Origin of the sequence: Methylobacterium indicum, from assembly GCF_017347565.1 — a bacterium.
In the GTDB taxonomy this organism is placed as follows: Bacteria; Pseudomonadota; Alphaproteobacteria; order Rhizobiales; family Beijerinckiaceae; genus Methylobacterium; species Methylobacterium indicum.
In genome coordinates this window covers 279,308-336,239 of sequence record NZ_AP024145.1, presented here as the reverse complement: position 1 = coordinate 336,239, position 56,932 = coordinate 279,308, and the positions used below count along the sequence as shown (strand labels likewise).

The 56,932-nt window shown below is 70.0% G+C and carries 51 protein-coding genes (2 of these 51 cut by a window edge); 32 read left to right on the top strand and 19 right to left on the bottom strand.

What is annotated here, in order from left to right; genetic code table 11:
• Positions 1-1,190 carry the 5' portion of a monovalent cation:proton antiporter-2 (CPA2) family protein gene (locus miv_RS01630; protein ID WP_058620641.1) on the bottom strand. The gene continues 670 nt to the left of window position 1, outside the view, so the window shows 1,190 of its 1,860 coding nt (coding positions 1-1,190); its start codon is at positions 1,188-1,190; its stop codon lies off the left edge, out of view.
• Between the two features lie 219 nt (positions 1,191-1,409).
• On the opposite strand from miv_RS01630, the gene ispH reads away from it, so the two are divergent.
• Together ispH and miv_RS01620 are read left to right on the top strand one after the other, a co-directional pair.
• Positions 1,410-2,411 (top strand): 4-hydroxy-3-methylbut-2-enyl diphosphate reductase, encoded by a 1,002-nt coding sequence (gene ispH / locus miv_RS01625; RefSeq protein WP_048431378.1) that lies wholly within the window; start codon positions 1,410-1,412, stop codon positions 2,409-2,411.
• Positions 2,412-2,651: 240 nt separating this feature from the next.
• On the top strand, positions 2,652-3,629 hold the full coding sequence (locus tag miv_RS01620) for a homoserine kinase (RefSeq protein WP_207181086.1): 978 nt from the start codon (positions 2,652-2,654) through the stop codon (positions 3,627-3,629).
• A gap of 30 nt (positions 3,630-3,659) precedes the next feature.
• On the opposite strand, the gene miv_RS01615 is transcribed toward miv_RS01620, so the two are convergent.
• The 7 genes from miv_RS01615 to miv_RS01585 all read right to left on the bottom strand — a co-directional run bounded on the left by miv_RS01615 (position 3,660) and on the right by miv_RS01585 (position 9,063).
• Entirely contained in the window at positions 3,660-3,989 is a 330-nt protein-coding gene (locus miv_RS01615) for a helix-turn-helix domain-containing protein (RefSeq protein ID WP_048431376.1), read from the bottom strand.
• Positions 3,976-4,335 carry a type II toxin-antitoxin system RelE/ParE family toxin gene (locus miv_RS01610; RefSeq protein ID WP_207181085.1) on the bottom strand — a complete coding sequence of 120 codons (360 nt, stop codon included), beginning with the start codon at positions 4,333-4,335 and terminating at the stop codon, positions 3,976-3,978. The genes miv_RS01615 and miv_RS01610 overlap by 14 nt, the downstream gene beginning before the upstream one ends.
• A 52-nt stretch (positions 4,336-4,387) precedes the next feature.
• Entirely contained in the window at positions 4,388-5,191 is an 804-nt protein-coding gene (locus tag miv_RS01605) for an SHOCT domain-containing protein (RefSeq protein ID WP_207181083.1), read from the bottom strand.
• Positions 5,192-5,261: 70 nt separating this feature from the next.
• On the bottom strand, positions 5,262-6,425 hold the full coding sequence (locus miv_RS01600; protein WP_058619833.1) for a glycosyltransferase family 61 protein: 1,164 nt from the start codon (positions 6,423-6,425) through the stop codon (positions 5,262-5,264).
• A 33-nt stretch (positions 6,426-6,458) separates the two neighbouring features.
• Positions 6,459-7,976 carry a sensor histidine kinase gene (locus tag miv_RS01595; RefSeq protein ID WP_207181082.1) on the bottom strand — a complete coding sequence of 506 codons (1,518 nt, stop codon included), beginning with the start codon at positions 7,974-7,976 and terminating at the stop codon, positions 6,459-6,461.
• On the bottom strand, positions 7,973-8,650 hold the full coding sequence (locus miv_RS01590; protein WP_048431373.1) for a response regulator transcription factor: 678 nt from the start codon (positions 8,648-8,650) through the stop codon (positions 7,973-7,975). The genes miv_RS01595 and miv_RS01590 overlap by 4 nt, the downstream gene beginning before the upstream one ends.
• A 35-nt stretch (positions 8,651-8,685) precedes the next feature.
• The gene (locus miv_RS01585; RefSeq protein WP_048431372.1) at positions 8,686-9,063 is read right to left on the bottom strand and encodes a PepSY domain-containing protein; all 378 of its coding nucleotides are present in this window, start codon (positions 9,061-9,063) and stop codon (positions 8,686-8,688) included.
• 262 nt (positions 9,064-9,325) lie between these two features.
• Here miv_RS01585 and miv_RS01580 point away from each other — a divergent pair, with 262 nt between their 5' ends.
• On the top strand, positions 9,326-9,748 hold the full coding sequence (locus miv_RS01580) for a hypothetical protein (protein WP_207181081.1): 423 nt from the start codon (positions 9,326-9,328) through the stop codon (positions 9,746-9,748).
• 172 nt (positions 9,749-9,920) lie between these two features.
• Positions 9,921-10,538, top strand: a complete 618-nt coding sequence (locus miv_RS01575; RefSeq protein WP_207181080.1) for an HAD family hydrolase — start codon at positions 9,921-9,923, stop codon at positions 10,536-10,538.
• 40 nt (positions 10,539-10,578) lie between these two features.
• Here the strand turns inward: miv_RS01575 and miv_RS01570 are convergent, their stop codons facing one another.
• On the bottom strand, positions 10,579-10,905 hold the full coding sequence (locus miv_RS01570) for a BrnA antitoxin family protein (protein ID WP_207181079.1): 327 nt from the start codon (positions 10,903-10,905) through the stop codon (positions 10,579-10,581).
• Entirely contained in the window at positions 10,902-11,126 is a 225-nt protein-coding gene (locus miv_RS01565; RefSeq protein WP_425312958.1) for a BrnT family toxin, read from the bottom strand. The genes miv_RS01570 and miv_RS01565 overlap by 4 nt, the downstream gene beginning before the upstream one ends.
• A gap of 222 nt (positions 11,127-11,348) precedes the next feature.
• Between miv_RS01565 and miv_RS01560 the strand changes: the two genes are divergently transcribed.
• From miv_RS01560 to miv_RS01535, 6 genes are all read left to right on the top strand, one after another.
• Positions 11,349-12,104, top strand: a complete 756-nt coding sequence (locus tag miv_RS01560) for a trypsin-like serine protease (RefSeq protein WP_425312957.1) — start codon at positions 11,349-11,351, stop codon at positions 12,102-12,104.
• 132 nt (positions 12,105-12,236) lie between these two features.
• Positions 12,237-13,106, top strand: coding sequence for a S1 family peptidase (locus miv_RS01555; protein ID WP_048461451.1), 870 nt, complete (start codon positions 12,237-12,239; stop codon positions 13,104-13,106).
• A 64-nt stretch (positions 13,107-13,170) separates the two neighbouring features.
• On the top strand, positions 13,171-13,560 hold the full coding sequence (locus miv_RS01550; protein WP_207181077.1) for a DoxX family protein: 390 nt from the start codon (positions 13,171-13,173) through the stop codon (positions 13,558-13,560).
• Positions 13,561-13,682: 122 nt separating this feature from the next.
• A complete protein-coding gene (locus miv_RS01545) occupies positions 13,683-14,675 on the top strand; it encodes a sensor histidine kinase (RefSeq protein WP_207181076.1) in 993 nt (330 codons plus the stop codon).
• 89 nt (positions 14,676-14,764) lie between these two features.
• On the top strand, positions 14,765-15,193 hold the full coding sequence (locus miv_RS01540; protein WP_207181075.1) for a SufE family protein: 429 nt from the start codon (positions 14,765-14,767) through the stop codon (positions 15,191-15,193).
• A 72-nt stretch (positions 15,194-15,265) separates the two neighbouring features.
• Positions 15,266-17,404: a S9 family peptidase gene (locus tag miv_RS01535; RefSeq protein WP_207181073.1), complete on the top strand. Its 2,139-nt coding sequence runs from the start codon at positions 15,266-15,268 to the stop codon at positions 17,402-17,404.
• A 61-nt stretch (positions 17,405-17,465) separates the two neighbouring features.
• Here miv_RS01535 and miv_RS01530 read toward each other — a convergent pair whose 3' ends face one another.
• Positions 17,466-18,125, bottom strand: a complete 660-nt coding sequence (locus tag miv_RS01530; RefSeq protein WP_048430329.1) for an HdeD family acid-resistance protein — start codon at positions 18,123-18,125, stop codon at positions 17,466-17,468.
• 258 nt (positions 18,126-18,383) lie between these two features.
• Here miv_RS01530 and miv_RS01525 point away from each other — a divergent pair, with 258 nt between their 5' ends.
• The 3 genes from miv_RS01525 to miv_RS01515 all read left to right on the top strand — a co-directional run bounded on the left by miv_RS01525 (position 18,384) and on the right by miv_RS01515 (position 22,279).
• Entirely contained in the window at positions 18,384-19,685 is a 1,302-nt protein-coding gene (locus miv_RS01525) for an HlyD family secretion protein (RefSeq protein WP_207181071.1), read from the top strand.
• 121 nt (positions 19,686-19,806) lie between these two features.
• On the top strand, positions 19,807-21,342 hold the full coding sequence (locus tag miv_RS01520) for a DHA2 family efflux MFS transporter permease subunit (RefSeq protein ID WP_207183353.1): 1,536 nt from the start codon (positions 19,807-19,809) through the stop codon (positions 21,340-21,342).
• A gap of 4 nt (positions 21,343-21,346) precedes the next feature.
• The gene (locus miv_RS01515; protein ID WP_207181069.1) at positions 21,347-22,279 is read left to right on the top strand and encodes a cation diffusion facilitator family transporter; all 933 of its coding nucleotides are present in this window, start codon (positions 21,347-21,349) and stop codon (positions 22,277-22,279) included.
• Between the two features lie 132 nt (positions 22,280-22,411).
• Here the strand turns inward: miv_RS01515 and miv_RS01510 are convergent, their stop codons facing one another.
• Positions 22,412-23,776 (bottom strand): transglycosylase SLT domain-containing protein, encoded by a 1,365-nt coding sequence (locus miv_RS01510; RefSeq protein ID WP_244748821.1) that lies wholly within the window; start codon positions 23,774-23,776, stop codon positions 22,412-22,414.
• Positions 23,777-24,113: 337 nt separating this feature from the next.
• Here miv_RS01510 and miv_RS01505 point away from each other — a divergent pair, with 337 nt between their 5' ends.
• The 11 genes from miv_RS01505 (at position 24,114) to miv_RS01455 (ending at position 36,971) form a co-directional block, all read left to right on the top strand.
• Positions 24,114-25,304 carry an inositol-3-phosphate synthase gene (locus miv_RS01505; protein WP_048461449.1) on the top strand — a complete coding sequence of 397 codons (1,191 nt, stop codon included), beginning with the start codon at positions 24,114-24,116 and terminating at the stop codon, positions 25,302-25,304.
• Positions 25,305-25,306: 2 nt separating this feature from the next.
• Positions 25,307-26,233, top strand: a complete 927-nt coding sequence (locus tag miv_RS01500; RefSeq protein ID WP_207181067.1) for an HD domain-containing protein — start codon at positions 25,307-25,309, stop codon at positions 26,231-26,233.
• Positions 26,234-26,336: 103 nt separating this feature from the next.
• Positions 26,337-27,509, top strand: a complete 1,173-nt coding sequence (locus miv_RS01495; RefSeq protein WP_207181065.1) for a class I SAM-dependent methyltransferase — start codon at positions 26,337-26,339, stop codon at positions 27,507-27,509.
• 342 nt (positions 27,510-27,851) lie between these two features.
• Entirely contained in the window at positions 27,852-28,892 is a 1,041-nt protein-coding gene (locus miv_RS01490) for a Gfo/Idh/MocA family protein (protein ID WP_207183351.1), read from the top strand.
• Positions 28,893-28,917: 25 nt separating this feature from the next.
• Entirely contained in the window at positions 28,918-30,474 is a 1,557-nt protein-coding gene (locus miv_RS01485) for a YcaO-like family protein (RefSeq protein WP_207181064.1), read from the top strand.
• On the top strand, positions 30,471-31,295 hold the full coding sequence (locus miv_RS01480; protein WP_207181062.1) for a sugar phosphate isomerase/epimerase family protein: 825 nt from the start codon (positions 30,471-30,473) through the stop codon (positions 31,293-31,295). The genes miv_RS01485 and miv_RS01480 overlap by 4 nt, the downstream gene beginning before the upstream one ends.
• Positions 31,292-32,527, top strand: a complete 1,236-nt coding sequence (locus tag miv_RS01475; protein ID WP_207181060.1) for a glycosyltransferase family 4 protein — start codon at positions 31,292-31,294, stop codon at positions 32,525-32,527. The genes miv_RS01480 and miv_RS01475 overlap by 4 nt, the downstream gene beginning before the upstream one ends.
• Before the next feature lie 276 nt (positions 32,528-32,803).
• Positions 32,804-33,553, top strand: a complete 750-nt coding sequence (locus miv_RS01470) for a PIG-L deacetylase family protein (protein ID WP_207181058.1) — start codon at positions 32,804-32,806, stop codon at positions 33,551-33,553.
• Positions 33,550-34,194 (top strand): uracil-DNA glycosylase, encoded by a 645-nt coding sequence (locus tag miv_RS01465; RefSeq protein ID WP_207181056.1) that lies wholly within the window; start codon positions 33,550-33,552, stop codon positions 34,192-34,194. The genes miv_RS01470 and miv_RS01465 overlap by 4 nt, the downstream gene beginning before the upstream one ends.
• A gap of 184 nt (positions 34,195-34,378) precedes the next feature.
• Entirely contained in the window at positions 34,379-35,575 is a 1,197-nt protein-coding gene (locus tag miv_RS01460; protein WP_425312956.1) for a lysylphosphatidylglycerol synthase domain-containing protein, read from the top strand.
• Entirely contained in the window at positions 35,544-36,971 is a 1,428-nt protein-coding gene (locus tag miv_RS01455) for an ATP-binding protein (protein WP_244278496.1), read from the top strand. Before miv_RS01460 ends, miv_RS01455 begins: the two co-directional genes overlap by 32 nt.
• Here the strand turns inward: miv_RS01455 and miv_RS01450 are convergent.
• The gene (locus tag miv_RS01450; protein WP_058619350.1) at positions 36,938-37,576 is read right to left on the bottom strand and encodes a DUF1007 family protein; all 639 of its coding nucleotides are present in this window, start codon (positions 37,574-37,576) and stop codon (positions 36,938-36,940) included. The two genes, miv_RS01455 and miv_RS01450, sit on opposite strands and share 34 nt — an antisense overlap.
• Positions 37,577-37,761: 185 nt before the next feature.
• On the opposite strand from miv_RS01450, the gene miv_RS01445 reads away from it, so the two are divergent.
• A complete protein-coding gene (locus miv_RS01445; RefSeq protein ID WP_207181054.1) occupies positions 37,762-40,185 on the top strand; it encodes a heavy metal translocating P-type ATPase in 2,424 nt (807 codons plus the stop codon).
• Between the two features lie 112 nt (positions 40,186-40,297).
• On the opposite strand, the gene miv_RS01440 is transcribed toward miv_RS01445, so the two are convergent.
• A complete protein-coding gene (locus miv_RS01440) occupies positions 40,298-41,080 on the bottom strand; it encodes an FCD domain-containing protein (protein ID WP_048429227.1) in 783 nt (260 codons plus the stop codon).
• A gap of 314 nt (positions 41,081-41,394) precedes the next feature.
• Between miv_RS01440 and miv_RS01435 the strand changes: the two genes are divergently transcribed.
• From miv_RS01435 to miv_RS01425, 3 genes are all read left to right on the top strand, one after another.
• Positions 41,395-43,041: an L-lactate permease gene (locus miv_RS01435; protein ID WP_207181053.1), complete on the top strand. Its 1,647-nt coding sequence runs from the start codon at positions 41,395-41,397 to the stop codon at positions 43,039-43,041.
• A 118-nt stretch (positions 43,042-43,159) separates the two neighbouring features.
• A complete protein-coding gene (locus miv_RS01430) occupies positions 43,160-44,311 on the top strand; it encodes an alpha-hydroxy acid oxidase (RefSeq protein ID WP_048429225.1) in 1,152 nt (383 codons plus the stop codon).
• A 241-nt stretch (positions 44,312-44,552) separates the two neighbouring features.
• The gene (locus miv_RS01425) at positions 44,553-45,854 is read left to right on the top strand and encodes a GGDEF domain-containing protein (protein ID WP_244748820.1); all 1,302 of its coding nucleotides are present in this window, start codon (positions 44,553-44,555) and stop codon (positions 45,852-45,854) included.
• 112 nt (positions 45,855-45,966) lie between these two features.
• On the opposite strand, the gene miv_RS01420 is transcribed toward miv_RS01425, so the two are convergent.
• Entirely contained in the window at positions 45,967-47,055 is a 1,089-nt protein-coding gene (locus tag miv_RS01420; RefSeq protein ID WP_048429224.1) for a mandelate racemase/muconate lactonizing enzyme family protein, read from the bottom strand.
• A 315-nt stretch (positions 47,056-47,370) separates the two neighbouring features.
• Between miv_RS01420 and miv_RS01415 the strand changes: the two genes are divergently transcribed.
• The 4 genes from miv_RS01415 to miv_RS01400 all read left to right on the top strand — a co-directional run bounded on the left by miv_RS01415 (position 47,371) and on the right by miv_RS01400 (position 53,701).
• Entirely contained in the window at positions 47,371-48,750 is a 1,380-nt protein-coding gene (locus miv_RS01415; protein WP_207181051.1) for an ABC transporter substrate-binding protein, read from the top strand.
• 394 nt (positions 48,751-49,144) lie between these two features.
• A complete protein-coding gene (locus miv_RS01410; protein ID WP_207181050.1) occupies positions 49,145-50,014 on the top strand; it encodes a carbohydrate ABC transporter permease in 870 nt (289 codons plus the stop codon).
• Positions 50,011-50,916, top strand: coding sequence for a carbohydrate ABC transporter permease (locus miv_RS01405; RefSeq protein WP_244748819.1), 906 nt, complete (start codon positions 50,011-50,013; stop codon positions 50,914-50,916). Before miv_RS01410 ends, miv_RS01405 begins: the two co-directional genes overlap by 4 nt.
• A 331-nt stretch (positions 50,917-51,247) precedes the next feature.
• Positions 51,248-53,701: an SIR2 family protein gene (locus tag miv_RS01400; RefSeq protein WP_207181048.1), complete on the top strand. Its 2,454-nt coding sequence runs from the start codon at positions 51,248-51,250 to the stop codon at positions 53,699-53,701.
• A 146-nt stretch (positions 53,702-53,847) separates the two neighbouring features.
• On the opposite strand, the gene miv_RS01395 is transcribed toward miv_RS01400, so the two are convergent.
• The 4 genes in view from miv_RS01395 to miv_RS01380 are tightly spaced (at most 15 nt apart) and all read right to left on the bottom strand, a layout consistent with a single transcriptional unit that may run on beyond the window.
• Positions 53,848-54,894: an ABC transporter ATP-binding protein gene (locus miv_RS01395; protein ID WP_207181046.1), complete on the bottom strand. Its 1,047-nt coding sequence runs from the start codon at positions 54,892-54,894 to the stop codon at positions 53,848-53,850.
• The gene (locus miv_RS01390; RefSeq protein ID WP_207181039.1) at positions 54,891-55,874 is read right to left on the bottom strand and encodes an ABC transporter ATP-binding protein; all 984 of its coding nucleotides are present in this window, start codon (positions 55,872-55,874) and stop codon (positions 54,891-54,893) included. Before miv_RS01390 ends, miv_RS01395 begins: the two co-directional genes overlap by 4 nt.
• Before the next feature lie 5 nt (positions 55,875-55,879).
• Positions 55,880-56,824: an ABC transporter permease gene (locus tag miv_RS01385; protein WP_207181037.1), complete on the bottom strand. Its 945-nt coding sequence runs from the start codon at positions 56,822-56,824 to the stop codon at positions 55,880-55,882.
• A 15-nt stretch (positions 56,825-56,839) separates the two neighbouring features.
• Positions 56,840-56,932 carry the end of an ABC transporter permease gene (locus miv_RS01380; RefSeq protein WP_207181035.1) on the bottom strand. 888 nt of this gene lie beyond the right edge of the window, so the window shows 93 of its 981 coding nt (coding positions 889-981); the start codon falls outside the window, past its right edge; its stop codon occupies positions 56,840-56,842.

Here is a 56,932-nt window from a genome sequence, read left to right as displayed (position 1 = left end):
GCGGTGGCGCGCCGCGACAGCACCCCGTCGAGGACCTTGGCGCCGATCGGCCCGATCAGCATGGTGATGGCCGCGAGCGCGATGGCGAGCCGCCCGGCGGGCCCGTCGACGAGGCCGAGCTCCTGGCCCACCGGCAGCAGCACGAAGGCGAACTCGCCCGCCGGCGCCAGCACGGCGGCGCCGCGCAGGCCGTCGAGCCAGGACGAGCCGAACAGCCGAAAAAGCCCGGCGATCAGCGCGACCTTGATCAGGATCGCCCCCAGCGTGGCGAGGAACAGGCCGAGCCAGTTCTGCGCCACCAGGGTGAGGTCGATCGACATGCCGACGCTCATGAAGAACAGGCCGAGCAGCATGCCGCGGAACGGCTCGATGTCGGCCTCGAGCTGGTGGCGGAAGTTCGATTCGGCGAGCAGCAGGCCGGCGAGGAACGCCCCCATCGCCATCGACAGCCCGACCTCCTCCATGAGGAGCGCGGTACCCAGCACCACGAGGAGGGCGGCGGCCGTCATCACCTCGCGGGCGCCGCTGGCGGCGAGGAGGCGAAAGAACGGGTTGAGGCCGTAGCGCCCGACCAGCACCACGCCGATCACCGCCGCCACCGCCGTCCCGGCCGATTGCAGGGCGGTGCCGATCCAGGCCTCGCCGCCGCCCGACGGGCCGGTCTGGGCGATCAGCGGCAGGAAGGCCAGGATGCCGACGATCGAGAGGTCCTGGAACAGCAGCACCGCGAAGGCGCGCTGGCCGTAGGGCGAGGCGAGGTCGCGCCGTTCCTCGAGGAGCTGCAGCGCGACCGCCGTCGCCGAGAGGGCGAGCGCGATGCCGATCACGGTCGCGGCGCCCGCCGACAGGCCGGTGAGGAAGCCCAGCCCCCCGAGCGCCAGGGCGCAGAGCCCGAGCTGGAGCGTGCCGAGGCCCAGGATGTCGCGTCGCAGCGAGATCAGCCGCGAGATCTCGAGTTCCAGCCCGACGATGAACAGCAGCAGCACCACCCCGAGTTCCGAGACGCTGCGGGCGGTCTCCGGCTCGGTGATCAGCGACAGGCCCGAGGGGCCGATGACGACGCCGGCCACGAGGTAGCCCAGCACCGCGCTCTGCCCGAGCAGGCGGAAGATCGGCACGCCGATCACCGCGGCGGACAGGAAGGTGAGGACCGGCGGCAGGAAGCTGGCGTGGTCGGCGGCGGTCGCCATCGCGCGGGATTCTCCGGGGTTCGAGGTCGGCCGATGCTCTCCCTTAACCCGAACGGGGCCCGCGGGCGAACCCGGTTCGGCGCAGGCGCGGCGATGCGGCCAGGACCCTGCCGCAGGTGACGCTGCGGCCCGGATGTCGCGGGCGCGTGCTAGGGATCTGCGCGAATGCGTGGCACAAGAGGTTGACAGGGACCGTCCCCCCTCGCCACATCCCGGATCATGAGCGCCTCCGTGAACCAGACCGACGCCGGTGCCGCCGCGCCCGCGAAGCCGCCCCTCGAGATCCTCCTCTGCGCCCCGCGCGGGTTCTGCGCCGGCGTGGTGCGGGCCATCGACGTCGTCGAGCGGGCGCTGGCCCTCTACGGCCCGCCCGTCTACGTGCGGCACGAGATCGTGCACAACAAGTACGTGGTCGAGAGCCTGAAGCGCAAAGGCGCGGTCTTCGTCGCCGAGCTCGACGAGGTGCCGGACGGCAAGGCGCCGGTGATCTTCTCCGCCCACGGCGTGGCCAAGACCGTACCGCAGAACGCGAATTCCCGCGGGTTGACCACCATCGACGCGACCTGCCCGCTGGTGACCAAGGTCCACCGCGAGGCCGAGATCCACCACAAGCGCGGCCGCCACGTGCTGCTGGTCGGCCATTCCGGCCACCCGGAGGTCGTCGGTACCATGGGCCAGCTGCCCAAGGGTTCGATCACCCTGGTGGAGGATATCGAGCAGATCGAGGCCCTGGAGCCCGAGAGCCGCGACAACCTCGCCTGGGTGACCCAGACCACCCTCTCGGTCGACGACACCCACCACATCGTCGAGGCGTTGAAGCAGAAGTTCCCCAAGATCGTCGGCCCGCACAAGGACGACATCTGCTATGCCACCACCAACCGCCAGGAGGCGGTGAAGCAGGTCGCCCCCCTCGTCGACGCGCTGATCGTCGTCGGGTCCTCGAACTCCTCGAACTCGCAGCGCCTGCGCGAGGTCGCCGAGCGGGTCGGCTGCCCGATCACCCGGCTCGTCAACCGCGCCGAGGACCTGGACTGGGACGCCTTCTCCGACATCCGCCGCCTCGGCCTGACCGCCGGCGCCTCGGCCCCGGAGGTGCTGGTCGAGGAGATCATCGACGCCTTCGCGACCCGCTACGAGGTCACGGTCGACACCGTCTCGACCACGACCGAGGACATGGTCTTCCCGCTGCCGCGCGAATTGCGCAGCGAGGCGGCGGAGTAATACCGGCTCCATCATCTCAAGGTGAAACACCTCCCCTCCCCCCCTGTGGGGAGGGGCCGGGGGTGGGGGTGGTGCCGAATAAAGCTCTGCGGTGCCTCCTGCACCACCCCCACGCGGGATCTTCGATCCCCATAACCCCTCCCCACAGGGGGGAGGGGAAGGAGCGAGCCTTTTCAGGTTCAGGCAGCGGCACGCGACGCTGCGTCTTCATCCCATTTCTTCGAGCAAAGCAGAACGGCCGTGGCGGTCTACACCGAGGTTCCGGACGAGGCGCTGGCCGCCTTCCTTGCCGCCTACGAGATCGGCGATCTCCTGTCCTACAAGGGCATCGCCGAGGGGGTGGAGAACACCAACTTCATCCTGCACACCACCACGGGTTCCTACATCCTCACCCTCTACGAGAAGCGGGTGAAGCTGGACGACCTGCCGTTCTTCCTCGGGCTGATGCAGCATCTGGCCGCCAACGGCCTCGCCTGCCCGCAGCCGATCCGCACCCGCGACGGCGCGACCCTCGGGCAACTCTGCGGCCGGCCGGCCGTGATCGTATCGTTCCTGGAGGGAGTCTCGGTGCGCCGGCCGGGGGTCAAGCATTGTCGGGCGCTCGGCGCGGCACTCGCCGGCCTGCACGCGGCCGGGGCCGATTTCCCGATGCAGCGGCCGAACGCTCTCTCGGTCGCGGGCTGGCGCCCGCTCTTCGAGGCGGCGGAGGCGGAGGCCGACCGCGTCGCCCCGGGGCTCGCCGCCCGCACCCGCGCCGACCTGGCGCTCCTCGAGGAATCCTGGCCGCAGGATCTGCCCGGCGGCGTCATCCACGCCGATCTCTTCACCGACAACGTCTTCTTCCTCGGCGACGAGGTGTCGGGGCTGATCGATTTCTACTTCGCCTGCACCGATTCCTTCGCGTACGACCTGGCGATCTGCCTCAACGCCTGGTGCTTCGAGGCCGATTACTCGTTCAACCGCACCAAGGGGCAGGCGATGATCGCCGCCTACCAGGCCGTGCGCCCGCTCGAACCCCGCGAGGTGGAAGCCCTGCCGCTGCTCGCCCGCGGCGCGGCGCTCCGCTTCATGCTGACCCGCCTCGTCGACTGGCTCAACGTGCCCCCCGGCGCCCTGGTGAAGCCGAAGGACCCGCTCGAATACGACCGCAGGCTCGCTTTCCACCGCAAGGTCGCGGCGGCGAAGGAGTATGGGTGGAGTGCGGTTCTCCCCACGTGAGCCGCGTGATCAATCAGCAGTGATTGATGATCAGGCGCGTTCGAGAGGGCGGCTCGGCTGCGTTGAAGCATCCCGCCGCTCGAACGCGATCCTGACTTCCACGTCCGCATCGAGCGCATGGAGCATGCGAATCATCCGATCCAGTGTGAACCGCCCGTAATCGGCGTTGCGCACCCGCGAGAAGTCGGCCGCGGCAAAGCCGGTCAACGCGTGCGCCTTGCGGGTCGTGAGTTGACGCTGGTCGAGAGCGGCGATGATGCGCGCCGCCAACTGGCCTTTCGCCTGACGCATGTCGGTATCGGCGTAGCCGAAATCCTCCCAGACGTTGCCGCTGCCATGCACGAGTTCATCGCTGTCCATCGCTCACTAGCTCCATCAGCTGTTTGATCCGCTGACGGACGAGATCGAGGTCCGCCTGCGAGGTCTTGATGCCCGATGTCGACTTCTTCTGAAACGCATGGACGACCCAAACCGCATCGCCGATCTGCACCGCATAGACTAGGCGGAACGCGTCGGTCCGGTACTTGAGCGCAACTTCAAAAATGCTGGAGCCGAACCCTTTCAAAGGCTTCGCGATTCCTGCCATGCCTCCCGCAGCGGCGATGTCCAAGGCTTGGAGCGTGCGTTCACGCGCGCCTGCCGGGAACGCTTCGAATTCCTTCCTGGCTGATTTCAGCCAGGATATCGGCCTTGAACGACCCAGCATCGCTTATGGTGTCATATTTGACATCATTTTGCCAGAGAGCCACGGCGTCGCATCACAGCCGCGCCAGCAGCTCCGTCTTCTTCGCGGCGAACTCGGCCTCGGTCAGCACGCCCCGGCGGTGCAGCTCCGACAGGCGCTCGATCATCCCGAACACGTCCCCGGTCGGGGCGGCCGGCGCAGCGGCGGGCCAGGAGGGGGCCGGCGGCGGAGACGCCTCCGGCGCGGGCGCGGCGTAGGACGTGGCCTGGGGAACGGGGCTCGCGGCCGGCCCGCCCTCGTTCCGCGCAGGCGCTCCCACCACCGGCAGCTCCTCCAGCCGCACCGAGCCGTACTGGCTGGTGAAGCTCAGGGAGTGGGACGATCCCTGCTGCTGCGAGACGCCGCCGATCTGGTGGTCGCCGGTATCGTAGAGCGTCACCCGGCCCCCGGTCTCGATCGCGAGGCGGCGGGAGGCGGGGAAGAAGGCGTAGCGCGTGTCGTTCTGCGATCCGGAGGTCGCCGGCTGGCCGAGACCGTCCGGCCACCAGGAGCCGCCCCAGGATCCACTGGAAGACCCGCTCCAGGGTTCCGCCGAGCCGAAGCCCTGGCTCTGGCTCGATCCCCGGCCCGGCGCCGGCATCGCCGTGGCGAGCGGCGCCAGCTCGTCGCAGAGCGCCACGACCCGGGCCTTGAGGCCGGCATTGAACATGTCGCCGATCATCGTCATGCCGCCGGCGCTCCACTGCCCCAGCCCGCCGAGGTCGGGATGGTCGAACTGCGCCATCCGGCCGTGGCCGCGGGCGAGCGCGTCGAGGAGGTGGCGGACGGCGTCCAGGCCGACGCCGTGGCGGGCGGCGATCGCGTCGAGGTCGGGCATCGGTCATTCGCTCCGGGGGGGCACTCCGGGCTTAGCGCAGTCCCTGCCCGCGGGGAATGGCGATCCGGCGTCAGCCGAGTCCCGGCAGGAGCCGGGCCAGCAGGCCGCCGTGCCGCCGCGGCAGGGGCGGGATCGCCGGCGAGAGGTGCCAGGCGCCCGGATCGGTGCGCATGTCGTCCTCCCGCAGGGTGTCGATGCGGGCGATCTTGTCGAGGAGCTCGGCGGCCACGGTCTCGGGCTCCGGCAGGGTGAAGTCGACCGTGAAGCCGTTCCCGGCGTGGCTCGTGGTCCCGACCGGGTAGTAGTAATGCGCCCGCGTGCGGGTGATGAGATCGATCAGCCGGTAGGTCCCGCCGAGCTTGAGCCGGTCGGAGAGCACGATCACCCGCCGCCCCGGGGGCGCGAAGAGCAGGGTGTGGAAGGCCGAGCCGTTGGCCCCGAGCACCACCCGGTGGCGGGCGAACAGGCGCACCTGCTCGGGAAAGCTCAGGAGCTCGGGGTGGACGATCCGCACCCCCTCGCGCTCGAGGATCGCCGTCACCGCCGCCTCGTTGGCAAAGCGCCGCACGCCCGCGGTCAGGCGCGTCTTCGACAGGTAGACCGGCTGGGGGTCGGCATCGACCTCATCGGGCGCGTAGTAGCCGCGCCCGATCCGCCCGCAGAGGTCGGCCAGCACCGGGAAGGCGTAGTCGTCCTGCTGCAGGGCGGCCTGGGGCACCAGCAGGGTCGGGATCCGCACCGGGTGCCCGAACGAGGCGAGGTCCATCACGCTGAGACCCAGCCGGCCCAGGATCTCCGGGATGAACGGGGTGGCGCTCCAGTCCGCCCCGAGCCCCGGCCCGTGGCAGAGCAGCGTCGGACGCACGGCCCCGTCGACCGAGGCTTCCCCGGAATGGTCGAGGAGCGGCCAGAGCCGCGCCAGGGTGTTGATGACGAAGTGGCCGTAATGCGGGTGGATCGCCCCGATATAGAGATGGGGGCCGGCCGGCGCCGCCTCGGTCACCGGGCCCTGATCGACGGGCCATTCGGTCGCCTGCCAGGTCGGGGTGCGCTCGCTGCTGTGGTGGTCGAGGGATTCGGCCACCATCCGGCCGTCGGCGTCGAAGATCACCGGGATCCTGTCGCAGCCCGGGGTGCGCACGAGGTAGCGCGCATCCTCGACCAGGCGCAGGGCCGGCCGGCCCTGGCGCACCTCGGCATGGCCGTAGACCGCTTCGCTCCGCTGCAGGATCATGCTGCCCTGGGGTGTCCCGTCATCCGCGGGCCGTCAGGCCTGCGCCGCCGGGCTCGCATCCCCCGGCACCTCGATCACTGCCCTTAAGCCGCCGAGTGCGGCGGCGTCGAGGCGCAGGCGTCCGCGATAGAGGGCGGCGAGGTCGGAGACGATGGAGAGGCCGAGCCCCGAGCCGGGCTTGGTCTCGTCGAGGCGCCGGCCGCGCTCCAGCACCGCGACCCGGGCCTCGGGCGGCAGGCCGGGTCCGTCATCCTCCACCGTGACGATGAGGTGGGGGTACTCGCCCTGGCCGATCACCTCGGCGCGGATCGCGACCCGGGAATGGGCCCATTTGGCGGCGTTGTCGACGAGGTTGCCGATCATCTCCTCGAAATCCTGGCGCTCGCCGCGGAAGCGCAGGCCCGGGGTGACGCTGGTCTCGAAGGTCAGGTCCTTGTCGTAGAAGATCTTGCCGAAGGTGCGCACGAGCGCCGCCACCACCGGCTCGACATCCGTGAAGGTGCCGAGCGCGCCGGCGAGCGCCGCGGCCCGCGCCCGGTCGAGGTGGTAGTTCACCTGATCGCGCATCACCGCGGCCTGCTCGCGGACCTTCACGGCGAGCTCGCTGTTGGCGTCCCCCGCCGAGGCCTCGTTGACGATGATGCTGAGCGGGGTCTTGAGTGCATGGGCCAGGTTGCCGACCTGGGTGCGGGCCCGCTCCAGGATCTCGCGGTTGGTCTCCAGCAGCAGGTTCACCTCGCCGGCCAGCGGCGCGATGTCCCGCGGGTACTCGCCCGAGATCCGGTCGGCCTCGCCGCGGCGGATGGCGCCGAGCGCCGCCCTGAGCTTGATCAGCGGCGCGAGGCCGAAGCGGATCTGCAGGAGGGTGGTGAGGCCGAGCGACAGGCCGAGGAGCGCGAAGGTGGTGGTGAGGGCGAGCGTGAAGCGCCGCATGTCGGCGGCGATCTCGTCGGACGGGCCGGCGACGCGCACGAGGTAGCGGCCCTCCTCGCCGAGATCGACGGTGCGCTCGATGATGCGCAGGGGCCGGTCGTCCTGCGCCTTGCCGTAGCCCTTGCGCAGCTGCCCGGCCCCGGCCTCGCCGACCGCGTCGTCGGGCGGCTGGAGCGGCACGCCGACGAGCGAGCGCGAGGTGCGCAGGTCCCGCGGCCGGGCATTCGGCCGGCCGACCTGCCAGTACCAGCCCGACAGCGGCAGGTCGAAGCGCGGGTCGCCGAGGGAGCCGAAGTTGCGCGCCTCGGAATCGGAGGGCGAGACGAGGTTGGTGGCCAGATCGTTGGCGTAGACGAGGAGCCGGCTGTCGAAGGCCCGCTCGGTGGTCTCGCGGTAGAGGGTCGAGAGGATCAGGCCGGCGATCAGCAGGATCAGCGCGCTCGACAGCAGCGCCGAGACCGCGAGGCGTACGGCGATCGAGCGCTTGCGCCAGGGCCGCCAGCCGAACGGCCAGGATCGCGGGGCGGACGAGCCCGTGGCGGGGGCGCCGGCGAGGCCCGTCTCGGCCGGTTCGGTCCGTCCCGGCGCCTCGGCCGCGGCCCGGCCGGGGCCGCTCACGGCTGCTTTCCGCCGGTGCCCGCGTCGATCAGGTAGCCGAGGCCGCGCACGGTCTGGATCAGGTCGACCGCGAGCTTCTTGCGCAGGCGCCCGACGAAGACCTCGATGGTGTTCGAATCGCGGTCGAAATCCTGGTCGTAGAGGTGCTCGGTCAGTTCGGCGCGCGAGACCACCCGGCCGGTATGGTGCATCAGGTAGGAGAGCAGCCGGTACTCGTGCGAGGTGAGCTTGACCGGGCTGCCGTCGACGAAGACGCGGCCCGAGCGGGTGTCGAGCACCACCGGGCCGACGCCGATCTGGCTCGTGGCGTGGCCGGCGGTGCGGCGCAGAAGCGCGCGGACCCGGGCCAGCAGCTCCTCCATGTGGAAGGGCTTGGTGACGTAGTCGTCGGCCCCGGCATCGAAGCCGTTGACCTTGTCGCTCCAGCGGTCGCGGGCGGTGAGGATGATGACCGGGGTCTTGATCTGCGCCCGGCGCCAGCCCGACAGGACCGAGACGCCGTCGGCCTTCGGCAGGCCCATGTCGAGGATGATGCAGTCGTAGGGCTCGGTCTCGCCCAGGAACGCGCCCTCCTCGCCGTCGAACGCCTTGTCGACGGCGTAGCCCGCCTCCTCCAGGGCGCTCACGACCTGGCGATTGAGGTCCCGGTCATCCTCGACCACGAGCAGACGCACGATCCGAACCCCTCAAGCCCAGAACAAAACCGGGATCACCACTGGCCGGCCACCTTGCCGGAGCGAGCATCCACCATCACGTGCACGAACTGCCCGTCCTTGCGCAAGGCCGTCAGCATGTAGACCAGCGCCTCGTCCCGGCGGCAGAGGTTGGCCCGCACGATGTCGGCCCGCGGCACGGCGGCCCGCGCCGCGCGGATCGCCGCCACCGGCTCGACCACCCGTTTCTCCGCCACCGCCTCGCGCAGGTCGCCGGAGGAGAGGCAGGTCTGGGTCGTCTCCGCGGCCTTGACCGGCCGGGCCGGCACCGCCCCCGTAGCGGTCTCGTCCCGCTCCTCCGCGGCCGCGAGCCAGCCCGAGGCGCCGGCGAGGCCGGCGAGGGCGGGGAGCAGGAGGAGGGCGAGCTGGCGCATGACGGGGACCATCGGCGTCGGGCACTGAATGCACCCTGAATGCGGCCGGGCCGGGCTGCCCGCGGAAGCCCCGGACCGGTCGCGTCCCGGGGTCAACCCGGAAGGTCCGGATGGGCTCCGGGCCGTCGTTCGAATTGCCCGCGAAGGGGAGGCCGGGCGGCCGAACCGGAATGGGTGAACCGAAGCTCGGGCGCGGCCGTTATGGTTAAGGCGGCGTTCACCGCGCCGTCCGACCCTGCAGGCCGTCACCCGGGGAGATTCGATGCGTCCCGCCGTTTTCCCGTTCCTCGCCGCCTGGCTCCTCGCCGGCGCGGCCTTTGCCGCTCCGGCGGCCGCGCAGGACGCCGCGTCCGAGCGCGCGGTCGCCGAGCCGGCGGCCGTGACCGAGCCCGGGGCGCCGCTGCTGTTGCGCATCCGCCCCCGGGACGAGGTGCCGCCGGACGGATCGGGCGACGAGACCGCCGTGGCCGCGCGCGAGGCGGAGGCGGCGCGGCTGGCGGCGGTCGCCCGCGCCGCCGCGGCCCGGGAGGCGTTCGAGGCGCGCATCACCGCGCGGGCCAACCGGGCGATCGCCTCGGTCTGCACCGGCTGCCTCGGCCCGGTGCCGCCCTCCGTGGCGCTGGCGCCGCCGGACGCCGCGGCCGTGCCGGTGCGGCCGATCCCGGTCGCGATGACGGAGCCGTAGCGGGCACCTTCGCATCGGCGCACGCGATCCGCGAACAGGCCCGACGCCGCGACCTTGCCGGCCCGGACTCGACGGTTCGGATTTGTCAGTTCGTGCCCACCCCCGCTATCGATGCGGAAGCGTCGCGGCGCAGCTGGCTGCCCCGATCGCAGGCTGCAGGGAGCCCTTCAGGATGGAAGGCCGCATCGAACTCGTCCTGTTCGACCTCGACGACGTCCTCTACCACTACAGCCGCCGCCGGCGCGCCGAGCGCCTGTCGGAGATCACCGGCATCGCCCCTGACGCCATCCGGGCGGCGGTCTGGGATAGCGGCCTGGAGGCGGAGGGCGATCGCGGGGCGCTCGGGCGGGAGGCCTATCTCCAGGCCTTCGGCGAGCGGATCGGCCGTCCCGTCTCCCTGGCGGACTGGGTCGATGCGCGCCGCGCCGCGGTCGCGCCGAACGGCCCGATGCTCGCGCTCGCCGCGCGGTTGCGCGCCACGACGGGGATCGCCGTCCTGACCAACAACCCGGAACTCCTGACCGACCACGTCGACGTCATCTGCCCCGAGTTGCGGCCGCTCTTCGGGGACCGGATCTACGCCTCGGCCTCGTTCGGCACGGCCAAGCCGGATGTGGCGTGCTTCGAGCGCTGCCTGGCCGGCCTCGCCGTGGCGCCTTCCGCCGCGCTGTTCGTCGACGACCTCGCCGAGAACGTCGCGGGCGCCCGCCGAGCCGGGCTCCGCGCGCACCACTTCACCGCGGTGGAGGGGTTTCGCCGCGAATTGGCGGCATGGGGCGTGGACCCGTAGGGCGGACCGTGAGCGCCCGGTCAGGCCGGTGCAGGGCGCGTCACCGCGTGCCGAGCCGCTTCGCCGCCCGCTTGAGGGTGTCGTTCATCCGGGTCTGCCATCCCTCGCCCGTCGCCTTGAACGCCTCGACCACATCCCGATCCAGGCGGATCGTTACGGGCACCTTCGTCACCTCGGCCTTGGGCCGGCCGCGCGGACGCGTCAGGGCGGCGTAGAGAGCGGGCGGCAGCACCTCGGCGGCCGGTCGCATCCGGGCGAGCTGCTCCGCCGCGATCTCCGGATTGTCGGGATCCTGCGCGATCCCGGCCTGGATCTCCGCTTCCTCCTCGTCGGTCAGGGGCGGCAGGCTCGCCCTACGTCTGGTCATAGCGACTCCTCTCGCTGCGGCTCGCCCGCCGTAGGCTGATGGCCGAGATGGCCTCGCTGCCCGTCGAGGAAGCCGACCGCGAGGAAGCGCGGTCGCCCGTCCGGCCCGGGCTTGGCCGCCTCGACTACGGCGTCCGCCCATTCGAACCGATCGTCCGCATCGGCAAAATCCATCCGATGCTTGCGGATGTTGCTCTCGCGCTTGGGCTCGTCCCAGACCATCCGCATGCATCATCTGACCATGCCCAAATCCCGCAGGCAAGATTTTTTGTGTGTACAGAAATATCGGCCGCCATTCCCGTTGTGGCTATCTCGGTCGCCGCCTTGGCCGATCTGGCCCTGCCGGTCGTCGTCTCCATCGGGCGTCCCCGTCTACTGCCCTGGACCTCCCGCGCCGGATCGGGCAGGGCAGGGGCCTTCCGGCCCCGCTGCCCCGAGAGCGACGTGATCCGCCCAGCCCTCCCGCTCCTCGCTGTTTTCCTTACTCCCCTCCTGGCCCTCGCCACCCCCGCCCGGGCGGTGGTCGGCGGGACCGAGGCACCCGACGGGGCACCGGCGCGCTCCAGCGTGATGGTGCTGTCCTCCCGCGGCGGGGTCTGCACCGGCATCGTGCTCGCCCGCGACGTGGTGCTCACCGCGGCCCATTGCGCCGCCCCCGGGGCCGAGCACCGGGTGCATTTTCGCGACGAGGCCGGGGCGCCGGTGCTGCTCGGGGTCGCCGCCCGGGCGGTGCATCCGGGCTACGATGCCGGGGCCATCGCCGGGCGGCGGCGCTCGATCGACCTCGCGCTCCTGCGCACCGAGGCGGCGCTCCCGGCCCGCTTCGTGCCGGCCAGCCTCACCGAGGCCCCGACCGCCGCCGGCACGCCGCTGACGCTCGGCGGCTACGGCGTGGCGCGGCCCGGCGACCACCGCAGCACCGGCACCTTCCGCACCGCGACCCTGCCGGTGGTCGAGCTCTACGGCCCGAGCCGGATCCTGGTCTGGCTGAAGGGAGCGACGGCGTCCGGCGCCTGCGAGGGCGATTCGGGCGGGCCGGTCGTCGGGGCGGGCGGCGGCGTGCTCGCGGTGACGACCTGGGCGAGCGGGACCGGCAAGGCGGCCTGCGGCGGGGTCTCGCAGGGCGTGCTGGTCGGGCCGCAGCGGGCCTGGATCGACCGCACGACCGCGGCCTGGGGCGCTCCGGCGCGCTGGGAGTGAAGGCCGCGGCCTCCGCGGCCGGGCCCCGCTCGCGGTTTCGTTCACGCTGCGCCCCGGTGCCGGTGCGGAACCGCACCCGGGGCGCGAGACTTCCCTTGTCGAGCGTGGCCGCGCGCTCGTAGGTTGGGTCCCATGCGCGCTCTCCCGTCCCGCCTCCGTCCCGCCCTGGCCGCTCTCGCGGTGGCCGCGCCCCTCGGCCTGTGGAGCGGGGCCGCCGGCGCCGTGGTCCGGGGCGAGGTGACCCGCGACCCCGACGGCCTGCGCGGCTCGGTGGTGCGGATCGAGAGCACCACCGGCGAGATGTGCTCGGGCTCGCTCATCGCCCCCGACCTCGTGCTGACGGCGGCCCATTGCGTGATGCGCAAGGCCGGCTACTGGGTGGTCGCCGTCGACCGCAACTTCCGCCAGCGCCGCCTGCGGGCGATCGCCGCCTCGATGCACCCGGATTTCGTCCCCGGCACCACGCCGGAGACCCAGCCCGGCACCGACCTCGCCATCCTGAAGATCAGCGAGCCCCTCGGCCCCGACTTCCGCCCCCTCGACGCGCGCTATGCCGGCGACATCGCGCAGGGCGACACCGTCGCCATCGCCGGCTACGGCGTGGTGGCGGAGAACCGCCGCGGCTCCGCCCGGGTGCTGCGCCAGGCCCGCCTCGTCTCGCTCGGCGAACTCCAGGTCGCCAACACCGTGACGGTGGTGGCCGACCGCACCACGCTCGCCGAGACCGCCGGCGCCGGCGCATGCCTGGGCGATTCCGGCGGTCCGATCCTGCGCGGCGGTCCGGGCGGCTACCAGCTCGTCGGCGTGGTGAGCTGGTCGAGCGGCGCCGCCCAGCAGGGCCGGGTCCGCACCGCCTGCGGCGGCTTCACCGCCGTGACGCCGGTCGGCCAGCATGCCGGCTGGATCAACGCCCGCGCCGCCGAACTCGCCCGGTTCCAGCCCGGCGAGGCGATGCCGGCGGGCGCCCGCCCCCATCCGGCGGATTGGACCGGGGGGCGCTGACAGCAGCTTGACTGTCCCGCGGCCAGGTCTTCCAACGGGCTCCGTCAGATCCTGGAGCTTCCCGATGAGCCAAGCCGTCTTCAGTCTCGCCCGCATCCTCGTCGTCGTGCTGTTCTGCGTCTCCGGCGCCCAGAAGCTGATGAACCCGGCCGGCGTCGTGGCGGCGGTCTCGGGCAAGGGGATGCCCTACCCGCAGGTGCTGGCCTACCTCACCATCGCGGCCGAGCTGGGCCTGGGCCTGCTGATCGCGCTCGGCTTCTACGCCCGCGCGGCCTCGGTCCTGCTCGCGGTCTTCACCCTCGCGACGATCGTGGTCTTCCACAATTTCTGGTCGATGACGGGGGATGCCTTCCGGACGAACCAGATCCAGGCGATGAAGAACCTCTCGATCATCGGCGGCCTCCTGATGATCGCGGCCGCCGGGCCCGGCCGCTTCGCCCTCAACCGGCGCTGATCTCTCGCCTTTTCGTCCTCCCCCGTCTTTTCGTTCCTCGGCCCGCGCGCCGGAACGGCGCCGGGCCCGGCACGTTGACCGGCCCTGAAGGAGCGGATCGGCGACAGGGAACGGGTGGGACCATGGCCTCGCAGACAACGACGTCGGACGCGGCCTTCCGCAGCTTCGCCGAGGGAGCCGGGCTGATGATCTGGCGCGCCGACCGGCAGGCGCGCCTGATCTACGTCAACCCGGCCTGGACCGCGTTCCGCGGCCGCGCGGCGGAGGACGAGGTCGGCTACGGCTGGAAGGAGGGGCTGCATCCCGAGGACCGGGCCGATCACGAGGCCGCCCTGGCGGCGGCCTACGAGAGGCGGGCGCCCCACAGCGCCGAGTACCGCCTGCGCCGGCACGACGGCGCCTTCCGGTGGATGCATGGCCATGCCTACCCGCTGCACGAGGGCGAGACCTTCACGGGTTTCGCCGGATCCTGCTTCGACATCACCGAGCGCAAGGAATCCGAAGCGCAGGCCGCCCGGGCGCTCTCCGAGCAGGAGGCCCTGCTCGCCGAGATCTATCACCGGGTGCGCAACAACCTGCAGGTCACGGTCAGCCTGATCGGCCTCTACGGCCGCGCGGCGCCGGCGCCCTGCCGCCCGGCCTTCGAGGCGCTCGGCCAGCGGGTGCGGGCGATCGCGCTCGTCCAGCAGCACCTGCACGAGGCGCCCCAGATCGCCAGCGTCGACCTCGCCGACTACCTGACGCGCCTCGCCGAGGGGTTGGGGCAGCTGCGCCGGGCCGGGCGGATCGCCGTCACGGTCGAGGCGGATCGCACGCTCCTCCTCGAGCCGCGCATCGTCAACGCGCTGGGAATGATCCTGGCCGAGATCGTCGCCGAATGCCTGGACGGTACCGGGGAAGGAGTCGCCTGCGTCACCCGGGTCGAGGTGCCGGCGGGCTCGCCGGACGAGCCGGTGCGGGTCCGCATCGCCTTGGGCGGGGTCGCCGGCGTGCCGCCGGACGGCGTGCCGCGGCTCGGGCCCCGCCTGATCGCCGCCTATGCCGGCCAGGCCGGGATCGCGGTCTCGGGCGGGGGCACCCAGGACTCGCCCCTCGACCTGACGCTGCCGGGCTGAACCCAGCCTCGGACGGGTCCCCGGTGGCGGGCGGGTCCCCGCCCGCCTATATGCCGGGTCTCCCCTTCTCCAGCGCGCCGTCAGGTCCCATGCTGCCGCCCATCGACGAGATCGTCTCCAACTTCGAGTTCCTGGACGAGTGGGACGACCGCCACCAGTACCTGATGGAACTCGGCCGCAAGCTGCCGCCCCTGCCGGACGAGGCCCACACCGAGGCCAACCGGGTGCGCGGCTGCGTCAGCCAGGTCTGGCTCGAGACGCGGGTCGACCGTTCCGGCCCCGAGCCGCGGCTGCACTTCCTCGGCGACAGCGACGCCCACATCACCAAGGGCGTGGTCGCCGTCCTGATCGCGTTCTTCGACGGCCGCACAGCCGCGGACGCCGCCCGGGCCGACGCCCTCGGCCTGTTCCAGACGCTCGGCCTCTCCGAGCACCTCACCGCGCAGCGCTCGAACGGCGCCCGGGCGATGATGGACCGCATCCGGGCGGACGCTCAAGGAGCGGCGGCGGCGGCGTGAGCGCCGCGCGCCCTTGCGGCGGCGCCCCCGGGACGGCACATCCGTGCCAGACGCCACCTCCCGGGGAGCCGCATGACCCTTCGCCTGAGCCCGCCCACCGCCGCGCCGACGGCGCCCGTCCGGCCCGTCACCGTCACGGTCCATGGCCGCGCGGTGACCGACCCCTATGCCTGGCTCAAGGCGGAGAACTGGAAGGACGTGCTGAAGGACCCCTCCGCGCTGCCGGCGGAGATCCGGGACCTGCTCGTCGCCGAGAATGCCTACGCGGAGGCCGCGCTCGCCGGCACCACGGCGCTGCGCGAGACCCTGGTCGCCGAGATGCGCGGGCGCATCCGCGAGGATGACGGCAGCGTGCCGGACCTCGACGGTCCCTTCGCCTACTACACCCGCTACCGCGAGGGCGGGCAGCATCCCCTGGTCTGCCGCCGCCCGGCCGACCGCGTGGCCCCCGGCCTCGTCGGCGACCTCGCCGGGGAGGGAGAAGAGATCCTGATCGACGGCGACCGGGAGGGGGAGGGGCACGCCTTCTTCAGCCTGGAGGACGCCACCCATTCCGACGACCACCGGCTGGTCGCCTGGAGCGCCGACACCAAGGGCTCCGAGCTCTACACCATCCGGGTCCGCGACCTCGCGACGGGCCAGGACCTCGAGGACCGGGTGCTCGCCACCACCGGCGACGTGGTGTGGAGCGCCGACAGCCGCGCCTTCTGGTACGTCGCCGTCGACGAGAACCACCGCCCCGCGACCGTGCGGCTGCACCGCCTCGGCACGCCGCAGAGCGACGACGAGACGGTCTACGAGGAGAGCGATTCCGGCTTCTTCGTCGGCATCGGCGAGACCCAGTCCGGCGCCTACCTGGTGGTGACGGCGAACGACCACGAGACCTCGGAGGTCCACCTCGCCGAGCGCGCCACGCCCTTCGCCCCCTTGCGGGTCGTGGCGAAGCGCGAACACAAGCTGATCTACTCGGTCGAGCATCGCGGCGACGAATTGTTCGTGCTGACCAACGCCGACGGCGCCGAGGACTTCAAGATCGCGGTGGCGCCGCTCGACGACCCGGCGAAGGCCAACTGGCGCGACCTGATCCCGCACCGCGCCGGGGTGATGATCCGGTTCCAGCACGTGCTCGCCCGCCACCTCGTGCGGCTCGAACTCGAGAACGCCCGGCCGCGCCTGATCGTGCGCGAAGCCGAGAGCGGCGTCGAGCACACCGTCGCCTTCGCCGAGGAGGCCTACTCGCTCGGCCTCTCGCCGGGCCACGCCTTCGACACCGACCTCGTCCGCTTCACCTACTCGTCGATGACGACGCCGGCGGAAACCTACGATTACCACGCGACGACCCGCGAGCGGACCTTGCGCAAGCGCCAGGACGTGCCGAGCGGCCACGACCCGGCGGCCTACGTGACGCGCCGTCTGTTCGCGACCGCGCCGGACGGAGAGCAGGTGCCGGTCTCGCTGCTGCACCGGCGCGACACCCCCCTCGACGGGACCGCGCCGCTCCTCCTCTACGGCTACGGCTCCTACGGCTCGCTGATGTCGGCGGCCTTCCGCACCAACCCGCTGTCGCTCGTCGACCGCGGCTTCGTCTACGCCATCGCGCATGTCCGCGGCGGTACCGAGAAGGGCTGGCGCTGGTACCTCGACGGCAAGCGCGAGAAGAAGCCCAACACCTTCTCGGACTTCGTGGCGTCCGCCCGCGCGCTGATCGAGGCCCGCTACACGGGGGCGGGCCGCATCGTGGCGCATGGCGGCAGCGCCGGCGGCATGCTGATGGGGGCGGTGGCCAACCTCGCGCCCGAACTCTTCGCCGGCATCGTCGCCGACGTGCCCTTCGTCGACGTGCTCAACACCATGCTCGACGGCGAGCTGCCGCTCACCCCGCCGGAATGGCCCGAATGGGGCAACCCGGGCACGGACCTCCAGGCCTTCGAGACGATCCTGTCCTACTCGCCCTACGACAACGTGGCGGCCAAGGCCTATCCGGCGATCCTGGCGCTCGGCGGCCTCACCGACCCGCGGGTGACCTACTGGGAGCCGGCAAAGTGGGTCGCGCGCCTGCGCGCCACCATGACCGGGGGCGGGCCGGTGCTCCTGCGCACCAACATGGAAGCCGGCCACGGCGGTGCCGCGGGCCGCTTCGACCGGCTGGAGGAGGTGGCGCTGATCTACGTCTTCGCGCTGGCGGCGGTGGGGGCGGAGGCCGCCGTTTGAGCTCCCGCACAGGAGCGGAAGACCCTCCCCCGCAGAGGGGGGAGGGGGCGGGCGTCGCGTCTCACGCCGCCCGCATCGAACCACCCGGCGCGCCCGTCCCGGCGTGCCGGCTGCGCAGCCGGAAGGCCAGGACCAGCATGAAGGCCCCGAAGGCGATGGCGTAGCCGCCCATCCAGTAGGTGAGGACCAGGAGCGACAGGGCCGGGCTCGCGATCAGGGCGACGGCGAACAGCACCGAGAGCACCCCGCCGATCGCCAGGAACCAGCGGCCGTGGTCGAGATGGAGCCGGAAGGCGGCGGCGATCATCAGGCCGCCGGTCACCAGGGCCCAGGCAGCGATCAGGTACACGAAGGCGACGAGCGCGCTGCCCGGCATCAGGAAGGCCAGCACGCCGACCAGGATGTTGATCGCACCCGCGGCCAGGAGATAGCCCCAGCGCTCGTGCCGCTCGGCCGCCCGCACCGCGGCGACGATCTCGGTGATCCCGTCGACCAGCATGTAGGCGGAGAAGAGGATCACCAGGGTCAGGAGCGTCGCGCCCGGCGCGATCAGGGCGACGATCCCGAACAGGATCGCGAAGACGCCGCGCAGGGCGATCAGCCACCAGTTGCGGGCCAGGACCGCGCTCATCGCATTGAGCCGCGCGAGCGGATCGGCGGCGCTGCCGTAAGGGGACGAAGCGCCGGGCGCGGTATTCGGAAGCGGGGCTGCAGTACTCATGCGATTATCCTCCGGTGCGATTTCCGGGGCGAGGGCCGTCGGGGCCGGGACTACGTGACGTGAACGTCGGGCGAGCGCGGCCGTTCCGCCCGGGCGCGGGCCGGCCCCGCGCGAAACGGTTCGCGGCCGGAATTCATCCCGCTCCCGCTCCGGCTTTTTTGCCGCAATGCGGAACCCACGCCGCTGCCCCTGCGTCTACCGAGCCGAGGCGGGCGCCTTGCCCGGCCCGCATTCGGGCCGTTGCGTGGAATTCACGACATGCTGGACGATCAGTCGCGGGCCGAGGGCCCGGTCGGGCGGGACGCGCCGGCGCCCGTCGCGACGCGAGCGGATCCGGCGCGCGGAGAAGATCGGTCGCGCGGAGCGGACCCGGCGCGCGACGAGAACACCCGCGCCCTGCAGGAGAATACCCGTGCCCTGCGCGAGCACACGCCGCAGGACGAGGCGCAGGACCGGGAGGCCGAGAGCCGCAACGGCGAGCCATCGGACGGACAGGACGACGAGGGCGAGGGCGAGGAATCCGGCAAGAAGCCGGGCCTCGTCCGGCGCCACCCGCTCTGGTTCGTCCTCGGGGCGATCGTCCTGCTCCTCGCCGCGGCCGGCGGCTACTGGTACTGGCTGACCTACATCCACCCCTACGAGAGTACCGACGACGCCTTCGTCGATGCGCGCCAGTTCGCGGTCTCGCCCAAGGTCGCCGGCTACGTCACCGCCGTCCCGGTGACCGACAACCAGCACGTCGAGGCCGGCGCCGTGCTGTTCCAGATCGACAAGCGCGACTACGAGGTGGCGCTCCAGCAGGCGCGGGCGCAGGTCCAGTCGGCCCAGGCCCAGATCCAGGGCTTCGACGCCCAGATCCAGGCGCAGCAGGGATCGATCCAGGAGGCGAAGGCCCAGGTCGAGCAGGCCAAGGCCGCCCTGCAATTCGCCAAGCAGGACGCCGCCCGCTACCAGGACCTCGCCCAGCGCGGCGCCGGCTCGGTGCAGCAATCGCAGCAATCGACCTCGAACCTGCAGCAGCAGCAGGCCAATGTCGATCGCGCCAACGCTGCCGTGACGGTGGCCCAGCGCCAGATCGGCTCGCTCCAGGCCCAGAAGGCCGGCGCCGAGGCGAGCCTCGCCCAGGCCCGCGCCCAGGAGGCGCAGGCCCGGCTCAACCTCGAATACACGACCGTGACGACGGCTCAGGCCGGCCGGGTGGTGCGCCTTACGGGCGCCGTCGGGCAGTTCGCCCAGGCCGGCCAGGCGCTCAGCATGTTCGTGCCCGACGACATCTGGGTCACGGCGAACTTCAAGGAGACCCAGATCACCGACATGCGCCCGGGCCAGCCGGTCGACGTCGAGATCGACGCCTACCCGGACCACAAGATCACCGGCAAGGTCACCTCGGTGCAGCCCGGCTCGGGCACCGCCTTCAGCCTGCTGCCGGCCGAGAACGCGACCGGCAACTACGTCAAGGTGGTGCAGCGCGTGCCGGTGAAGATCACGGTCGACACCTGGCCGCAGGACGTCTCGATCGGCCCCGGCATGTCGGTCGTGCCGACGGTGCGGGTCCGCTGAGGGGCGGGCCTTGAGAAGAGTCTTGCCGTGAGAAGAGTCTTGCCGTGAGGAAGGTCTCGCCGTGAGCGGTCAGAACCCCGCCGACAGCGCTGCCGGCGACCACAATCCCTGGATCATCGCCATGGTGGTGGCGCTCGCCACCTTCATGGAGGTGCTCGACACCACCATCGCCAACGTCGCGCTGCGCTACATCGCCGGCGGGCTGGCGGTCGGCCCCGACGAGGCGGCCTGGGTGGTGACGAGCTACCTCGTCGCCAACGCGATCGTGCTCACGGCCTCGAGCTTCCTCGCCAAGCGCTACGGGCGAAAGGCCTTCTTCCTGGCGGCGATCGCGCTGTTCACGGTGTCGTCGATCCTGTGCGGCTTCGCCTGGAGCCTCGAATCGCTGCTGTTCTTCCGGATCCTGCAGGGGCTCGGCGGCGGCGGCATGGCGCCGCTGGCGCAGTCGATCCTGGCGGATTCCTTCCCGCCGGAGAAGCGGGGCCAGGCCTTCGCCCTCTACGGCGTCGCCATCGTGGTGGCGCCGGTGGTCGGCCCGACCCTCGGCGGCTGGCTCTCCGACCAGTATTCCTGGCACTGGTGCTTCCTCATCAACGCCCCCGTCGGCGTCGTCGCCCTCTTCCTGATCTGGTGGCTGGTCCAGGATCCGAAATCGGCGGTCGAGGAGCGCAAGCGCCTGCGCCGCGAGGGCGTGCGCTTCGACGTCGTCGGCTTCATCCTGGTGGCGACCTTCCTCGGCTCCCTCGAGGTCGTCCTCGACGAGGGCCAGCGCAAGGACTGGTTCGGCTCGACCCTGATCGTGGTCTTCGCCTGCCTGGCCGTCGTGTCGTTCGTCGCGATGATCCCGTGGGAACTGAAGCACAAGAACCCGGTCGTCGACCTGCGGCTGCTCGGCCGGCGCCAGTTCGGCTCCTGCTTCCTCGTGATGCTCGCCACCGGCGCCATCCTGATCGCCACGACGCAGTTCCTGCCCCAGCTCCTGCAGGATTATTTCGGCTACACCGCCACCTGGGCCGGCCTGGCGCTCTCGCCCGGCGGTCTCGTCACCTGCGTGATGATGTTCGTGATCGGGCGCGTCTCGGGCTACGTCCAGCCGAAATACCTCATCGCGACCGGCGCCACCATCATCGCCTTCGCGATGTACGAGCTGACGAACCTCTACGGCGACCTCAATTTCGGATTCTTCGTGTGGTCGCGTGTCTATATCGGTCTCGGCCTGCCGATGATCTTCCTGTCGATCACCGCCGCCTCCTACGAGGGCATCTCCAAGGACCAGACCGACCAGGCCTCGGCCCTGATCAACGTCGCCCGCAACGTCGGCGGCTCGATGGGCGTGTCGCTCGCCCAGAACATCCTGGCCTACCGCCAGCAATTCCACACCAGCCGCCTCGTCGAGCACGTCGTGCCCTCGGAGCCCGCCTACCAGGAGACCCTGCGGGCGGCGACGCAGTTCTTCTCGACCCGCGGCGCCAGCACGGTGGACGCCCAGAACCAGGCGATCGCCTGGATCGGCCGGCAGGTCCAGACCCAGTCCGCCTTCCTCGCCTATATCGACGTGTTCTGGGCGCTCGCCATCGTGTCGGCCTGCGCGGTGCCGCTGGCGATGATCCTCAAGAACGTGAAGCGCGGCGGCGACGCCCCGGTGGGCGGACACTGACGACGTGGCACCAAGCGGATCGAAGCTCGTCGTCTACGCGGCGCTGGCCGGCAACCTCGCCATCGCGGTCACCAAGCTCGCGGCGGCGTCCTATACCGGCTCGGGGGCGATGTTCACGGAGGCCGTGCATTCCTTCGTCGATACCGGCAACCAGGGCCTCCTGCTCTACGGGATGCGCCGCGCCGCCCGGCCCGCCGACGACAGCCACAATTTCGGGCACGGGTTGGAGCTGTATTTCTGGTCCTTCGTCGTCGCGCTGCTGATCTTCACGCTCGGCGGCGCCTACGCGGTCTACGAGGGCGTGGAGAAGCTGCGCCATCCCGAGACGATGACGTCACCGTGGGTCAATGTCGGGGTGATCGTGCTCTCCGGCGTCTTCGAGGGCCTGTCGTTCCGCACCGCCCGGCGGGAGATACGGGCCCGCTTCGTCCGCGAATCGCTCTGGACGGCGGTCACCCGCAGCAAGGACCCGAGCACCTTCGCGATCATCCTGGAGGACGGTGCGGCGCTGATCGGCCTCGGCCTGGCGCTTCTCGGCGTGGTCGCGAGCGGCTTTTTCGGCTGGCCGCAGGGCGACGGGGTCGCCTCGGTGGCGATCGGGCTGCTGCTGATCGCCACGGCGGGCGTGCTGTTTCGCGAGACCCGCAGCCTGCTCACCGGCGAGAGCGCCTCGCTGCGGGTGATCGAGCAGGCGCGGGCCATTCTCGCGGCCGATCCCCGGGTGGTGCGGATCGAGCGGATGCGCAGCCTCCAGCTCGGTCCCGGCACGGTGCTGCTCGCGGTCAGCCTCGATCTCGCACCGGACCTCACCGGCGACGGCCTGCGCCGCACCACCGCCGACCTGCGCGCCGCGATCCGCCACGGCCTGCCGGGCGTCGCGCACCTGTATTTCCAGCTGCCGGTGCGGGAGCGCGGGGCCGGTCACGGCACCGGTTAAAAAATCCTGAAGGAGGCCGGAACCGGCGCCCGCATCCCTCGTTATCGCAACGTCCCGGCGCGCGGGCCGTCCTTCCTTCGCGTCGTCCCCCTGGCCGCTTCGCTCACACAGAGGCCTCGGGGAGGGTCGGACCTACGGGAGTTGGCTCAACGCCGCCGGCGGGGCCTCGGTCGGACGGCGGGCGTCGATTTGCTCCGCGATCGCCGAGACCGGCTGGTACAGGTCGAGGCGCTGGTCGATCATACCGTCGAGGCGATCATAGACCTCGGCGACCGTCAGACTGCGCGTCTTCCGGCCCTCGCGGCGAAAAAAGAGAGAGCGGTTCGCCCGCGCGGCGGCCTTGAACGAGGCCTGCGCTGGCTGGTGCGGCTTCTCCGCCGTCAGCTCCATGAACTTGCCGGCACTCGCCGCGCCCAGGAAATGGGCGAAGTAGCATTCCGTCGTCGTCAGGTCGCGGCCGAGGCGCTGCTCGACGCGGCTGCGATCGCGCTTCATCATCTCGCCGGCCATCAGGCTCGCCACGTAGGGGTCGCGCCGCAGGGCCAGCACCCGGCGCCGGTCGGCGTCCTTCAGCACCACCAGCGTCCCGCCGCGCTTCTCGATCAGCTCCGCCTCGGCCGCGTAGCCGTGCTTGGCGCCGAACGTCCGCACCAGTTCGAGCCAGGTGCCGGTCAGGAACTGGAAAAGCCCCTCGGCCGTCGAGGTCGCCGCGCGCACGCTCGGCTGGAAGGTCGATTCCTTGTCGGCGAGCGCCATCAGGTAGACCGGATCGACCTCGGTCTCGCGCGCCGCCCGCACGATGGTCTCGACCAGCGCCCGCGGCACCTTCTTGTCGCCGAAGATCACCCGGCCGTCCTCGGTCTCCTCGGGCATGGCCGTCACTTCGGGGAGAGAGATGTCGTCGAGCGGGGAGGGTGTGTCAGCCAGGGTGGCGGCCTGGGGCAGCGATGCATCCGACAAGGGGACCGCCTTTAGGGAGGCCTCTTGGATGGACTTCTCGTGGGCGGGCATGTCCTGGAGCGACGCCGTCCCGGTGCCGGGCGCGGCGTCGTCGGGGGCCGCCCCGCCCGGCGTCCCACCCCCCTGCACCTGCTCCCGCAACTCCTGGCGCAGGCGCTCGAGGTCGTCGCGAATCAGGGCCGCGGTGCTCGGGGTCTCCTCGACGAGGGTCGGGCCGCGCCAGTTCGGCATCGCGCCGCCCGACGGGGCGGGGGGACGGGCGGCGGAGAAGTCGATCCGGTCGTGGGCTTCCGCCGCCGGGGCGAGAGCGTCCTGCGGCAGGCAGGCCGCGAAGGCGACCCCGACCGCGAGCGCGGCCACGGCCTTGCGGCTCAGCGAGGTGACCAGGGCGGTGGTGCGCGCGTGGCGCCGGCGGCCCTGCGGTCTCGAATGGCAGCCGTCGCGGGCGGTGAGCCAGCGGATGGTGTCCGCGCCCGCCTCGGGCACGAGTCGGCCAGCGTCGTCGGCGCAGGGCGCCGGCTCCGGGTGAACCCCCATCTCCAACCTTTTGTCCGTGGCGCGGAACCGGTCCTGACGGAGCCGCGCCGTGCTTCGCTCGGGGGCACCTCTGGCCGGCCGGTGTGTCCAGAATGGGACGAGGCCGGGGCAGGCTCTGGGGCCATTTTGCGACGCGGCCCCCCGGTCGGTCCGTCCAGGGACTGACAGTGCGACTTGCGAGCGAGAGGGTTGCGACCTCGGGGACGCGAGAAAATCGTGTGCGACCACGGAACCAAATACTCCCCGGGGCATTTCCAGTCGCCACGCGGAGCGGGCGAACGATTGCCCCACCGCCCCGCCCGGGGTCCGCGGGTCTGAGAGAGGACAATCCCTACCGATGAGCATTCAGCCCGGTCGGCGCGTCGGCGTCGCTTTCGTCGGGATGGGGGGGGCCGTCGCCACCACCGCCATCGCCGGTATCGAAATGATCAAGTCCGGCTCGAACCGTCTCGATGGATTGCCCCTTGCGGGACACGCCGTGGCCGGGATGGTCGGGTACAAGGATCTGGTCTTCGGCGGCTGGGACCTCAACGGCGACGACCTCGGCGCCGCGGCGGCCGGGCACGGCGTGCTCACCAAGCAGGACATCGAGAACGGCGCCCAGGTGCTCAACGGCATGAAGCCGTGGCCGGCGGTCGGCAGCGCCAAGTTCTGCAAGAACATCGACGGCGGCAACCGCATCGTCGCCAAGGACCACCGCGAGGCGGTCGATTGCATCGCCGGCGACCTCAAGCGCTTCCGCGAGGAATCGGGCGTCGACGACGTGGTGGTGGTCAACCTCGCCTCGACCGAGCGCTGGCCCGACCTCGACGACCCGACGCTGAACTCGGCCGCCGCCTTCGAGCGCGGCCTCGATTCGAGCGACGAGGCGATCAGCCCGGCGATGCTCTACGCCTACGCGGCGATCAAGAACGGCATCCCCTATGCCAACTTCACCCCGTCGGTCGCCGCCGACGTGCCGGCGCTGATCGATCTGGCGAAGCAGCTCAACGTCCCGGTCGCCGGCAAGGACGGCAAGACCGGCCAGACCATGATGAAGACGGTGCTGGCGCCGGCGCTGAAGGCGCGCGCGCTCCACGTCGACGGCTGGTTCTCGACCAACATCCTCGGCAACCGCGACGGCCTGGCGCTGAACGACAAGGACTCGCTCCAGTCCAAGCTCAACACCAAGGGCACGGTGCTGGACTCGATCCTGGGTTATCCGGTCGAGGATCACCTGGTCCACATCCACTATTACCGCCCGCGTGGCGACGACAAGGAAGCCTGGGACAACATCGACGTCACCGGCTTCCTCGGCCAGCGGATGCAGATCAAGGTCAACTTCCTCTGCAAGGATTCGATCCTGGCCGCGCCCCTGGTGATCGAGATCGCCCGCGTGCTGGATCTCGCCAAGAAGCGCGGCGACGGCGGCGTGCAGGAGCAGCTGTCGACGTTCTTCAAGGCGCCGATGGTCAAGAACGGCCACGGCCCCGAGCACGCCTTCGGCGTGCAGGAGCGCATGCTGCTCGACTGGCTCGGCGTCCACTAGGGATGGCTGCCAGCCACGATTTGGCGGGCGGGGCTCAGGCCCCGCTTCCGCTGCGCGAGCTCCTCGTCGAGCTCAACGACATCAAGCGCGTCCGGTCCGCCGGGCGCGACGGCTCGATCGCCGAGCGGCTCTTCCTCCAGGCCTGGGCGGCGCTGACCGGCGGGGCCGATCCGGCGGCGCTCGCCCTCGACGTCACCGCCAAGGCGCTGGCCGCCTCCCGCCTCGGCGACCTCGACGCGGCCTTCCTCGCGGCCGCCGGCCTCTCGCAGGCGCAGGCCTCGGAGGTGCTGGTGCGGGGCTTCGACGAGGTGGCGGGTCCCCTCGATCCAGGGCTCGCCGCGCGGCTGCGGGCGTGCCTCTCCGCGCCGCGGGACTGGACGCCCGGTCCCCTGCCGCATTTCGCCCTGCTCCAGGCCGACCAGCCGCGGGCCGGCGTCACCTGCCCGGGCAAGCCGCGCATCCTGCTCGAACCGCCGGAGAACCACGCCGAGCATTGCCTGGTGGTGGCGGTCTACGGCGTCGCGCTGAGCCCGTTCTACGGCGCCGACCCGACGACGGTCTTCGTGGCCGCCCTCGCCCATCACCTGCACAACGCCCTGATGCCGGATGCGGGCTTCACCGGCGAGATCCTGCTCGGCGACCATCTCGATGCGGTCATCGCCACCTTGAGCGAGCGGGCCCTGTCGGAGCTGGATGGAAAGCTGCGCGACGTCGTCGCCTCATCGCGAAAGATCCTGGTGGACGATCGCACGGCGGAGGGCCGGGCCTTCCACGCCGCCGACGTGATCGACCGGGTGCTCCAGATCGCCCAGCACCTGCGGGCGGCCTCGCTCACCATGGACACGGTGCTGGGCGAGATGGCGCTCGTGCATGACGGCCCGGTCAAGGGGTTCCACGACCGGGTGCTCGCCGACATGCGGCTGCCGTGAGGCGGATGGCGGACGCTCCCGGGCGCCCGCGCCCCATCCGGCATTCGCGCCCTATCTCCCGTCAGAGCCCGCCGCAGGGCGGGCGCCGCGAGGAAACGCATCCGTGATCCCGTTCGGGCTCCTCTCGCCGATGACCGGCGAGGCGCTGCATCACGACACGCCCCATTCCCTGCGCGAGGGCAAGCGCGGCCCGCGCTGGCCGGTGGTCGACGGCATTCCCTACCTGCGGATCGGCCGCAACGGCCTCGTCGGCGAGGTGCTGGGCCACCTCGACAAGGGTGCGCCGGGCCACGCCCTCGAATTGCTGCTCGCCGACCAGGATGATTGGTGGACCGGCCCGAAGGCGGACCCCGCCGCCCTGCGCGACCTCGTGCGCGAGATGAAATACGTCTCGTTGCGGGAAGCCTGCGCCCGCCTCGGCTGGGGCCGGGTCGGCGACTACTTCGTCAACCGCTGGACCGACCCGACCTATCTCGCCGGCCTCGCCCTGCTGGAGGCGCACTGGAACAATCCGCTCTGCGCCTTCGAACTGGCCTGCGGCATCGGCCATTACCTGCGCGAGCTGCAGGGGCGGGGCGTCCGGGTGTCGGGCGCGGACGTGGTGTTTTCCAAGCTCTGGGTCGCCCGCCACTGGGTCGCCGGGCAGCGGCCGCAGCTCGTCTGCTTCGACGCCGCCTCGCCGTTCTGGCCGATCGACCAGGCGCCGGTCGACCTCGTGATGTGCCACGACGCCTTCTACTTTCTCCCTGAGAAGCCCCGCATCCTCGACGCCCTGCGCAAGACCGCCGGCGAGGAGGGGTGGCTCGCCTTGAGCCACGTCCACAACAGCGCCCGGCCCGGCTTCTCGGCCGGGCACGCGGTCTCGGCGGCCGAGATCGAGGAGCTGTGTCCCGACGGGCTCGTCTACGACGACGACGAGCTGACCCGGGCCCTCGTCGCGGCCCGCGCCCCGGTCCCCGCCGCGCCCGCCGCCCTCGACCACGCCGAGGCCTTCTCGGTGGTCTGCGGCCCCGGCATGCGCCCGGCGCCGCGTCCGCTGGTCGATGGCCTGACCCTGCCGCGGGAGGGCGCGCATCTCCGCCTCAACCCGCTCTACGCGCCGGACCCCGCCGGGGACTACGCGATCACCTGGCCGTCCGAGCGCTACCGCGACGAATACGCCGCCCGCGCCACCTATCCGCCGCACTCCGCGGGCCCCGAGACCCTGGAGATGACCCCCGACACCCTCGATCGCGCCCGCATCCGCGAGTTCGTCGATCTGCCGGAGCGCTGGTGATGGCGAATGCGGCCGGGCGCGCTTTCTCCTCTTCGCTGACAGCAAGACTGTCCGGGGACGGTAAGGGGCACGGGATTTCTCCTCTCCCCGCGGGCGGGGAGAGGCCTTCACCCCCCTCGTCGGGGGTGAAGGGAGCAGCGAACCATAGGTTCGCCGCGAGGGTGAGGGGGTGTTTCCGGATGAGCCTCTTCCGGCACTACCCCCTCACCCTCGCTCCGGCTGCGCCTCCGCTTGCTGCATTCCCTGGACGGGAACGCAGCCCTCTCCCCGCCCACGGGGAGAGGAGATTTCCCGCGCCATTCGTCGACGCGTGCGTGTGGTGAGGCCGAGATGAGTGACCGCATGACCTCCATCGGCTGGGGCATTGTCGGGTTCGGCTGGGTCGCCCGGGACTTCATGGCGCCGGCGATCCGCGAGGCCGGCCACCGCCTCGTCGCGGTCTGCGATCCGGGCGCCGAGGCGCGGGACGCCGCGGCCGGTCTCGGCGCGCGGGCTCACGCCGACCTCGCCGGGCTCCTCGCCGAGCCGGAGGTCGAGGCGGTCTACGTCGCGACTCCCAACCACCTCCATCGCGGCGCCGTCGAGGCGCTGGCCGCCGCCGGCAAGGCGATCCTGTGCGAGAAGCCGATGGCGGCCGCGCTCGACGACGCCGAGGCGATGGCGGCGGCGGTGGCCCGGACCGGCATCCTCTACGGCACCGCCTTCGACCAGCGCCACCACCCGGCCCACCGGCTCCTGCGCGACGCGATCCGCGCTGGCCGGGTCGGCACCGTCACCGCCATCCGGATCGTCTATGCCTGTTGGCTCGACCGGGGCTGGACGGCGATTCCCGGGCAGGCCAACTGGCGCATCGACCAGGCTCAGGCCGGCGGCGGCGCGCTGATGGACCTCGCCCCCCACGGCCTCGACCTGACCGACTTCCTCCTCGACGAGCCGATCCTCGACATCACGGCGCTCACCCAGGCCCGCGCCCAGGACTACGCCGTCGACGACGGCGCGCTGCTCATCGGCCGCACCGGCTCCGGCGTGCTCGCGAGTCTCCACGTCGCCTACAACTGCCCCGACGCGCTGCCGCGCCGCCGCCTGGAGATCGCCGGCACCAAGGGCGTGCTGGTCGCCCGGAACACCATGGGCCAGGAGGCCGGCGGCAGCGTCACCTTCATCGACGGCGCCACCGGCGAGAGCACGCCGCTGCCCTTCGACACCGAGGCCTCGCCGTTCCTGGAGCAGGTCCGGGCCTTCGGCCGCTCCTTGCGCGATCCGGCGGGCCGCGACGCCTGGTCGGCGCCGCGCGACCTCCACACCATGCGATTGCTGGCCCGTGCCTACGCCGCCTCCCCGTCGCACCGTCCCGCCCCATCCCCCGCCGCGCCGGCCGCCTGACGGCCCCCGAGGAGTCTGATCGCTCGTGGACAAACCCGCCGCACCCCGCCCCTACGCCTACCGCCAGCCGCGCGTCGTCGAGGGCCTGCCCGAGCGCCTGCCGGACGCCGTGAAGGCCTATCTCGACGTGCTGCCGCCGGGAAAGATCGTCGGCTTTCCGCTGGCCCCCCTCGACCGCACCGGGGTGCCGTGCTGGTTCGTCTCGCTCTTTCTCGACGATCCCTACTTCGTCGGCGCGATGCCGAGCGGCATCGGCTACGGCGCCACCGACGACGAGGCGATCATCGGCTCGGTCGCCGAGATCGCCGAGAACCTGATGCCGAGCCTGGCGCTGATCCCGCGCAAGAAGGAGCGCGCCAGCTACCACGACCTCGTGCGGGTCTTTGGCGCGACCTCCGTCGCCGATCCCCTGACCCTCGGCCTGCCGGCGGGCAGTCCCGTGAACCGCGACACCGTCCTCGAATGGACCGGCACGGTGCGGGCCCGCACCGGCGAGACGGTGCTGATGCCGCTCGACCTCGCGGCGACCGACTATTTCGAGCTCTCGCCGGGTTACCAGCCCTTCACCAACCTCATCACCAACGGGCTCGGCGCCGGGCCCGACGTCGCCTTCGCCCTCGGGCACGGCCTCCTCGAACTGCTCCAGCGCGACGGCAACGGCCTCCTGTTCCGCGCCCTCGACCAGGGCGTGATGCTCGACACCTCCGAGGGGCTGGGGCCGGAAACGCGAGCGATGCTCGACCGGCTGGAATCCCTCGGCATCCGCGCGATGCCGAAATTCGCCACCGACCAGTTCGGCTTCACCAACGTCTATTGCGTCGGCTACGACCTCGACGCCTCGCGCACGCCGGCGCCGATCGCGCTGTCGGCCTGCGGCGAGGCCTGCGATCCCGACCGCGAGCGGGCGCTCCGCAAGGCGATCCTGGAATTCCAGGCCGCCCGGGTGCGCAAGACCTTCGGGCACGGGCCGCTGGCGCTCGCCCGCTCGATCACGCCGCCGGGCTACGTCGACGCCTTCATCGAGAAGGCGCTCCCGAGCCTCGATCTCGAGGAGGGCAGGGCGCTCGCCGCGATGCTCGACTGGATCGACAAGCCGGCCGAGACCCTGCGGGACTACCTCGCCGACAGCGTCTATTCCGAGCGCGCCACCAAGCGTTTCACCGATTTGCCGACGCAAGCCGCCCCCACCGGCCAGGACCGCGCCCGCATCGCCCGCGAGCGGCTGGAGGCGGAAGGGTTCGACGTGCTCTACGTCGACGCCTCGCCGCCGGGCGGCGGGGTGGGCATCGTCAAGGCGATCGTGCCGGGGCTCGAAGTCGAGACCATGAGCTACTACCGCATCGGCGAGCGCAACACGCGTAAGCTCATCGAGCGCGATCACCCGCTGATCCGCTTCGGGCAGGAGAGCGAGACCCTGCGGCCGGTGCGCCTGACGCCCGAGGCGCTGGAGCGCTTCGGCGGCCAGCCGCTCTTCGACGTCGCCTTGGCCGAACGGATCGTCGGCCCGCTCTATCCGCTCTACCGCGAGCCGGAATCGCACCACGCGCCGTTCCGCCTGGAGCGGCGGGGGAGGGCGGCATGAGCTTGCGCTTCGCCTACAACACCAACGGGGCGGCCAATCACCGCCTCGACGATGCGCTGAGCCTCATCGCCGATGCCGGCTACGACGGCGTGGCGCTCACCCTCGACATCCACCACCTCGATCCCTTCGCCGAGAGCTGGGCGCAGGACGCCGAGCGGGTGCGCGGCCGGCTCTACGGCCTGAACCTCGGCTCTGTGATCGAGACCGGGGCCCGCTTCCTCCTCGACCCGCGGGCCAAGCACGAGCCGACCCTGGTGACGGCGGACGCGGCCGGCCGCGCCCGCCGGGTCGCCTTCCTGCACCGCGCCATCGACATCGCGGCGATCCTCGGCTCCGAGGCGGTGTCGTTCTGGGCCGGGGTGCCGAAGCCCGGAATCGATCCGGCGGAGGCGCGGGGCTGGCTGCGGGACGGCCTCGACCAGGTCGTCGCCTACGCGGCCGAGCGCCGGGTCGTCGCGGCTTTGGAGCCCGAGCCCGGCATGCTGGTCGAGACCCTGGACGACTATGCCTCCCTCGATATCCCGGGCCTGAGCCTGGCGCTGGATACCGGCCACTGCCTGGTGACGCAGGAGCGCGAGCCGGCGGCGGCCGTGCACGAATTCGCCGATCGCCTCGGCACCGTCGCGATCGAGGACATGGCGCGCGGCACCCACATCCACCTGCCCTTCGGCGAGGGCGACATGGATGTCCCGGGCGTGCTCGACGCGCTGGAGGCGATCCGCTTCGACAAGCTCGTCTGCGTCGAGCTCTCGCGCGAGAGCCACCGGGCCGACCGGATGATCCCGGATTCGCTGCGCTATCTCCGGGAGTGCCGCCGATGAGGGTGTGTTTCGTCAGCCGGCGCTACTTCCCGGCGATTTCCGGCATGAGCGTCTACGCGCAGAATCTCCTGCGCGAGCTCGTCGGCGCCGGCCACGACGTCACGATGGTGAGCCAGTACCGGGGCGATGCCTTCGGCACCAAGGTCTATGGCGGCGGCCCGCCGCCGGCGGTGCCGGGCGTCCGCGTGGTCGGTCTCGAACAGCGGGGCGAGCAGGAGAGCGGCGATTTCGAGCGCGACATCGCCACGATGGTCGACACGATCGCGGCGGAACACGCGAAGAAGCCGTTCGACGTGCTGCATGCGCAGTACGGCTACCCGACGGGCTTCGCCACGCTGATCGCCTCGCAGAAACTGGGTGTGCCGAACGTCGTCTCGATCCAGGGCGGCGACGGGCACTGGGTCGGCTCGTGCTGCGAGACCCATCGGCTGGCCATGGTGCGGGTGCTGGCCCATGCCAATGCGCTGCTGATCGGCGGGCGCTCCTTCGTGGCGGAAGTCTGCGACCGGCTCGGCAGCGATCCCGCGCGCTTCACCATCGTGCCGGGCGCCGTCGACACCGCGCGCTTCCGCCCGCCGCCAGGCTGGCAGCCCGGCGACGCCGCCGATCCGGTGCGGCTGTTCTACCACGGCCGGGTCGATCGCCGGAAAGGCGTGCTCGACTTCATCGACGCGCTCAGCCTGCTGCGCCGGCGCGGCACGCCGTTTTCCGCCATCATCTCGGGCATCGGTCCCGACGTGGAGCCGGCCCAGGCGCTCGCCGCCGATCTGGGCTTCTCGGAGGCGGAGGTGCGCTTCACCGGCTACGCCGAGTACGACGCGGTGCCGGGCCTCTACGCGATGGGCGACGTCTTCGTCTCGCCGACCTACGCGGAGGGGTTCTCCAACACCATCCTGGAGGCGATGGCGGCGGGGCAGGCGGTGGTCTCGACCCACTCGGTCGGCGTCTCGGACTGCCTGCGCGACGAGGAGAACGGGCTCATGGTCCAGCCCGGTGACGTGCCGGCCTTGGCCGAGGCGCTCCACCGGATCATCACCGACCGCCCATTGCGCGCCCGCCTCGCGGCGGCGGCCCTGGAGGAGTGCCGCCGGGTCTATTCGTGGCAGGCGGTCGGGCGGCAGATCATGGACGTCTACGCGTCGGTGAAGAACGCCCGGCCTGATCCGGCCTTCGATCCCGCGTTGCCGCACGATCCGAGCTGCCGCTTCCGGGCCGAGCCGCATCTGTTGTGAGGCGCCTTCCAGCGCGGCCGGAAGGCTCACCCGAGGTTTGCACGCATCTCTCCTCTCCCCGCGGGCGGGGAGAGAGCTGTGCTCCCGTCCAGGGAGCACAGCGAGCGGAGGCAAAGCCGGAGCGAGGGTGAGGGGGAGGTGCCGGAGGAGTCCCATCCGGAAACGCCCCCTCACCCCCGCCCTTCGGGCTTGCCGAGCCCTCTGAACGAGGGCTCGGCCCTCTCCCCGCCCGCGGGGAGAGGAGAAGGCCCGCGCTACGTTTGTCGGTCGAGTTCCATGCCCACAGCCCTCGCCCTCTCGCCCCATCTCGACGATGCCGCCTTCTCCTGCGGCGGCACCCTGGCGCAGCTCGCGAACGGGGGCTGGACGGTGGTGATGGTGACGCTGCTCACCGCGACCGTCCCCGACCCGGGCGGGTTCGCCCTCGCCTGCCAGCTCGACAAGGGGCTCGGGCCGGAGGTCGACTACATGGCTCTGCGCCGCGACGAGGACCGGGCGGCGGCGGCGGCCCTCGGCCTCCCGCCGCCGGTTCACGTCGCCCTGCGGGAGGCGCCGCATCGCGGCTACGCCTCGGCGCCGGAGCTCTTTGCCGGGACCCGGCCCGACGATCCCCTCGCCGACGACCTCGGCCCGGTGCTCGCCCGCCTGATGGCGGAGGCCGCGCCCGACCTGCTGCTCGCCCCGCAGGGGGTCGGCGGCCATGTCGATCACGTCCAGCTGGTCCGGGCGCTGCGCGCGCTCGCTCCGTCCTGCCCGGTGCTGTGGTGGCGCGACTTTCCCTATACCGTGCGCCACCCCGACCCGAAGGAGCCGTTCCGCGAGACCTTCGCGGCGCTCGCGCCCGTCACCGTGCGCCTGTCGCCGGAGGACGAGGCGGCCAAGCACGCGGCCTGCGCGGCCTATGCGAGCCAGATCGGCTTCCAGTTCGGCGGTCCCGCCGGCCTCGCCGAGCGCCTGAACGCCGAGGCCGCCCGCGAGCATTTCCGCCTCGCCGGCACCCTGCCGGACGGGCTCCACCTCGCGTGAGCGGCGGGCCGGCCGCTCCCGACACGTCCGGCCCCAAGAGCCTGGCCGATCCCGGTGCCGTCGCTTCGCGCCACGCCCTCGCCGAGGCCAGCCCCCACCTCGCGCCCCTGCGCCGCCTCGCCGAGCGGATCCGGGCCGAGCAAGAAAAGCCGGTGCCGGAGGCCGATCCCCTCGACGGCGGCGTGGCCGCCCGCCTGCTGCTGCTCCTCGAAACACCGGGCCCGGCCACCGGCCGCACCGCCTTCGTGTCCCGCGACAACCCGACCGGCACCGCCGCCAACCTGTTCCGGTTCCTCGGCCAGGCCGGCATCCCGCGCGCCGACACCCTGATCTGGAACGCCGTGCCGTGGGTGATCCACGCCCCCGGCGCCCGCAACCGGGCGCCCCGCACGGCCGAGATCCGGGCGGCCCGGGCCTACCTGCCGCCGCTGCTGGATCTGATGCCGACCCTCGCGGTCGTCGTCCTGTCCGGCCGGGTCGCGCAAGGACTGGCGCCGGATCTCGCCGCGGCGCGCCCCGGCCTGCCGGTGGTGGCGGTGCCGCATCCGAGCCCGACCTATGTCTGCACCAGCCCGGCGGTACCGGCCCGGATCGTCGCCGGGCTGGCCGAGGCCGCCCGCCATCTCGGGCTCCCCGGGTGATTCACCCGACCCGTCATCTGCCTTGCCGCATGGTCCGTCTGGTCATTCGCCGGCAGACGGCCTACATGGCGGGCTCAAGCGAGCGGGGCTCTGTCGGAGTGCCGCCGGGCACCTGTGTGCGCGAGCCTGGCCGCGATCGGCCGCGGGCCCGCGCCGGTGACGAGCGGGGTCGGACGCCGACGCGATGAACTTCGCCAGCCAGGACAAGAACCTCGCGCGGGCCCAGCCCCTGCGCGACGCGGGCGCGAGCGGCGGTCCGCCGCGCGACGAGGACCCGGCCGGGCAGGATCCGGGCAGCGACCCCGGAGCTGCGCAGGCCCGCCAAGACGCCCCGATGCATCGTGACGCCCCGATGCATCGAGACGCCGAGCTGCATCAGGGCGCCGAGGCGCATCACGCCCGCCGCCGGCGGCGCTACGCCTGGCTCGGCACGCTGGCGAGCGTCGTGCTGTTCCTCATCTCCCTCGGGGTGCTGGGCAAGCTCGTCTCCACCGTCACCTGGGCCGAGCTGCGCACCGCCTTCCTGGCGGCGACGCCGAACCAGATCGGGCTCGCCATCGCGCTCGTCGTGGTGAGCTACCTCTTCCTCACCTGCTACGACGCCCTGGCGCTCCGCCAGCTCAAGCTGAAGGTGCCCTACCGCACCACCGCGCTCGCCTCCTTCACCAGCTACGCGGTGAGCTTCAACCTCGGCTTCCCGCTGCTCACCGCCGGCACGGTGCGCTACTGGATCTATTCGGGGCAGGGCCTGAGCCCCGGGCGGATCGCGGCGCTCACCATCGTCGCCGGCTTCACCTTCTGGCTCGGCATGGGGGCGGTGCTCGGCATCAGCCTCATCCGCGAGGCCGAGCCGCTCTCGCACCTCACCTATACCAGCGCCCTGTTCAACCAGGGGCTCGGGGCCGCGGTGCTCGCCGCGGTGCTGGCCTATCTGGTGTGGGTCTCGCTCAAGCGCCGCAGCGTCAAGGTGCGGGGCTGGCGCCTGGAACTGCCGGGCCTGAAGCTGTCCTTGAGCCAGATGCTCGTCGGCGCCGGGGATGTCTGCGCGGCGGCCGGCGTGCTCTACGTGCTGCTGCCGGCCGGCCACGGCCTGAGCTTCGAGACCTTCGTGGCGATCTACGTGCTCGCCGCGATGCTCGGCATCGCCAGCCACGCGCCGGGCGGGCTCGGGGTGTTCGAGGCGACCGTGCTGCTGGCGCTCTCCGGCCTGCCGCGGGAATCGGTGCTCGGCGCCCTGCTGCTGTTCCGGGTCTGCTACTACCTGATCCCGTTCGTGGTGGCGCTCGCCGCGCTCGGCGCCTATGAGATCGCCAAGCGGGCGCGCCTCACCCCGCGGGAGGCGCCCGACGATGATGCCGCCGAGAGCGACCCGACGCCCTGACGCCGACGACCCGTCGCGGGACGACGCGCCGCCGGGCGAGCCGGCAGCCGCGGCCGCGCCGTTCCTGCCCGTCGCCTCCGGCTCCCTCTCCGCCGCCCGCCGGTCGGCCTGGCGGGGGGCGCTCTGCGCCGTCCTGGTCTTCACCGCCATCCACACCTGGCAGCACGGGATCGACCTCGGCACCGGGATCGCGGCCCTCCTCGCCCTCCTGGCCGGCGGCCTCGCGGCGGCGCCGGGCCGGGGCGAGCCGGTGCCGCGCTCCGACGCCGCGCCGGGCCGGGGCCGCCACGGCCTCGCCGAGGCGCTGCTCGCCAACATTCCCGATCCCGTCATCCTGATCGACCGCCGCGCCCTGGTGATCGAGTCGAACGCCGCCGCCCGCGCGCTCCTGCCCTCCCTGCGGCCGCGCCACCCGCTCTCCTTCGCGCTGCGCGACCCCGACGTGCTCGACGGCATCGAGACGGTCTTGCGCACCGGCGAGCCCCTGAAGACGCTCTATTCCCCGCGGGTCCCGACCGAGCGCACCTTCGAGGTGCAGATCGGCGCCATGCAGGGCGGGGAGGCCGGGCGGGCCGGCCCGAACGTCGTGCTCTTCCTGCGCGACCTCACCTCGGCCCAGCGCCTCGAGACGATGCGGGTCGATTTCGTCGCCAATGCCAGCCACGAGCTGCGCACGCCGCTCGCCTCGCTGCTCGGCTTCATCGAGACCCTGCAGGGGCCGGCCCGGGACGACGCCAAGGCGCGCGAGCGCTTCCTCGGCATCATGCGGGTCCAGGCCCTGCGCATGACCCGGCTGATCGACGACCTCCTGTCGCTCTCCCGCATCGAACTGCGCGCCCACGTTCCGCCGACGCAAGCCGTCGATGTCGGGCCGCTCGCCCGCCAGATCGCCGACGCGCTCGGGCTGATCGCCCGCGAGCGCGGCGTCACCCTCACGCTCGATGCCGCACCGGGCCCGCTGCGGGTGCTGGGCGACCGCGACGAGATCCTGCGGGTGATCGAGAACCTGGTCGAGAACGCCGTGAAATACGGCGGCGACGGCGGCCGGGTCGAGATCCGCCTGGGCTTGCGCGACGCCGAGGAGGGCCGGGCACCGGAGATCGAGGTCGCGGTGCGCGACGAGGGCCCGGGCATCGCCCCCGAGCACCTGCCGCGCCTGACCGAGCGGTTCTACCGGGTCGATGCCGCCTCGAGCCGCCAGCAGGGCGGCACGGGCCTGGGCCTCGCCATCGTCAAGCACATCCTCAACCGTCACCGCGGCCGGCTGGTGATCGAGAGTGCCCCGGGGGCGGGGGCGACCTTCCGCGCCCTGATCCCGGCGCACGGCGCCCCGCCGAAGGGCGAGGGCGCCCTCGCGGCCGATCAGGGACAGGCGACGAGCAGGCGCCCGGTATAGTCGGCGGCGGTCGCGGCCGCCGCGCCCGGCGTGCCGGTCGCCTGCTCGTCGGGAATCAGCTGCTCGCCCTCCTGCGCCTGGCGCGCCGGACGGTTGAGCTTCAGCACGCAATCCGGGCTGCCGGACAGCTTGACCGGATCCCCCGGCGGCAGCCCGAAGGCGACGTAGAAGTCGGGATCGTCGAAGCTCACCACCAGGTTGCGCACCGGGCCGGCCGACCCTTGCGGCACCAGGGTGAAGTCGATCGTCAGGCGCCCCTGCGCGTAGCTCGCCTTCGGCGAGGGGCCGCCCTTGAAGGTCACGGGGCGCCCGTTGAGCTTGGCTTGCGTGAAATACGCCGTCTCGGCCATCGCCTCCAGGCGCTCGACCGCCATGGCGTCGAGCTTGGCCGGGTCCGGCACGCCGTCGCGCTTCGAATCGAGGTTCAGCACGGCGAAGGCGGAGTATTCCGGATCGAAGGTCCAGGATTCGCGGATCGCCACGAGGTTGCGCTTGCCGTCGAGCACCAGCTCGGCCCGCGCCTGCACCCAGACGTGGGGATGCGCCAGCGCCGCCCCCGCCCCGCCGCACAGCATCGCCCCTGCCGCCAGCACCCGCCCGATCATCGTCCGCTCCCGCTTCGCCCTGTCGTCATGACCGCTCGATCGTGTCCGGTCGGTTTCCCGGGGCGGTCGTGCGCTCTGGCGCCCGAGCGCGGCGAAACCATGTTCGTGGCGCAACGGCCGATGGCGGTCCGGGCCGTACCGCATCGCCCCCGCCCGCCCCACATCCGGCGCGGGAGACCGCCATCATGACCGCACCCGCCCGCCGCCTCACCCTGCCCGTCGAGGGGATGACCTGCGCCTCCTGCACCGGGCGGGTCGAGCGGGTGCTCAGGCGGGTGCCGGGGGTCGCGGCGGTGGCGGTGAACCTCGCCACCGGCCGCGCCACCCTCGATCTTACCGCCGACAACGACCCGACGGCGCTCGCCGCCGCCGTGGAGGAGGCCGGCTTCGCGGTGCCCGAGGCGACGAGCGAGTTCGCCGTCGAGGGGATGACCTGCGCCTCCTGCACCGGCCGGATCGAACGGGTGCTAAAGGCCGTGCCCGGCGTCCGGGAGGCGAGCGCCAACCTCGCCACCGGCCGCGTGAGCGTGCACCACCCCGACGGCCTCGTGCCCCGCGACGCGCTCGACGCCGCGATCAGGGAGGCGGGCTACGCCCCGCGCCCGGTGACGGCGCAGTCCGCGATCCCGGCGGCCCCCCGCGACGCCGGCCCCCCGGCCCTGGGCCTGATCCTCGCGGTCCTGCTCTCGCTCCCGGTCGTGGTGCTCGACATGGGAGGACATCTCGTCGGCGCCCACGCCGGTCACGGCCTCCTGCCGGAGCGGTGGAGCGCCGGAATCCAGGCGGTGCTCGCCACCCTGGTCCTGTTCGGGCCCGGGCGGCTGTTCTTCGCCCGCGGCCTGCCGGGGCTCGTGCGCGGCCACCCGGACATGAACGCCCTGGTGGCACTGGGGGCCGGGGCCGCCTACCTGTTTTCCCTCGTCGCCACCCTGGCACCCGGCCTGCTGCCGGCGGGCGCGGCCCATCTCTACTTCGAGGCCTCGGTCCTCATCGTCACCCTGATCCTGCTCGGGCGCCACCTCGAGGCGCGGGCGCGGGGCCGCACCGGCGCGGCGGTGGCGCGCCTCGTCGGGCTGGCCCCGAAGACCGCGCTGCGCCTGCGCGACGGCGCCGAGACCGAGGTACCGGCGGCCGACCTCCGGGTCGGCGACCGCGTCCGCGTGCGACCGGGCGAGCGCCTGCCGGCGGACGGACGGGTGGTCGAGGGCACGTCCCGCATCGACGAGAGCATGCTCACCGGCGAGCCGGTCCCGGCAAAGAAGGGGCCGGGCGACGCCGTGACCGGCGGCACCGTCAACGGCACCGGCGCCATCGAGATCGCGGTCGAGCGGGTCGGCGCCGAGACCGCGCTCGCCCAGATCGTCCGCATGGTCGAGGCGGCGCAGGGCGCGAAGCTCCCGATCCAGGCCCTCGCCGACCGGGTCACCGCCCGGTTCGTTCCGGCAGTGCTGGGCCTTGCCGGCCTCACCTTCCTGGCCTGGCTCGCCCTGGCACCGGCGCCCGCCCTCGGCGAGGCACTGGTCCACGCCGTCGCGGTGCTGATCATCGCCTGCCCGTGCGCCATGGGGCTCGCCACCCCGACCTCGATCATGGTCGGCACCGGCCGCGCGGCGGAACGCGGCGTGCTGTTTCGCAGCGGCGCGGCCCTGCAGGCGCTCGAAGGGGTGCGGGTCGTCGCCTTCGACAAGACCGGCACCCTGACCGAGGGCCGGCCCTTCCTCACCGACCTGATCCCGGCCCCCGGCTTCGAGGCCGATGCGGTGCTGGCGCTCGCCGCCGCCGTCGAGGCCCGCTCCGAGCATCCGATCGCCCGCGCGATCGTGGCGGCCGCGGCGGACAAGGGGCTCGCCCTGCCGCCGGTCGCCGACGTCGCGGCGGTGCCGGGCCGCGGCGTCGCCGGCCGGGCCGGCGGGCGGGTGGTCGCGATCGGTGCTCCGCGCCACCTCGCCGGCCTCGACCTGTCGGGCCTCGCGCCGGAGGCCGCGCGCCTCGCCGCGCAAGGGCGCTCCCCGGTCTACCTCGCCCTCGACGGGGTGCCGGCGGCCGTGCTGGCGGTGTCCGATCCCGTGAAGGCCGGGGCGGCGTCGGCCATCCGCGCGCTCGAGGCGCAGGGCCTCGCGGTCGCCCTCGTCACCGGCGACGACCGCCGCACCGCCGAGGGCGTCGCGAAAGGCCTCGGCATCGGCACGGTGCTGGCCGAGGTGCTGCCCGCCGGCAAGCGCGACGCCGTCCGGAACCTGCGGGGACAGGCCGGCCCGGTCGCCTTCGTGGGCGACGGCATCAACGATGCGCCGGCGCTGGCCGAGGCGGAGGTGGGGCTCGCCATCGGCACCGGCACCGACGTGGCGGTGGAGAGCGCCGACGTGGTGCTGATGGCCGGCGACCCGGCGACCGTCGCCGAGGCCCTGCGGCTCTCGCGCGCCGTGATGCGCAACATCCGCCAGAACCTCTTCTGGGCCTTCGCCTACAACGTCGCGCTGATCCCGGTGGCGGCGGGGGGGCTGCGGCTCGTCGGCGGACCGTCGCTGTCGCCGGTCCTGGCGGCGGGGGCCATGGCGCTGTCGAGCGTCTTCGTCCTCGGCAACGCGCTCCGGCTGCGGCGGGCGTGAGGCTCGGCCCCTAAGCGGATTTCGCCGAACTGGACACCGGTTCGGCGGCAAGAATCTGCGACACGACAAGAACCTGAGCGGGCGAAGCGTTGGCCTGCCAACGCAAGTCTGCTTAGCGATCCGCCTTGCGCCGCACCGCGACGCTGCCGCCGTTGAGCCGGCGCAGCGAGACCTGGAGGCGGGCCTCCGCCGCCTTGATCTCGGTGAGCGCCTGATGGGTGTAGTGGATATGCGCCTCGGCGGCCTCGCCGGCCGCCTCGACGTCGCCCGCCATCACGCTCTCGTAGATCGCCCGGTGCTGGGCCCGCAGGCGGTCGCGGGTCTCCGGACGGGCAAACAGCTTCTCGCGGTTCTCGATCACGCCCTGGCGCAGCATCCCCGACAGGGCCCGCATCGTGTGCAGCACCACGAGGTTGTGGCTCGCCTCGTAGACCGCGATGTGGAGGTCCACGTCGGCCTCGGCCTCCTCGCGCTGCACCCCCTCCTCGTGGGCGCGGTCGATCCGCGCCATGCAGGCGGTGAGCCGGTCGCGGTCGACGGCGTTGGCCCGGGCGGCGGCGAGCCGTGCCGCCATCCGCTCCGTCGTCGCCCGGAACTCGAGGTAGTCGTCCACCACCTCGTCGTGGGAGGCGATGAGCGCGATCAGCGGGTCGGTGATCTCGCGGCCGAGGGGCGCCACGGCCCGCCCGCCCCCCGAGGCGACCAGCAGGCCCTCCTCCTCCAGGATCTTCATGCCCTGCCTCAGGGTGGGGCGTGAGACGTTCAGGCGCAAAGCCAGGTCGCGCTCCGGCAGCAGCAGGTCGCCGGGACTGAGCGAGCCTTCGAGGATCAGGTCCTTGAGGTGGCGGGCCGTTCCCTCGGCCACGCTCTCGCCCTTGATCGGGTCCTGCTCCATCACGCGCTCCACCGACCGACACCGAAACCACCCTGACCGGCACTATAATGCGGGAAATCGCGATTTCCAATTGACCGGAATGGTAAAATCATTTTACCGTTCCCTTGCCTCTGGTTCAAGTCGGTCATCGAGGTTGCGCGGTCCTGCCGGCCGGCGCGCCCGCTCGCGCCCCCGCACCCCCGTGCGGGACGGCGATGGCGGCTGCGCGGATCGACGGCGCCGCATCCACAAGAGAGGTCCGAAGGACCCGGATACGCCCGAAGCGGGCGAGACGGTCCGAGAGGACGGAAGTCGAAGAGGGGAGGATCCGTAAGGTGAGCTGGAATCAAGTCTACGACCCGTTGTCGAACAGCGTCTGGTCGACGGCGCTCGCCGCGCTGCCGATCATCGTGCTGCTCGGAGGCATCGGCCTCCTGCACCTGAAGGCGCATGTCGCGGCGCTGGCCGGCCTCGCCGTCGCCCTGGCGGTCGCGGTGATCGGCTTCGGCATGCCGGCCCAGATGGCCGGCGCCACGGCGGTCTACGGCGCGGCCTTCGGGCTCCTGCCGATCGGCTGGATCATCCTCAACGTCATCTTCCTCTACCGGCTCACCGAGAAGACCGGCCAGTTCGACGTCCTGCGCGACTCGATCGCCGGCATCACCCCGGACCGCCGGCTCCAGCTCCTGTTCATCGCCTTCTCGTTCGGCGCGTTCTTCGAGGGCGCGGCGGGCTTCGGCACGCCGGTGGCCGTCACCGCCGCGATGCTGATGGGCCTGGGCTTCTCGCCGCTGGCCGCCGCCGGCCTCTCGCTCATCGCCAACACCGCGCCGGTCGCCTACGGGGCGCTGGGCGCCCCCGTCATCGCGCTCGCGGCGGTGACCGGGCTCGACCTCATCGAGCTCTCGGCGATGATCGGCCGCCAGCTGCCGTTCTTCTCGCTGCTCGTCCCGTTCTGGCTGATCTGGGCGTTCGCCGGCCGCAAGGGCATGTGGGAGGTCTGGCCCGCGCTCCTCGTCGCCGGCCTCGCCTTCGCGGTCCCGCAATACCTGGTCTCGAACTTCCACGGCCCCTGGCTGGTGGACGTGGTGGCCGCGCTCTGCTCGATGGCGGCGCTCGCGGGCTTCCTGCGGGTCTGGCGCCCGGCGACCATCTGGACCTCGACCGGGGACGATGCCGCCGCGGCGCCGGTCGCGGAGCCGAAGGTCCACGGCACCGGCGCGGTCCTGCGCGCCTGGACGCCCTGGATGATCCTGTCGGTCTTCGTCTTCGCCTGGGGCACGCCGCAATTCCGCGTCTGGCTCGACTCGCTCTGGGTCTGGAAGATGCCGGTGCCGTACCTGCACAACCTGGTGGTCAAGATGCCGCCGGTGGTCGCCAAGCCCTACACCGAGGCCGCGATCTACACCCTCAACCTGCTCTCGGCGACCGGGACCGGCATCCTGCTGGCGGCGATCGTCGGCGGCCTGATCCTGGGCTTCAACCCGCTGCGGCTGCTGCGCGAGTACGGCCGCACCACCTACATGGTCCGCTACTCGCTCCTCACCATCGCGGCGATGCTGGCGCTCGGCTACGTCACCAAGTACTCGGGCACCGACGCGACGCTCGGCCTCGCCTTCGCGCAGACCGGCTGGATCTACCCGTTCTTCGGCGCGATGCTGGGCTGGCTCGGCGTGGCCCTGACCGGCTCCGACACCGCCTCGAACGTGCTGTTCGGCGGCCTGCAGAAGATCACCGCCGAGCAGCTCGGCCTCTCGCCGACCCTGATGGCCGCCTCCAATTCCTCGGGCGGCGTGATGGGCAAGATGATCGACGCCCAGTCGATCGTCGTCGCCTCCACGGCCACGCAGTGGTACGGCGGCGAGGCCAAGATCCTGCGCTACGTGTTCTTCCACTCGGTCGCGCTCGCCTGCCTCGTCGGCATCCTGGTGATGCTGCAGGCCTACGTGCCGCCCTTCACCGCGCTCGTGCCGGTGCACTGAAGCCCTTCGCCGGGCCGGGGGCTCCCGCCCCCGGCCCCATCCTCCTCCCCTCTGCCTGGCCGCGCGGTGTCCCGCGCCCGCGGGATCTCCCCGGGAAAGCCTTGATGCGAGAGCCCCGATGCGCCTGAGCGACTGCCACAGCTTCCACGACTTCCGCCGCATGGCGAAACGCCGCCTGCCCGGCCCGATCTTCAACTACATCGACGGCGGCGCCGACGACGAGGTCACCTACCGGCGCAACACCGCCGCCTTCGAGGCCTGCGACCTCGTCCCCAACGTCCTGCGCGGCGTGACCGACGTCGACATGTCGGTGACGGTGATGGGCCAGCGCCTCGCCATGCCGGTCTATTGCTCGCCCACCGCCCTGCAGCGGCTCTTCCACCACCAGGGCGAGCGCGCGGTCGCCGCCGCGGCGGGGAAGTTCGGCACGATGTTCGGGGTCTCCTCGCTCGGCACCGTCAGCCTGGAGGAGGCGCGCCGGATCAGCAGCGGGCCCCAGGTCTACCAGTTCTACTTCCACAAGGACCGCGGCCTGAACCGCGAGATGATGGCCCGCGCCAAGCAGGCCGGCATCGAGGTGATGATGCTGACCGTCGACAGCATCACCGGCGGCAACCGCGAGCGCGACAAGCGCACCGGCTTCGCGATTCCCTTCCGGCTCACCCTCGGCGGCATGGCGCAGTTCGCCATCAAGCCGGCCTGGGGCATCAACTACGTCACGCACGAGCGCTTCCGCCTGCCGCAGCTCGAGAACCACATCGCCATGGACGGCGGTGCCCTCTCGATCAGCCGCTACTTCACCGAGATGCTCGATCCCGGCATGACCTGGGACGACGTGGCCGAGATGGTGCGCGACTGGGGCGGCCAGTTCTGCCTCAAGGGCGTGATGTCGGTGGAGGACGCCAAGCGCGCGGTCGCGATCGGCTGCACCGGCATCGTGCTGTCGAACCACGGCGGGCGCCAGCTCGACGGCTCGCGCAGCGCCTTCGACCAGCTCGCCGAGATCGTCGACGCCGTCGGCGACAAGATCGACGTGATCATGGATGGCGGGGTGCAGCGCGGCACCCACGTGCTCAAGGCCCTGGCGCTCGGCGCCAAGGCGGTGGGGCTGGGCCGCTACTACCTCTTCCCCCTCGCGGCGGCCGGCCAGCCCGGCGTCGAGCGGGCGCTGGAGCTGATGCGGATCGAGATCGAGCGCGACATGAAGCTGATGGGCTGCACCGCGATCGACCAGCTCACCCGCGACAGCCTGCGCTTCACCCGCGGCTGAGGCGAGCCGCCGCCATCGGTTTCGCGGTGGCGGCGGCCGTGTTCAGGATGAGTTTGACGGCAGGATCGCCCGATGTCCGGAGCTTGACCGGTGAATACGGGTCGATCAATCATGTCTTAAGTCGTGGCCATTACGTTCGGTCAGACCGTTCGGGATGTGATCTCTGCCTGCAATGCATGCGAGCAATGGGTTGCGCGACGCAACCGATCTTTTCTCGTTCCCGGCCCCGGGGACGGAGGCCGTGGTCGCGTTCCTCGAGCGCGTCCGCGTCGCCTTTGCCGTTCACACCGTCCTCCTCATCGACCCCGACGAGGCCGCACCGCCGTGGTCGGCCGACGGCGCGGCGCCCTCGGCCGCTCTCCTCGATCTGTGCCGGGCGGTCGCCGGCGCGGGCGTGCTCGTCGTCCCCGACCTCGCCGCCTCGCGCTGGCGCGCCCATCCGGCGGTCGCCGGCGCGCCGGGGTGCCGCTTCGTCGCGATCCGGGCGCTCGGGGCCGGCGCGGGCCTCCTCGCCCTCCTCGATTCCCGGCCCCGCCGCCTGACCACGGCCCAGGGACGGCGCCTCGCGGATTTCGCCGCCGCCGCCGAGAGCCTGTGCGGTCTCGCCCGGGCGGGGGCGACCTTGCGCGAGACCCTGGCCGCCCAGGGCCGGGCGCTCGCGCACAGCCGCAAGATCTTCGACCGGGCCTCGGCGGCGGCGCGGATCGGCGTGTGGGAATGCGCCCTGCCGGACGAGACCCTGACCTGGACCGACCAGGTCTACGCGATGTTCGACCTGCCGCGCGGCGCGCCCCTCGACCGGAGCCGGACCGTCGCCTGCTACGCGCCGGAATCCCGCGAGGCGATGATCGCCGCCCGCAGCCGCGCCATCGCCGAGCGCGGCGGTTTCACCCTCGATGCCGAGATCGTCAGCTTCGCCGGCCGCCGCCGCTGGATCCGCATCACCGCGGTGGTCGAGTGCGAGGGCGCGGTGCCGGTGCGCATCTTCGGCATGAAGCAGGACATCACGGAAGAAAAACTCCTCGCCGACCGGACCCGCTACCTCGCCGAGTTCGACGCCATGACGGGGCTCGCCAACCGGGCGACGTTCCAGGCCCGCCTCGCGGCCCTCGACGAGGCCCCGGGGCGCTTCCCCTTCGGGGCCCTGCTGCTCATCGACCTCGACGGCTTCAAGCCGGTCAACGACACCCTCGGCCATCCGGCGGGTGACGCCTGCCTCGTCGAGGTCGCGGGCCGCCTGCGCCATTCCTGCCGCGACGGCGACCTCGTCGCCCGGATCGGCGGCGACGAGTTCGCGATCCTGCTCGCCACCACCGTGCCGGGGATCGCCGAGGAGGTCGCCGCCCGCCTCGTCGCGGCGCTCGGGCGGCCGATGGCCTGGGCCGGGCGGGCCTTCACCGTCGGCGCCTCGGTCGGCATCGCCCACACCGGCGGCCTGTCCTCCGCCGAGCTCTACGCGGCGGCGGATGCGGCGCTCTACGCCGCCAAGGCCGAGGGGCGGGGACGGTTCCGGGTGGCGGGGACCGGCATTCCGGCGCCGTAGAGCCGCGCCCGATCGCCTTGCAACCGGGCGCTGCTCCAGATCATCGATCTTGCCGCATTGTCTATCGACGGACCGGTGCCCGCTTCGCCGGGAAAGGCTCCAGCCGGCAGGATCAGGCGCGGATCGCCGCGAGGCCCTGCCAGTCGAACGCGATGCCGTGGCCCGGCCGGTCGGGCGCCACCGCGAACCCCTCCGCGATCGTGAGCGGCTCGGCGATGTAGCGGTCGAGGCCGAAGCCGTGCGCCTCGAGGTAGGAGCGGTTGGGGCAGGCCGCGAGCAGGTGCACGGTGACGTCGTGCGCGCCGTGGGAGGTGACCGGCAGGTTGAAGGCTTCCGCCAGGTGGGCGATCTTCATGAACGGGGTCACGCCGCCGCAATTCGTGACGTCCGGCTCCGGATAGGTGACGCCCCCGGCCGCGATCAGCTGCTTGAAGTCCCACAGGGAGCGCAGGTTCTCGCCCGCGGCGATCGGCAGGCCGCCCTCGCGCACCACCCGGGCCTGGCCGGCGATGTCGTCGGGGATGACCGGCTCCTCGAGCCAGGTGAGGTCGAAGGGCTGGAAGGCCCGGGCGGCGCGGATCGCCTCGTCGGCGCTCCAGCGCATGTTGGCGTCGGCCATCAGCGGGAAACCGTCGCCGAGATGCGCGCGCATCGCCCGCACCCGCGCGACGTCCTCGGCGAGCTTTTCCCGCCCCACCTTCATCTTGATCGCGCGAAACCCTTTTTTCAGGTTGTCGTCGGTCTGGCGCAGCAGGGCGTCGAGGGGCAGGTGGAGGTCGATGCCGCCGGCGTAGCACGGTACCCTGGCGTCGTTGCCGCCCAGCAGCGTCCAGAGCGGCTGGCCGAGGCGCCGCGCCTTCAGGTCCCACAGCGCCATGTCGAGCGCCGACTGGGCGAGCACCGCCGGCCCGCCGCGGCCGCCGTAATGCTGGCCCCACCAGATCCTTTGCCAGAGATGCTCGATCCGGTCGGCCTCCTGGCCGACGAGCTGGTCGGGCACGTCGCGCCGCAGGATCGCGTCGATCGCCGCGCCGTTGCGGCCGCAGGTATAGGTGTAGCCGGTGCCCTGCGCGCCGTCGGCGTCGCGCACGACGACGGTGTTGAGCTCGAAGGCCGGCATGTCGCCGTGCATGCTGTCGCTGAGGGTCACCTCCAGCGGCACGCGGTAGTACCCGGCCTCCATCGACACGATGCGGGGCATGGCGCTCCTCCCTGGTTGCGGTCCATCGGCCGCGTCCGACGTCGTCGGTTCTTTGTTAGCGCCAGCGTATGGTGTTCGGCGCGCGGCGCGTCAATGCAGGGCCCGCCTGTACTGCCGACGGGGCTTCCTGATGAGTGCGGGCGGCGCCGTTCGACTGGCGACATCCTCGCGCCCGGCCCGGTCCGTCGCGCGCCATGGAATTACGCTTGATCCATGCCGTCCATTGACTTTCGCCGAATTGCCTCGGCCCGCGGGGCGTGCTGATATGCCGGGATAGCCGCCCGACCAACGGGGCGGAGTGGGAGGAATCGATCGATGAAGCGAGTGATCGCGGGAGCGTTGTCGCTGGGCGCCCTGGTTATGGCAGCGCTGCCGGCCGTGGCGCAGGACAACAAGACGCTCACCGTCTGGTTCAGCAAGGGCTTCTATCGGTCCGAGGACGAGTCGCTCTGGGCGACGATCAAGAAGTTCGAGCAGAAGACCGGGATCAAGGTCGAGCTGTCGCAATACGCGATCCAGGACATGATCCCCAAGACCGTGGCAGCGCTGGATTCCGGCTCGCCGCCGGATGTCGGCTATTCCGACACCTACAACAACCAGGCCGCCGGCAAGTGGGCCTATGAGGGCAAGCTCGAGGACCTGACCGATGTCCTCCAGCCGATGATGTCGCGCTTCGCGCCGCAGACCGTCGAGCACGTGCTGCTCATGAACGGCCAGACCGGCAAGAAGGCCTATTACGGCTTCCCGCTCAAGCGCCAGACGCTCCACACCGAGATCTGGGGCGACATGCTGGAGAAGGCCGGCTTCAAGCAGGCCGACATCCCGCAGAAATGGTCCGACTACTGGGCGTTCTGGTGCGACAAGGTCCAGCCCGGCTACCGCAAGGCCTCGGGCACCCGCACCTACGGCATCGGCGCGCCGATGGGGGTGGAATCGACCGACAGCTTCCAGTCGTTCTACGCCTTCATGGACGCCTACGACGCCAAGCTCGTCGATGCCGACGGCAAGCTGACCGTCGACGATCCGAAGACCCGCGAGGGCGTGGTCAAGGCGCTCAAGGACTACACCGACCCCTACATCAAGGGCTGCGTGCCGCCGTCCGCCACGACCTGGAAGGACCCCGACAACAACGTCGCCTTCCACAACCGCACCACGGTGATGACGCACAACTTCACCATCTCGATCGCCGCGAAGTGGTACGAGGACAGCGTCAACCCGAACAACACGCCCGAGCAGCGCGAGGCCTCGAAGAAGGCCTACGAGGAGACCATCATCACCGCGCCGTTCCCGAACCGGCCGGACGGCAAGCCGATGACCTACCGCGCCGACGTCAAGCAGGGCGTGGTCTTCTCCGGCGCCAAGAACAAGGCGGCGGCCAAGGAATTCGTAAAATTCATCATGGAGGAGGACAACCTCCGTCCCTACGTCGAGGGCGCGATCGGCCGCTGGTTCCCGGTGACGAAGGAGTCGATCGAGAGCCCGTTCTGGCAGGCCGACAAGCACCGCAAGGCGGTCTACAACCAGTTCAAGTCCGGCACCGAGCCGTTCGACTACGTGAAGAACTACAAGTTCACGCTGGTCAACAACGAGAACGTGTTCGCCAAGGCGATGAACCGGGTGGTGAGCGAGAAGGTCCCGGTCGAGAAGGCCGCCGACGAGATGCTGGCCCGCATCAAGCAGATCGCCGGGCAGTAACCAAGGGGCTGCTCGGGACGAGGAAAGGCGCGGGAATACCCCTCTCCCCGCGGGCGGGGAGAGGGCCGAGCCCTCGTTCAGAGGGCGCGGCAAGCCCGTAGGGCGGGGGTGAGGGGGTCTCGACGGATGAGGCTCCTGCGGAAACACCCCCTCACCCTCGCTTCGGCTGCGCCTCCGCTAGCCGTGTTCCCTGAACGGGAACACGGCCCTCTCCCCGCCCGCGGGGAGAGGGGAAACCGGTGCTCTTCTTTTTACAGACGGCCCGACGGAACAACAGGAGAGGCACCCGTGCCTCCACCCACATCATCCCGAGCGGGGTCCGATCACATCCTGATCGGGGCCCGCTCTCGATGTTCCCATCCCCCGCCTCACGGCCTCACCCAGGAGACCGACCATGTCCGCAACGGTCGCTGAGGCAGCGCCGGTCGCCGCGGCCCAGCCCTTCCGCCTGACCTCGTGGCAGGCCTGGGGGCTGATCCTGATCGCGCCCTACCTGCTGATCTTCATCTTCTTCGTCATCTACCCGATCGGCTACGGCCTGTGGCTGGCGAGGAGCCCCGCGAGCTACGTGCATCTGGCGGAAGACCCGATCTTCGCCCGCGCCGTCGTCAACACGCTGATCTTCCTGATCATCGGCATCAACGTGAAGATGGCGATCGCGCTCCTGTTGTCGGGGTTCTTCACCAACGAGCGGAAGTGGATCCGCTGGCTGTCGGTGCTGTTCATCCTGCCCTGGGCGGTGCCGTCGATCCCCACCATCCTGTCGGTGCGGTTCATGCTGAACCCCGAATGGGGCGTGGTGAACTCGCTGATCTTCCGGCTCACCGGCGACGACGGCCCGAACTGGCTCAACGACCCGAGTCTCGCGCTCACGCTCGCCATCGGCGTCCATATCTGGAAATCGCTGCCGTTCTGGACGCTGATCCTGCTCGCCGGGCGGCTCGCCATCTCGGCCGACCTCTACGAGGCGGCCTCCGTCGACGGCGCCACCAAGTGGCAGAAGTTTTTGCACGTCACGTGGCCGTCGATGCGGACGCTCTACGTGACCTGCACCATCCTGTCGATGATCTGGACGCTGGGCGACTTCAACTCGGTCTACCTGCTCACCGGCGGCGGTCCCGCCGACCTGACCCACGTTCTGGCGACCCTCGGCATCCGGTATCTCCGCCTCGACCAGGTCGACGCCTCGATGGCGGCGGTGGTCTGCGCGATGCCCTTCGTGCTGCCGCTGGTCTACGTGCTGATGAAGAGGCTCTCGAAATGAGCACGACCCTGACAGCCCGCGCGACGCCGTCCGCCGAGGAGCGCTCCGCCGCCCGCACCAACTGGCTGCGCGCGGCCGGTACTGAGGCGAAGCTCCTCCTCATTGGCATCCCGGTCCTGCTCTGGACCGTGATCCCGATCTACCACCTCGTCCTGTTCGCGATCTCGCCCAAGCAGGACGCGATGTCGGGGGCGCTCTTTCCGGCCCACCCGACGCTCCAGAATTTTCGAATCGTGTTCGGGCAGCAGCACTACTTCCTGTCGAACTTCTGGCAGCAATTCTGGAACTCGGCCGTCATCGCCTTCGCGACCGGCGTGCTGACGCTGTTCGTCGCCACCGCGGCGGCCTTCGCAATCAGCCGCCTGAAGGTGAAGGGCGGCCGGACCGTGATGAACATGGCGCTCTTCACCTACTTCATCCCGGCCGCGTTCCTGGCCGTGCCGATGTACAAGACGATGGGGGCCTACGGGCTGCTCAACTCGAAATGGGCGCTGATCCTCGCGATGGTGACGATCGCCAGCCCCTACGCGATCTGGGTGCTGAAGCAGGCCTCCGACAAGCTGCCGGTGGAGCTGGACGAAGCCGCGATCATGGACGGCGCCTCGCCGCCCCAGCTCTTCCGCTTCGTCTACCTGCCGCTGATGGTCCCGTCGCTGGTCGCGATCGGCGTCTACGCGCTGCTGCTCGCCTGGAACGAGTACCTGTTCGCCTTCCTGCTCCTCTCCCGCGACACCGACGTGACCCTGCCGGTGGCGTTGGGCAGCTTCCTGGCGGCGGATGACTCGCCGTGGGAGCTGCTGATGACCACCGGGTTGATCTACGCCCTGCCGCCGGCCGCGATCTATTACGTGTTCAAGCGGTATATGGTGGGTGGGTTGACGGCGGGGGCGGTGAAGAGCTGACGGCTTTCAGTTTAGGTATATATCGGCCACGGACGAGGCGTTCGTGGCCGATTTTATTTTTTACGGCCTCTCAAGGGGTGCGGACGAACATCTATTTCATGCAAAGCCAATATATAATATTTATTAGTATTGTCGAATTAGATTTCTGATGCTGCAGGCGCCATTCAATATCTTGTCATCTTGTTTATAAGCGCGAAAAGGATCCATAATTGCTCCTCTTTATTCATATGATAATTCTGTGTAACGCAAAGTTGATTTTACATGAAGCTGAATCCATAGTGGCCTCCTTGCCTATTGTCGCCGCTGCCGGTTTTTCGAGGAAAAATCATAGATGCCCGCCTCACTCCAGGATTTTGTGCGCGATATTAAAGCAGAATCGACGGTGTTGTTGTTTGGTGCCGGATCGTCTCTGCCTTCAAATGCGCCAAGCGTACAAAATATCATGGATCATATGTCAAAGACATTCAATCAAGCCAAGCAAAACTTCAGTTTAGCAGAATTTACAGAGCTGATTGAGAAAAAATCAGGAGACCGAAAGAAGATGATAATGGAATTGAGGACTTTATTTAAGAAATCAAAACCAACGGCGGGACTGCTTAATCTGCCACTATATAATTGGAAATCCATATATACGACAAATTATGACACTCTCATCGAACAATCGTATAAGAAAAAATCAAAAACAATAAAAGTTGTTTCCTCCAATTTTGATTTTGGAGCGAGTGGTAGATTCCTAGAAACTCAGCTACTGAAGCTCCACGGTACTATAGAGAAGGATGTTTCTTTTGGAGATAATTCGCGTATTATAATCACGGAAAGCGACTATGATCATGTTTATGAATTTAGGGAGCATCTCTATAATAGTTTGAAGACAGATTTAGCTGAAGCAAATTTAATAATAATCGGTAGTTCTTTATCGGATGAAGATATAAAGTCAATTATAAATAAATCCATACAGCTAAACTCACAAACTTTTGCACCCGGACGTATCACCTTGTTGATGTATCAGCGGGATGACGATAGAGCGATACTCTACGAAGGGCGGGGATTGCGTGTAGTATTTGCGGGAATCGATGAATTTTTTTTGGAGCTTGCAAAAGTATCCCCTGGGCCTCTGTTTGATTATAAATCTTCTGAAAACATAATAGAGCGACACGTTGGTATTGTTCCAACGGTGGTTGATGTAACGCATGAACTGGAAACAGGATCACCCGACGTAAGTCGGATGTTCAATGGATGGCCAGCAAGCTATGCTGATATATCCAATGAACTTACATTTCATAGAACAATTTCCGATGCGATTGTAGAATATCTACTCTCAGATGGTGGTCTATGCGCAATTTTAGTGGGAGCGAGCGGGGTCGGAAAGACAACAGCCATCAGGCAAGTCCTTTTGAAGCTAAAATCTTCTGATTATTCGTGCTGGGAGCATAAGAACGACCACTACTTAGACGCTGTTGAGTGGGGCGATTTATCAGACTCTCTTGATAAAACGAGTAGGCGCGGTGTATTGTTCATTGACGAAGCTCATAATCATCTTTTTGAACTTAATGAACTTATCGATTTATTAGCAAATAAAAATAAAATATCGCTAATTGTTATCGCCACCTCTACACGTAACAATTGGCGCCCTCGTGTAAAAACTCCCAATTTATATAAGAAAGGTAAGGAATTTTATTTATCTCAGCTAGACAAAGAAGAAATAAATCAACTCCTTGCGCTGGTGGAGAGTAAGGAGGAGATTTCTCAGATAATAGAGTCAAACTTTGCTGGATTCACAAAGACTGAAAAAAGGCGGCGACTGATTGAGCGTTGTGAGTCCGACATGTTTGTCTGCATGCGAAATATTTTTGCATCTGACAGCTTTGACGACATTATATTGCGAGAATATGCATCTTTGCCAGAAAGCCATCAAGATATATACAGACTTGTATCCGCACTTGAGACGTCTGGCGTACGTGTGCATCGACAATTAGTAATAAGATTGTTGGGAATACCTATGTCTACTACGAGGGCATTGCTTGAAAGCCTCACAGATATTATCAATGAATATACAATTGATGGAAAGAATCACGTGTATGGATGGCGGGGCCGACACTCAGTAATAAGCGCGATTATTATCAAATACAAATTTAATAAAAAAGCTGAGCTTATCGATCTTTTTGAGAAAGTTATTGATAATCTTTCTCCGACATATGATATTGAAGTCAGATCGGCTGTTTCACTTTGCAATGTAGATACGGGAATACCAAAGATAGCTGACAAAAACACGCAGAATAGACTATTAAGAAAAATGATTTCAGCACTTCCAGGGCAAAGGGTTCCTCGCCACCGACTGATTAGGAACTTGACGGATGCTGGGCAGTTTGATCAGGCACAAACAGAAATACGTATATTTGAAAAAGATTTCAAAACTGATGCGCCAGTAGCGCGCTTAAAAATCGATTTGCTGGTCGCACGTGCCGTTGATACTCCGGGGATTATGAAATCAGATAGGCTTGCCATTCTTGAGCAAGCTCGAGAGCTGGCGGTAACAGCAGTTAAAAGACATTATCAAGCCAAGGGCGTATTCGCAGCCTACTGTACAGTTGGCATTAACATCATGAGGTTGGGCGGCTCACGCGAAGCGTTTGATGACGCCATAAAAAACTTAAGGCTCGCCGAACAAAGACTTGGAGATCCGGACATAAATTTTATTATCCGGCGTTTCGAGAGGCAAGAGGCGTCTCTGATGGCGGCTAACAAGGCAGAGGATGATTTAGATATTATTCAAGATATTGATTAGCCATGTAACTGTGTTGCTCATATAATAGACTTGCACTCACTCTACAGTGAGCGCAAGTCTATTATATGAGTATTATAAATGTGCGTACGGCAGCTTGCTTACAAAAATATTGCTAATCCGTTGAATGCGGCACATTTTACCTAAAACTACGCGACTGCCGCCATACCCCCCGGCATCAACCGCCCCTCCTCCACCGCATGACACGCCACCCCATCCCGGAACACCGGCACCTCCGCCTTGCACCGCTCATTCGCGAACGGGCAGCGCGGGTGAAAAGTACACCCTGACGGCGGGTTGATCGGGTTGGGGATCTCGCCCTGCACCGGCACGCGCTGGCGGCCGACATGCGCGAGGTCGGGGACCGCATCGAGGAGCATGCGGGTGTAGGGGTGTTTCGGGGTGGTGAAGAGCTCGCGGCCGCCGCCGATCTCGACGATGCGGCCGAGATACATCACGCCGATGCGGTTCGCCATGTGGCGCACCACGGCGAGGTTGTGGCTGATGAACAGGTAGGTCAGGCCGAGCCGGTCCTGGAGGTCGCGCATCAGGTTCAGGATCTGGGCCTGGACCGAGACGTCGAGGGCCGAGGTCGGCTCGTCGGCGACCAGGAACTCGGCCTCGGAGGCGAGCGCCCGGGCGATGGCGATGCGCTGGCGCTGGCCGCCCGAGAAGGCGTGGGGGTAGCGCTTGCCGTCGTCCGGGTGCAGGCCGACCAGGGTCAGCAGCTCGCCGACCCGCGCCTGGATCTCGCGCTCTCCGCTGAGGAGCCCGAAGGCGCGGATCGGCTCCGAGATGATCCGGTCGACCCGCCAGCGCGGGTTCATCGAGGCGTAGGGGTCTTGAAAAATCATCTGGATGCGGCGGCGCAACTGCCGCCGCTCGGCGGCCTGGCGCGGGTCGGTCATCGAGATGCCGGCGATCGTCACCTCGCCGTCGGAGGGCGGCATCAGGCCGACCACCATGCGGGCGACCGTCGACTTGCCGGAGCCGGATTCGCCGACGATCGCCAGAGTCTCGCCCTTGGCGACCGAGAACGAGACGTGGTCGACGGCGCGCAGGAACTGGCGCGGCTGGCGCTCGATCACCCGGTTGAGCCAGGGGCGCGAGACGTCGAACAGGCGGCGCAGGTCGCGGACCTGCACGTAGTCGGGCTGGGGCGTGATCACGGGCTTCAAGGCGATATGGGGCTTCATGCGGCGGCCTGTCCGGTCGCGTCGTAGAGGTGGCAGGCGACCCGGTGCGAGCCGACCGTCAAGGGCTCGGGCCGGTCCACCGTGCAGCGGGCAAACACCTTCGGGCAGCGCGGGTTGAAGGCGCAGCCGGGCGGGATCGCCGAGAGCCGCGGCATCGCGCCGGGAATCTGAGCCAGCCGATCGGCCTCGTGCGACAGGGACGGGATCGCCCCCATCAGGCCCTTGGCGTAGGGGTGGAGCGGATCGCCCACCACCGCGGCCACCGGGCCGATCTCGGCGACGCGGCCGGCATACATGACCGCGACGCGGTCGGCGGCCTCGGCGATCACCCCCATGTCGTGGGTGATCAGCATCACGGCGGTGCCGTGGTCGCGCCCGAGGCGCTTCAGGAGCGTGATGATCTGGGCCTGGACCGAGACGTCCAGCGCCGTGGTCGGCTCGTCCGCGATGATCAGCTCCGGCTCGGCGGCGAGCGCCAGCGCGATGACGACGCGCTGGCGCATGCCGCCGGAGAATTCGTGCGGGAAGCCGTCGATCCGCCGCTCCGGCGCCGGGATGCCGACCTCGGCGAGAAGGTCGATCGCCCGCTGGCGGGCGGCCTTGGCGGAGAGATCGGTATGGGTGCGGATCGTCTCCACGATCTGCCGGCCGACCCGGTAGAGCGGGTTGAGGCTGGTCAGCGGGTCCTGGAAGATCATGCCGATGCGCTTGCCGCGGACCTTGCGCATCGCGTCGGGCGAGAGGTTGTCGATGCGCTCGCCGGCGAGGCGGATCTCGCCGCCGGCGATGCGGCCGGGCGGGTCGATCAGGCCGATCACCGCCGAGCCGGTCACCGACTTGCCGGCGCCGGACTCGCCGACGACGCCGAGCACCTCGCCGCGGTTGATCTCGAAGGAGACGCCGTCGAGGGCGGTCAGCACGCCGCGGCGGGTGGCGAACTCGACCCGCAGGTCGCGCACCGAGAGGACGGGTTGGGTCATGTCGGTCATTGCAGCTTGGGGTTCAGGGCGTCGCGCAGCCAGTCGCCCAGCAGGTTGATCGCCAGGACGAGGCCGGCCAGCGCCAGGCCCGGAAAGGCGACGATCCACCACTCGCCGGAGAACAGGAAGCGGTTGCCGGTGCGGATCAGGGTGCCGAGGGACGGCATCGTCTCCGGCAGGCCAGTGCCGAGGAAGGAGAGCGTCGCCTCGGTGATGATCGCGAGCGCCAGGTTGATGGTGGCGATGACGAAGACCGGGCCGGTGACGTTCGGCAGGATGTGGCGGGTGAGGATCACCGGCGCCGACAGGCCGATGAGCCGGCCGGCCTGGACGTAATCCTTGTTCTTCTCGACCATCACCGAGCCGCGCACGGTGCGGGCATACTGCACCCAGAACGACAGGCCGATCGCCACGACGATCAGGGCGATCTGCGCATCCGCCTCCATGTGGCCGCCGGCCACCGCCTTGGCGACGCCGTCGACGATGAGCGCGATCAGGATCGCCGGGAAGGTCAGCTGCACGTCGGCGACGCGCATGATGATCGTATCGACCCAGCCGCCGGCATAGCCGGCGACGAGGCCCAGCCCGATGCCGATGAAGCCCGACAGCAGCACGCCGAGCACGCCGACGAGGAGCGACAGGCGCATGCCGTAGAACACTGCCGAGAGCACGTCGCGGCCCTGGTCGTCGGTGCCGATCAGGAACGGCGCCTGGCCGTCGGCGTACCAGAGCGGCGGCAGGCTGGCGTTCATCAGCTCGAGCTGCGCCGGGTCGTAGGGGTTCTGCGGCGAGATGAGGGGGGCCAGCAGCGCCAGCGCCACGAACAAAACCGTGGCGACGAAGGCCGCGATGGCGAGCTTCGAGCGCTTGAAGTTGGCAAACAGGTCGGAATCGAGGAAGCGCGCGAGGCGCGACGGCGGGGCCGCGGCGGGAAGGGCGGGGGAGGCCATGACTCTCAAAAATCCTCAGGCCGCCCGCCGCACCGAGAGGCGCAGGCGCGGATCGACGATGGTGTAGAGGAGATCGACCACGAGGTTGATCGTCACGAAGATGAGGGC

Coding starts and splice junctions, on each gene's coding strand:
- miv_RS01610 (WP_207181085.1), bottom strand. CDS start 4,335: ATGCTGGGTCGTTCAAGGCCGATATCCTGGCTGAAATCAGCCAGGAAG.
- miv_RS01520 (WP_207183353.1), top strand. CDS start 19,807: ATGGTGGTGGCGCTCGCCACCTTCATGGAGGTGCTCGACACCACCATC.
- miv_RS01535 (WP_207181073.1), top strand. CDS start 15,266: ATGACCCTTCGCCTGAGCCCGCCCACCGCCGCGCCGACGGCGCCCGTC.
- miv_RS01475 (WP_207181060.1), top strand. CDS start 31,292: ATGAGGGTGTGTTTCGTCAGCCGGCGCTACTTCCCGGCGATTTCCGGC.
- miv_RS01400 (WP_207181048.1), top strand. CDS start 51,248: ATGCCCGCCTCACTCCAGGATTTTGTGCGCGATATTAAAGCAGAATCG.
- miv_RS01440 (WP_048429227.1), bottom strand. CDS start 41,080: ATGGAGCAGGACCCGATCAAGGGCGAGAGCGTGGCCGAGGGAACGGCC.
- miv_RS01455 (WP_244278496.1), top strand. CDS start 35,544: ATGATGCCGCCGAGAGCGACCCGACGCCCTGACGCCGACGACCCGTCG.
- miv_RS01505 (WP_048461449.1), top strand. CDS start 24,114: ATGAGCATTCAGCCCGGTCGGCGCGTCGGCGTCGCTTTCGTCGGGATG.
- ispH (WP_048431378.1), top strand. CDS start 1,410: ATGAGCGCCTCCGTGAACCAGACCGACGCCGGTGCCGCCGCGCCCGCG.
- miv_RS01420 (WP_048429224.1), bottom strand. CDS start 47,055: ATGCCCCGCATCGTGTCGATGGAGGCCGGGTACTACCGCGTGCCGCTG.
- miv_RS01480 (WP_207181062.1), top strand. CDS start 30,471: ATGAGCTTGCGCTTCGCCTACAACACCAACGGGGCGGCCAATCACCGC.
- miv_RS01460 (WP_425312956.1), top strand. CDS start 34,379: ATGAACTTCGCCAGCCAGGACAAGAACCTCGCGCGGGCCCAGCCCCTG.
- miv_RS01510 (WP_244748821.1), bottom strand. CDS start 23,776: ATGGGGGTTCACCCGGAGCCGGCGCCCTGCGCCGACGACGCTGGCCGA.
- miv_RS01585 (WP_048431372.1), bottom strand. CDS start 9,063: ATGCGCCAGCTCGCCCTCCTCCTGCTCCCCGCCCTCGCCGGCCTCGCC.
- miv_RS01395 (WP_207181046.1), bottom strand. CDS start 54,894: ATGAAGCCCCATATCGCCTTGAAGCCCGTGATCACGCCCCAGCCCGAC.
- miv_RS01490 (WP_207183351.1), top strand. CDS start 27,852: ATGACCTCCATCGGCTGGGGCATTGTCGGGTTCGGCTGGGTCGCCCGG.
- miv_RS01550 (WP_207181077.1), top strand. CDS start 13,171: ATGAGCCAAGCCGTCTTCAGTCTCGCCCGCATCCTCGTCGTCGTGCTG.
- miv_RS01615 (WP_048431376.1), bottom strand. CDS start 3,989: ATGGACAGCGATGAACTCGTGCATGGCAGCGGCAACGTCTGGGAGGAT.
- miv_RS01545 (WP_207181076.1), top strand. CDS start 13,683: ATGGCCTCGCAGACAACGACGTCGGACGCGGCCTTCCGCAGCTTCGCC.
- miv_RS01390 (WP_207181039.1), bottom strand. CDS start 55,874: ATGACCCAACCCGTCCTCTCGGTGCGCGACCTGCGGGTCGAGTTCGCC.
- miv_RS01410 (WP_207181050.1), top strand. CDS start 49,145: ATGTCCGCAACGGTCGCTGAGGCAGCGCCGGTCGCCGCGGCCCAGCCC.
- miv_RS01430 (WP_048429225.1), top strand. CDS start 43,160: ATGCGCCTGAGCGACTGCCACAGCTTCCACGACTTCCGCCGCATGGCG.
- miv_RS01575 (WP_207181080.1), top strand. CDS start 9,921: ATGGAAGGCCGCATCGAACTCGTCCTGTTCGACCTCGACGACGTCCTC.
- miv_RS01470 (WP_207181058.1), top strand. CDS start 32,804: ATGCCCACAGCCCTCGCCCTCTCGCCCCATCTCGACGATGCCGCCTTC.
- miv_RS01385 (WP_207181037.1), bottom strand. CDS start 56,824: ATGGCCTCCCCCGCCCTTCCCGCCGCGGCCCCGCCGTCGCGCCTCGCG.
- miv_RS01405 (WP_244748819.1), top strand. CDS start 50,011: ATGAGCACGACCCTGACAGCCCGCGCGACGCCGTCCGCCGAGGAGCGC.
- miv_RS01565 (WP_425312958.1), bottom strand. CDS start 11,126: ATGGTCTGGGACGAGCCCAAGCGCGAGAGCAACATCCGCAAGCATCGG.
- miv_RS01555 (WP_048461451.1), top strand. CDS start 12,237: ATGCGCGCTCTCCCGTCCCGCCTCCGTCCCGCCCTGGCCGCTCTCGCG.
- miv_RS01580 (WP_207181081.1), top strand. CDS start 9,326: ATGCGTCCCGCCGTTTTCCCGTTCCTCGCCGCCTGGCTCCTCGCCGGC.
- miv_RS01570 (WP_207181079.1), bottom strand. CDS start 10,905: ATGACCAGACGTAGGGCGAGCCTGCCGCCCCTGACCGACGAGGAGGAA.
- miv_RS01450 (WP_058619350.1), bottom strand. CDS start 37,576: ATGATCGGGCGGGTGCTGGCGGCAGGGGCGATGCTGTGCGGCGGGGCG.
- miv_RS01415 (WP_207181051.1), top strand. CDS start 47,371: ATGAAGCGAGTGATCGCGGGAGCGTTGTCGCTGGGCGCCCTGGTTATG.
- miv_RS01600 (WP_058619833.1), bottom strand. CDS start 6,425: ATGATCCTGCAGCGGAGCGAAGCGGTCTACGGCCATGCCGAGGTGCGC.
- miv_RS01605 (WP_207181083.1), bottom strand. CDS start 5,191: ATGCCCGACCTCGACGCGATCGCCGCCCGCCACGGCGTCGGCCTGGAC.
- miv_RS01445 (WP_207181054.1), top strand. CDS start 37,762: ATGACCGCACCCGCCCGCCGCCTCACCCTGCCCGTCGAGGGGATGACC.
- miv_RS01530 (WP_048430329.1), bottom strand. CDS start 18,125: ATGAGTACTGCAGCCCCGCTTCCGAATACCGCGCCCGGCGCTTCGTCC.
- miv_RS01500 (WP_207181067.1), top strand. CDS start 25,307: ATGGCTGCCAGCCACGATTTGGCGGGCGGGGCTCAGGCCCCGCTTCCG.
- miv_RS01525 (WP_207181071.1), top strand. CDS start 18,384: ATGCTGGACGATCAGTCGCGGGCCGAGGGCCCGGTCGGGCGGGACGCG.
- miv_RS01540 (WP_207181075.1), top strand. CDS start 14,765: ATGCTGCCGCCCATCGACGAGATCGTCTCCAACTTCGAGTTCCTGGAC.